Raw genomic sequence first — 57,671 nt, 5'->3', positions numbered from 1 at the left:
TTTTCCACGCGATAGGGAGTGTTACCAGCCAGCCGAAGATACCGGCAATAGGGACTGCGGTCTGAGCGCCTACAATCAATGAAAGCAGCGGTACTGACACTAACGCAGAACCAAACCCGGTTAAGCCTTGGGTAAACCCGGCTAAGGCGATGATCATCGAAACAAATATAATGGAGGTATCCATTCATCCTGTCCTGTTATTGAGCGAGAGAAATTTATAAATACTATACGCTCAACAAATTTAATTACCATTGGTTTTGTTGTATTTTGGTCTTTTTTGTTGCTTTTATTTCATAGTGCTTTCGTATTGTGACAATTGTCGCAGAAGAAAATATGGCGGTTCGTATAATGACATCCATCGTCGTAAGGCCGATCGGCTTGGTGCTGCTTAGTTTAGCTTTAATAAGAGAGTCACAGAGACTCATCTATATCCTTTATCCTTTCTGTGACTGAGGCCAGCTATCTCCCTATTTCTATGAGGTTGTGACATATATGTGGTTTTCTGTACATAGAAAATAGGCACCGGAAATATCAACAGATGCGAGTTCATCCGAGGGGTTATCTGAGCAGATAAAGAATTGGCTTACCTATTTAGTATTTCTGATGAATGTGATCTGAATGTCAGCATATTCATCCAGAGGAAATAACCTCATTCATTACGATAAAGATTTAATAAAATTTTAAATTAATTCAGTTAGTTAATTTCTAGAGGTGTAAACAATGGAATATTTCCGGATGGATAAGCAGAGCCTGTTTACCATGCAAGACCACCATCATACTCTGGCCCGGGGGATGGATGATTTTGATAAAGTGTATGGGTTGGGATACGAAGTTGGTCATCAAGATTGGTCACCATACCCAAGAGTAAACCGATTGCGTCAAACCTTCCTTGCCAGGCCTTATGACATTGATGTAGAGAGGTTGCGACTGGTAACTCAGGCTTATCAGTGTCATGAACTCATTCCGCGCATTCTTCAATGTGCGTATGCCTTCGAAAATATCCTTCTTAATACAAGCATACATATCTACGATGAAGACTTAATTCTGGGTGAAATTGCAGCCCCAGCGAAAGCTTCCCCAATCTATCCTGAGTTCTCTGTAGACTGGATTATCGATGAAATCCAGAACACTCCGTTTGAAGAACGGGAGAACGATCAATTTTATATCCGTAATGAAAAAGACAGAGCTGAAATTCTGGAACTTTGTAAATATTGGAAGGGAAAAAGCGCAAATGAGATCATAACTGCTCATCTGGATGATGATCAGAAGAAAGGTTCCCACATGGGGGAAAAAGTATTTCAGACCAATAACTATCATTTTGCCGGAATTGGTCATTTCGCAATGGATTTCAATAAATTAATGACACTTGGATACGATGGCGTTTTACAACAGACGAAAACGGCATTTGCCAGACTGTCTAAGCAAGATCCGGACTTTAGTGATAAGAGAGATTATTACAAAGCGACAGTGATCGCATTGGAAGCCGCTAAAAAGTATATCACTCGTTACGCTAAATTGGCGGAAGATATGGCTGATGCTGAGACTGACACAAAAAGAAGACAAGAATTGCAAACTATGTCAGCAAACTGTTATCAAATTGCAGGTGGTGTTCCTCAGAGTTTCTGGCAAGCGGTTCAGTTGTTTAACTTTGCCGTCACACTGACCCAGATAGAAGGCAATGGTCACTCAATCTCATACGGGCGGATGGATCAGTGGTTGTACCCATTTTATGAAAAAGATACAAAGGAACATTCTGTCACAAAAGCCTTTATTCTTGAGTTAATCGAAGTGCTGTATGTGAAAATGAATAATCCGACAAAGCTGAAAGACAAAGGTACGGTTAAGGTACGTAATGGTCGTGGTTTTGGTGGCGAAAGCTTAACAATTGGTGGCGTTGATACAAACGGCAATGATGCGACCAACGATTTAACCATGCTTATGTTAGAAGCTTCTGTACACACCCGAATGATGAACCCATGGGTATGTGTTCGTTTGCATGAAAATACGCCTTACGAATTAAAGATAAAAACCATTGAGTGTATTCGAGCCGGATACGGACATCCTAAATTATTTAATGACAGTCCGGCTATTAAAGCCATGTTGGGCAAAGGTGTCACACTAGAAGAAGCAAGGGACTATGCTGTTGTTGGTTGCGTTGAGCCAACTATCCCCGGGAAAGAGTATGGCTGGCTTGATGCTGGTTATGTGAATACAGCCAAAATGATGGAGATGGTTATCAATGGTGGCCGTATTCTCGCCGGCCCCGATGCCGGAAAACAGCTTGGTCCGGATACAGGTAATCTGGAGACTTATAATACGTTTGCAGAGGTATTAGACAGTGTTGATAAACAATTTGCTTACTGGTGTGATCAGTTATGCAGTTGTTTAAATGTAACAGATAAAGTTCATCGAATGGTTAAGCCTACACCATATATTTCTGCTTTTTTTGAAGGTTGTATTGAATCCGGTAAAGATATGACCAACGGGGGAGCTAAATATAATGGAACCGCACCTCAGGCGGCGGGCATTGCAACTTGTGCTGATTCACTGGCAACTATCAAAAAGTTGGTTTTTGATGATAAGAAATACACTGGCAAGGAATTACTGGATGCAGTCAAAAATAATTGGGATGGTTATGAAAAATTGTATGCTCTGGTGAACAGTTCGAAGATCCCTCATTACGGTAATGATATTGATGAGGCTGATGAGTTATTTAAATTCATGTTTGAATGTTACTGCCGCCATATTCAAGGGCGTAAGAATCCTCGCGGCGGTAAGTTTAGTCCTGGCGTTTATACTGTAAATGCAAATGTCGGAATGGGCTTATACACCAATGCTTCTTTAGATGGCCGTAAGAGTGAAGAACCCATTTCTGACAATATGGGCCCGGTTCACACCGCGGGTGGTTCACACGATATATATGGTCCCACAGCAGTGATTAACTCTGTGACTAAAGTCGACCATAGTCTTGCAACTAACGGAACTCTGTTAAACCTTCGATTTCCTGAAGACGCGGTTTCTGGTGTAGAGGGCAGGGATATTTTGGTTAGTTTTGTTGATGAATACATCGCTAAACAGGGGATGCATGTTCAATTCAATATTATGAGTTCAGAAAAAATGCGGGCGGCACAGAAGGATCCTGATATGTACAGAGATATGCTTGTGCGCGTTGCCGGGTACAGTGCTTATTTTGTTGAACTTGGTAAACCATTACAAGATGACTTAATTCAGCGAACTGAACTTAGGTTTTAAATAATAAAGCATGTAGATGGGCGGCTGTTCGTTCATCTGCGTGCTTTTATAAAACCATTTATTTTATGAGTAAATATATTGAGGTTAAAGTGTCAAATCAGGGAGTTGTTTTTAATGTACAACGATTTACTCTACATGATGGCCCTGGAATTCGAACAGAATTTTTTTTAAAAGGCTGTCCGTTAAGATGTGACTGGTGTGGTAATCCTGAAAGTTTTAACCGGAACATTGAAGTCGGTATTTACCAGAATCAATGTATTTCCGGTAATATCTGCCATTCATGTACAGATGTTTGTCCTGATCCCCAAATGCTATTGTTCTCTGATTCAAAGCTTAAAGAAGTTGATCGTAATCTGTGTATCGGTTGCCTTGCCTGTTCAGATGAGTGTCCGTCTGAGGCAATTACTCAGTGGGGTCAATTTATGTCGGTTGATGAGTGCATGAGTATTATTTTAAAAGATAAAGGGTTCTATGATCGTTCTGGTGGAGGGGTAACGGTTTCCGGAGGTGAACCACTACTTCAGAGTGATTTTGTTTTGGCACTGTTGCGTGCATGTAAACAAGAGGGGATACATACTTGCATAGAATCAAGCTTCTATTCCAACTGGAATAGAATAGAGCCGTTACTCCCTTATACTGATCTATTTATCTCAGATATCAAGGTAATGGATAACAATACACATAAGAAATACACCGGGGTTGATAATCAAAAAATACTGAATAATCTGGTTCAGTTAGCAGAGGCAGGAAAAGATCTCATTTTAAGAATTCCGATTATTCCCACCGTCAATGATGGGTTTGACAACATAAAAGCAACCGCTGATTTTATAATCAATGCAATGCAGGGAAAGGTGAAAACACTGCAACTGCTGAGTTTTATGCGTCTCGGTGAAGAGAAGTATGAGTCATTGGGACTTCCCTATAAAATGAAAAACTTCAATTTTGACCGGTTTGAGTTTCAACTCCGGGTAAATACTATTGCAAAGTATTTTAATGGACGGGGTATACACTGCTTGGTTGGCACAAAAGAAAAGGATATTGTTTAGCTGACTGATAGGCAGGCATTTTTCTGCCTGCCTTCCTGCAATTATTTCGCATCCAAAGTTAATAGCGCCTGAGCGGCTTCTGTTTTCAGTTCTGTTTTACTGTCCAGAAGAAAAATACGTCCCGGTTCAAGCTGAGCATTCTGTACCAGAAATGCTTTGGTTGCTTTTGCCCTCGCATCGGCCAGATTGCCTAATGCGTCCGGACTGATTTTCTGTGCTGACAGTAGTTGGTTATACATGCCGATATGCAATACGGAGGTAACCTGTAGCGGATCCAGCTCAGCGCCTTCTTTTATGTCTGCCTGTAGCTGTTGCTCGACTTTGCTGCGTTCTTGTCCGATATCCTGCCCCAGTTCTTGAACAAACAGCTGTTCCAGCGCACTGACTAACGGGCCGGTTTGTGGCATGCGGCTTGCTGTCAGGCTCGCTGGCAGTTCCGGCAGATTACTGAGTTGCAGTAATTTGTGTTGTAACTGCATTTCAGCCAGGGCGTGGCTGTCTTGCTCCGGAGCTACCGAGCCTTCTACACTAATGAAAAGCTTAGGTCTTTCTGTCAGTGCTGTTGCCAGCTTTCTCAGGCGAGCTTCCTCTGCGGCTTCCAGTATCGCGACACCCGGCTGGAATTCTACCAGATTCAGTTCCTCATCACTGCCGATGAGGTTTGCCAGCAGAGAAAATGGTGCAGTAACGGCTTTGGTAATGAGATTACCGATTGCTTTGAGAATAATACCGCCGATACTGAAATCCGGATTGTCCAGATCGCCGGAAACGTCAACACCCAGATCAATCACGCCATTCGTATCCTGCAGTAGAGCGATAGCCAGAGTGACTGGCAGGCTGGTGGCCAGATCGGACTGACTGGCCTGACCCAGTTGTAACTGATCAATGACGACATGATTGCTGCCTTTTAGCTGATTGTTTTCCAAAAGGTAGTTGATATCCAGTGAAAGCTGGCCTTTATCAATATAGTAACCAACGTAAGTTCCGGAATATGGATTGACGGAGGTCAGTTCTGCGCTGTCCAGTACAAAGTCCAGATCCAGATAGGGGGGCGTGAGCAGTGGGTTTACTTCTCCGCTGAGGGTGACAGGGGCATAGCGATCTACTTTTCCTTCTAGTGCAACTTTTGCTCTGGTTGCCGGGTCAGAGGACAGGTGGTTAATATATCCCTGCAGGTTTTCAATTCCGGATGCAAAGTTGGGTGTCAGGGAATAATCGGCGAAATAAGCTGAACCGTCGGTAATTTTGATGTTGTCTATATTAAGGTTAAATGCCGGTTGTTGTGCCGTCTTTGTGTTTTGTACACGGCTATCGGAGTTTTTGTCGGCTGGTTTGGCTGTTTTTTCTTTTTCAGCAATCTCCTTGTTGCCAACCATGATTTCACCGATATTGGTGCGCCGATCTTTCGCTATCAGTATCTTAGCATACGGAGCATCCAGACGGATGCTGGCAATATTCAATGATGACTTCTGCTGATCAAACTGCAGGGATTGCAGTGCCATTTTTTTCCATTTCAGTAAGGGCTCGTGTTCCAGCCCGTCTTTTACCAGCAGGTTGGCAACAGCAGCCTGACCTGTAAAGGTGGCCCGGCCCTGTTTATCGGCACTGAATGTTCCTTCACTTGAAAGGTTACCTGTGGTTAGTTCTACATTCAGATAAGGCTTAAGGTATGGCTGAAATTGACTTAAATCCAGAGAAGTGAGTTGTGCGGTTCCATTTGCAGAAATGGCTTGTGCATCTAGTATCCCTGTGCTGTTGAATTGTCCGCGTGGTTTTTCAGCTTGTTCTTGTGCGACTGAACTGCTGATGCCTAATGACAGTTGATATTCGATCGGCAGGCTAAGATCACTGAGAAGCGGGCCTGTATTCAGTGTAAGTGGGTAAATCCTCCAGTGAACGCCTGAAGAAGCAAAGTACTCTGTCAGATGAAGATCACTGTCATCAATGGTTAACTGATTCAGGCTGATTAGCCATGGTTTTGGGGCGGTACTGTTTTTTGCTGTAGTCTCGTTCTGTGGTGTAACGTTATTAGCTTCTGAAGAAGGCACAGGAGTAAACAGGCGTTGCAGATCAATCTGACCGTTTTTATCCAGCATCGCGTCGATGCTCAACCCGGTCAGATTGATTTTATCCAGAGCGATATCCCGGGAGGTGGTAGAAACGGTTATTCCGGTGATGGCCAGTTCTGGAAGAGTGAGTCTGGGCTTTGAATCCTCACTGAAGATCAGATGGGTTAGCATCAGTTGTCCGTTATTACTGTTAAACTGAACCGTGTTATTTTCCTGTCTCAGATGATAATCGGATGAAAAACGAATGCTCCCTCTGGTTAATTCTGCCTGAATATGTTCTGCGCTCAGAGGCCAGAAAGGGGGAAGGGTGATCCCGGATAGCTGAAGATCTCCGATTATTTCCAAAGGTTGTAACTGAAATTGTCCGGACAGTGCAAGTTGTCCTTGGTCTGTACCGATAAGAGAAAGTGAGTAGTGGTTAGATCCTGCTTTTAATTCAATAGCTTCAGATCTTTTTGTGTTGGGTATGCTGAGTGTGAAGGCTTGGGTATCCAGTAGGTTTAATTCCATGTTAAACACAGGATAATCGAGTTTAGTCCCGGTAATCTGATCCTGAATATGGATATGTCCTTGTTGTATGCTAAGACGGTCTGCAAGTAGTGCGAGTATATCGGATACCTGCTGTGATTCGGCTCTTTCCTCAGGAAGGTTTTGTTCGGTCTGCTTAGCCAGAGTTTCCGGGATATCACTAAAATTAAACCGGGAGATGCCGTTGACTGTGCCCAGTCTGGAAATGTGTACAGTAGGATGTTGAATATCTAAATGATCTATTACAGGCGTAAAATGTCTGATAGTACGCCAGAAACTCAGTTCCAGTTCCAATTGGTCGAATTGAATAAAGTTGGTATCACCGCTCTGTTCTGCAATCGTGAATCCGTCTAACCGGGTTCGCAGCAGAAAAGGGTTGATACTGACTTTGGTTAGACGGACTTCCCGCCCCAGCTTTTCGCTCAGCATGCCGGGTGCCTGAGATTGAATAACAGCCGGAAGAATCAGTCCCAGTAACAGGGCATAGACAGAGTAACTTATTAAAAGATAAATACTAATCCTGACAGGCTTAGTGAGGGCATTAAAACCTTGATACAAGCTGACGAAGAACGTTTTCATACACAGGCCCGCTTTATAGTGTTTGATATAGCAAACAATCAATTACATATACAAAACAGTATACGTTACGATATCTGAAGTGTCGTGCCTCTCTGAGCATAAAATTTTCATCCAATCAGAGGGTTATTATGGTTACAATAGTCGGCTAAAGTTGTAGCAATCATGGATGGAATTATGAGCACAGTCTGTTTAGGTAACAGAAGGATTAAACCGGGTAAGGTTGTTTGTATCGGGCGGAATTATGTTGAACATATTGAAGAACTGAATAATCCGGTACCGGAGCTGATGGTGGTATTTAACAAACCCAATTCTGCTATTTCTGGTCGCTTGCTGTGCTTTCATGAGGAACCCCTGCATTATGAAGGTGAGATCTGTTTTCTGATCCGCAGAAAGAAACTTGCTGCAGTGGGCTTCGGGTTAGATCTGACTAAACGCAATCTGCAAAGTTACCTGAAAGAGAAAAGGTTACCGTGGGAAAGAGCGAAAGCATTCGATGGTTCGGCTGTGTTTAGTCGATTTGTGCCTCTGGATGGAATGGATATTAATGACCTGAGTCTGGAATTGTTTATTAATGGTGTTCGGGTACAAAGCGGGCATGTCAGTCAGATGCTTTATCCGCCACGGGTGATCCTACAGGAATTGAGCACATACACTACGTTGGATACTCACGATATAGTGATGAGTGGCACGCCAAGTGGTGTTGGCATTATCCAGTGTGGAGATATTTTTACCGGTAAAGTGAAATGCGGAGGTAAAACTCTGATAGAAGCCGAATGGCGAGCGGAATAAAGCCGTAGACCGGAGTATACGGCTGTGTTTCAGAAAGTGTGGTGTATTATCTGTTCATAGCCCATACTGACGGCTACAAAAAATAGTAAAGATGCCATCATAAGATTAAAGTATCGGAAATAGACGGGATTTTTAATCCGTTTACCTAACAGACTGCCAGCAACTGAATAAGCGAAGGGTGCCCCAAAAGCCAGTACAGCCAGTCCGAGTGACCAGAATGCGATATGCCACCCTGTGATACCTGCTGCCGGAAATTGTACGGTAGATACTGGCATCGCCGCGATCATTCCTTTAGGATTCATCAGCTGGATAAATAGTCCTTCTTTAAAAGAGAGTGGATGGGTTTGTTCACCCACTTTTGATATATTTACGCTGGATTTTAATATCTTATAAGCCAGGTACAAAATATAAGCACAGCCTACAAACGAAATAATATGCAATAGTGCTCCACTGATAATGATACTGCCAATTTTGGCCAGAGAAGAAAATAAAATAAACATTGCAATACCGACACCTGCAAAGAATCCAAGCATTTCTCGAGTTTGTCTCTGAATACCACTATTCAGACCAATAAAGTTTACCGGCCCAGGCGTATACATAATACCGAGCGCATATAATAAAATTTCCAGCATATTGTTATTCTCTGAATTAAGGTTACCGGCGACAGAATTGGCGCTGATATTGTTTCGGGGTCATACCAAATATACGTTTAAACTTTCGGTTTAGGTGACTGTAATCGGCGAACCCCAACCGGAGGGCAACATCCGTAATGTCTGAGCCTTGTTCCAGTGCTTGTATGGCCTGATTAATCCGGCAGTTCAGTACATATTGGTGAGGCGTAATACCAAATTGTTCTCGGAACAGACGAATAAAATGGTACTTGGACATATTGGCAGCCAGGCTGATGTTATCGACGGTAAGCGTCTGCTCCAGATTGCTGTGGATAAAATCTTTGGCTCTCAACAGTAACTTATCCTTATGTCCGTTACCGGCAGAAAAAGAGAGGCGACTTCCGCCAACGCGCACCAGAGACTCAGCCAACTGTATCAACCCGGATTCCTGTTCTATCTGTGAACTGGCTTTTGAGTGTAGCAACTGACTCATTTGTATCACCTGCTGACGTAGTAGCGGGTCATTGAAGAGTGTTTCTTTTAGTCTCAGATGGTTAGGATTGTGCAGACCAAGCGCCTTCATCAGAGGGATCAGCTTCTCCGGTGCGATGTACAGCATATCGTATTCCAGAACGGAAGCATCTCCGGCATGGCCATCGTGTACTTCTTCCGGATTAAAATAAATAACATTGCCGACCCGGCTTTTATGATTTGCACCACTACAAAAGAAATCCTGCCGCCCTTTCAGGGTAACACCTATGCAGTACTCTTCATGAGCGTGCTTATCATAGGTAAAGTCTGCCATTCTGGCATTCAGAAGTTTTACCCCGGTGTGGTAAGCACTGGATGTGTACTGAAACTGATTGTCCGGCTCCATTGCTTCGTCTGTCCTTTTTCTTACCTTCTGAACCTGAGCGTATGTGATCTGACATACAAAAAATAGAACAAAATTGCTCTTATTTCTTTCTTACCTGAAAGGGTAACAGCATTTTTAGAACATTATCAGTGATTGCAGATAGTTGTATATGCCAATGAAGTAATCATTAAATTATAATTCTATGTAATTCGTATGTTATTTTGTATGATGAAAATACTGCTTGTCAGTTTATTCATTTCTGCTCTCTGACGACTATACTGAACAATGATTATAAGGTCATTTATTATAAAAACCATTTACGTCAGGGTTAGCTATGCATGCTTAATTATTAAATTTGGTTGTTGAAAAGAATCATTATTTTCATTTAGGAATGATAATGATTTTTACTATATAGGGTGATTATGATGAGTATAAGAGAATTATTCTCGTTTAGTAAGAATAAAAACGAATCTAAAAAGAACTCGTTAACAAATAAAATAAAGAAAGTTGCGGTTAATTCTCTTCACAAGGCTGATTTCTCTGATATTCAATTCCCGGAAGGAACGACTCTGGTCATTGCTTATGTTCCTTCAGTTGTCAATTTCAAAGAAATTTGTTCAGTACTTGAGCCTAAACTTCGCTTTGCCGGAAAAACGTTGTTCTTACAGACTGCCGGTCTGGTCGGTGGCAATTCAGGGGAAAATGATTTCTATAATATCAATAATAATCAGGTGGTTATGTTGCATGCATTTAGCAGTGTGCTTTTAACCCATGTTGAGTCTTTTGTCGTTGATATGCATTGTCAGGATCTGATGCAGGGAAATATTTCATGCTCTCTGGATGGGCGTATAAATAAGATTCGTGCATCTATCGAAAGCAGTGTGAAACCCAAAATGACGGTTTCACCTACGGATACTTTTATTCTGCAGTATTTTCCGGGATTGACAGCCAGTGAGTCATTTTTCCTTGAGGCATTTGTTACAGCACGTATTCCTCTCAGTACTGTGATTGGTGGTAGTGCCGGTGGTGCGCTGGATTTTCAGAGTGCCGATATCTGCATTGATGGTAAAATTGTTTCAGATAAGGCAGTGAGTCTTTACTGTAAACTGGCTCCGGAGTATCACTATGATATTTTCTCTGAGCATAATTTTGAAAAAACGGGTGTCAGTTTTTATATCGGACAATGCTCTCCGGAAACGCGGACGGTAGAGTCTTTCATTGGTACATCGGGTTTTTCACTGGAAAATCCTATTGATGCGTTGTGCCGTCACTTCCGATGTTCTCCTGAGCAGTTGGAGTCTAAGCTGTCAGACTATTCTTTTGCAGTAGAGGTTGGCGGAAAACTGTTTATCCGTTCTGTGATGAGTCTTAATATAAATGCCAAATCTATGACTTTTTATTGTGATCTTCATATTGGTGAAGTCCTGTATTTGGTTAAAAGTTCTGATTTTGCAAACAAGCTGAGTCGTGATTATCAGTCGTTCAGTAAAGGACGTAGTCTGGTGACGGCTATTGCTAACGACTGTATCTTACGCCGACTGAACAATCAGGCATCACTGAAAAATGTGAAATGTTTTGAGCAACTGGCTGTTTCCGGTTTTTCAACTTTTGGTGAAGTGTCGCATAACCTGCATCAAAATCAGACTCTCACGGGATTGTTTATCTATGAGGGAGCACCGAGTCAGGCTGCCTTGAATGATTTTACTCATTCACTAGTTAACACTTTGTCTTATTATGCGGCAACCAGACAGACGAAAGCAGATAAGATCATCAGCCTGCAGAAAGCCATTATTGATGAATATAAAGGGCATAGTGATGTGGTCAGTGCCACGACGGACAGTCTGTCGTCTATTGCCCGGAGTACGGCTGAATCCCATGAGTATACTCAGTCAGTGGATCAGGGGGTGGAAGGCTTTATCACTTCTCAGACATTGCTGAGTTCTTTATCTGAAGAACTGATGTTGAGTGTAAAACAGATCCAGGATAGTACCGGAGAAGTGGCTCAGGTATTGGATACTATCGGTACACTCTCTGATAATACTAATTTACTGGCTCTGAATGCAGCTATCGAAGCTGCTCGGGCGGGTGAAGCCGGAAGAGGGTTTGCCGTTGTGGCTGATGAGGTTCGCAATCTGGCAAATTCAGTACAGAAAAGCCTCGGGGTCACGGAAGATAAGTTCAGAGTCATGGATAGTGCAGTGACCCGTATTTCTCATTGTTCAGAGGAAATGAGTCGTTCAACAGAGGAGAGTAATAAAATCATCGGCACACTGAAAGAAGCAATTTCTATACTTAACTCTTCATCAGAACAGTCGGCAGAAACGGCGTTATCCGGTATTGAACTGGCAAAAACAACCGATGAGCAGATGGAAACGATTCAAACACATACGGAAATACTGTTGAGGCTGACAGAGTAACAGGCGCAGAAATCATTAAGCGGTATGGACATTCTACCGCTTAATGGCTGTATATTTAACTTTACACTTCACTTGAAGTGTAAAGTTTTGCGTGATATTGAAATTATCTTAAAAGAATGCTTGCAGCATTCGGTGATTATCGATAAGTTACATGGGTAGTAAAGAACGGGATGTAACTCACAATAATATCTGCGCAAAAATACGCTGCAATAAAACACAGGAATCAGAAGTAACGATGTTTAAGACAGACGATGTACGTATTAACCGAATCAAACAACTTTTGCCACCTATTGCCATTTTAGAAAGATTTCCGGCGACAGAGTCTGCATCTGGTACTGTGTATCAGGCGCGTCAGGCCATCCACAATATTTTATCCAATGAAGATGATCGTCTGCTGGTGATCATCGGGCCTTGCTCTATTCATGATCCGGAAGCTGCTCTGGAATACGGGCAACGCCTGAAAAAAATGCGCGATGAATTGGGTGACCGCCTTGAAATCGTCATGCGTGTGTATTTTGAAAAGCCGCGTACTACTGTTGGCTGGAAAGGGCTGATTAATGACCCGTATCTGGATAACTCCTATAAATTGAACGATGGTCTGCGCATGGGACGTAAGCTGCTGCTGGATTTGACGGACATGGGGATGCCGACTGCCGGTGAGTTTCTGGATATGATTACCCCGCAATATATGGCAGATCTGATCAGTTGGGGAGCGATCGGTGCTCGTACTACCGAATCTCAGGTACACCGTGAGCTGGCTTCTGGTTTATCTTGTCCGGTTGGGTTTAAAAATGGTACAGACGGTAATATTAAGATAGCAACGGATGCGATCCGTTCAGCGGAATCTTCTCATCACTTCCTGTCTGTTACTAAATTCGGCCAGTCTGCAATTGTGGAAACCACAGGTAACCCTGATTGTCATATCATTCTGCGTGGTGGTAAAGAGCCTAATTATAGTGCTGAGCATGTCAGGACGATTAAATCTGAACTGGAAGCTTCCGGTTTGCCGCAAAAAGTAATGATTGATTTCAGTCACTCAAACAGCTCTAAACAATATCAGCGCCAGATGGTCGTTTCTGATGATGTATCCGGACAGATTGCTGGTGGCGAAGAGGCTATTTTTGGGGTGATGATTGAATCTCATCTTGTCGAAGGCCGCCAGGATCTGGTTGATGGAAAGGCTCCGACTTATGGTCAGTCAATTACTGATGCATGCATTGGCTGGGAAGATACTGAGACAGTACTGCGTCAGCTGGCTGACGCAGTGAAAGCTCGTCGGGCTACAAAGTAAGTACTAACTTCCATATCTCCCGCTCTTTTTGCAAGGGGCGGGGATTCAACCAAATATTTTCTCTGACCATACGGCACAATTTTTACCCTGATTTTTGGCAAGATAGAGTGCTTTGTCGGCAAAAGAAAACAGCTTTGAGCGGGAACATGCTTGTTCTGCGGGGTGGCATGCAGCCGCACCGGCACTCAGGGTGACTTCACTATGTTCATTTATCTTTTCCAGACATTGCTGGATGAGCGGAAATGCTTCTTCACGGCCGGATTCAGGCAGTAGTACTACAAACTCTTCGCCACCGAAACGGGCAACCAGATGCCGTGGATGGTTAAAATGTTCTTGTAATAGTTCGGATATCTTTTGCAGTAGTAAATCGCCGTGGTCATGACCATGCTGATCATTAAACTGCTTAAAATTATCGACATCAAAAATAGCAATGGTAATCGGGATATTCTCTTTTAGTGCGATATGCCATTCTTTATTGAGTATTTCGTTATATTGGCGACGATTTGCCAGCGATGTCAGGGCATCGGAATTGGCCAATCGTTCTAGTGTTCTGGTTTGCTGAACCAGTTTCAGATGTGTACGGGCCCGAGCCTGAACAATGGCTGGATTAAATGGTTTAAAAATATAGTCTGCGGCTCCCAATTTCAGGCCTTTCTCTTCATAGCTTTCATCATCCAGACCGGATATAAAGATTACTGGAATATGGGCTGTTTCCGGATTCTGGCGTAGTCTGGCTAGTGTTTCGAATCCACTCAGTTTTGGCATTTTTATATCAAGCAGGATCAAGTCGGGTTTCACTTCAACAGCTTTACGTAATGCCTGATATCCATCTTTGGCCAGTGTGATCTGTACTTTGTTGCGGAAAAGTTCACCCAGAACCTTTAGGTTGATTACCTCATCATCAACAATAAGAATGCGCTGGTTAATTTCCATCTGCGACTATACCTGTATTACTGAAACCAGTGACTATAGATTTGGATATCTCTAATGCTTTCTCGAACTCAACTTCTTCTACTAATGAGCTGATGTACGCGATGCTTTTTGATAGTTCGCTGCTATCGGATATCTGAGATTTTATATTAAGCAAGGTTTGTTCCACCAGAAAATCAGATTGTGCCAGTTGATGGCTCATCGTATCCAAACAGCTTGTCAGAGACATCAATTTCTGTTCGGAGTTTTGTTGTTTCTCACGTTCTGTACAAAGTAAGGGTTTCAGGCTGGTGATCAGAGCTTTTAGCTGGTCAATAACAGGAATAACATCGACAGATATCTCTCCTGTACGCAGTTTTTGCTCCACTATGGCGCACCTGGATGACAAGTCCAGTGCACCAATGTAAGCACTGTTGGATTTCAGAGAATGGATTTCATCCGTCAGCTGAGTTCTTGATAGTGTTTCAGTATGCTGTGTCAGTAATGAGCTATCGATATAGCGGTTATAAAACGATTGGATCAGGGACAGAAACAGGTTATCAGCATGGTGTAGGGTGTGCAGGGCTCTTGTGACATCAAGTCCTTCTATAGTCGACAGTTTGTGGATCAACGGTTTACAGTCAGAATGACCCAATGCTCTTTCTGGTATACTGACGGGTTTTCTGAGTATGTCCGGCTGAGCATCGAGATATTCCGTCAGGAGAGCGTACAGTTTGTCTGCATCAAGAGGTTTGCTCAGATGGGCGTTCATACCGTTCTTCAGACACTCACGGATTGTTGAATCATTGGCATGAGCTGTCAGCGCAATAATAGGAATACTCATATTAAAATGGGTGCGGATATGACGCGTGGCGGAGATGCCGTCCAGTTTCGGCATCTGCAGATCCATAAGAATAATGTCGTAGGTATTGAGCCTGATCTTTTCTATTGCGGCCTCACCGTTATCAGCAATATCAATTTGTATTCCACTGTCTTGTAAAAAACCGGCTGCAACCTGTTGGTTGATGGGGTTGTCATCAACCAGAAGTAGTTTATAAGCAGACAAGTCCTTCATGGGGGAGGGTGCTTGTTCCGGATAGTCGACTATTTCTGTCTGTAAGGCAGGAGCCAGTGGAAGCCGTATGGTAAACCGGGAACCTTGTCCTGGCTCACTGTTAACACTGAGGGAGCCACCCATCAGTTCACACAGTTTTTTACTGATCACAAGCCCTAACCCAGTGCCGCCATAGTTACGGGTGATACTGCTGTCTGCCTGAGTAAAGGGGGTAAACAGATTCTGCTGCTGTTCCTGCGAGATACCGATACCGGTATCACTGACAACCATATGCAAATAAGCCGAGCCGGGGATCGTCGGATCATAATGTGCTTCCAGAGAGACAGTACCGTTTTCCGTAAACTTTACAGCATTGCTGAGCAGATTGATGATAATTTGCTGAATACGCAGGGGATCACCCATCAGGCTACGGGGTATGGAAGGATCAATATGCAGAATAAACTCCAGATTTTTTTCATCTGCTTTGATTTTGCAAATATCGGATGCCTGCATGACCATTTTTTTTGGATCAAAGTGGATACATTCGGGTTGCAGTTTTTCTGCTTCAATCTTAGAAAAATCAAGGATGTCATTGATGACTCCCATCAGAATATGCCCGGCATCCAGAATTTTATGGACATAGTCTTGCTGAGTATCATCAAGCCGGGTTGTCTGCAGCAGCTTGCTTAGTCCCAGCATGGCATTTATAGGGGTGCGGATTTCGTGGCTCATATGGGATACAAAAGAAGATTTTGCTTCAAGAGCAACTTTCAGATCCGTTGTGATTTTTTCCAGTTCCTGTGTGCGTCTTTTTACCTTGTTATCCAGCTCAGTGTTAATATTTTCCAGCGCTTGAGAGTATTCTTTCAGCTTGGCATTAGCCGAAACAGCAATCTGTTCGGCTTCTTTTATTTGTGAAACATCCCGGCTGACGCCACAGACAAACAGAGGATTATCGTTATCGTCAAAAATAGGTACAAAAAGAGTATTCACATAAATAGGGCCATCGGCAGTGGTTGCAAACTGATCGGCAGAAATAGGTTTGCGGGCGTTGATGGCTTTCTGATAAGTGATATAGAGGCCTTCAACGACCTCATCTCCCCAGGTTTCCCGGATATTGTAGCGGTGAATTGATTGTTCAGGATCAATTCCCATTACTGCTCTGGAAGCCGGATTATTATCATAAAGTGAAAATTCTCCGTTTTCTTCCACTGCCATGATAAACATAAAATCAACCGAATGTTGCCATAAGTGAGAAAAACACTCGATGATGACGTTGTCGTGTTCTTTTTGATCAAATACTGTACTGAGGTTCATTTCAAAACATCTCCCCTCGTAATTTTATAATTATTCTGGTCATAGTTGTTCCCGGTGGAACAAGGCATTGCAAGCGTTTGTTTGTAAATAAGCGTTCTCTTCTGATGTGCCACAGGCAGACCAATAAGTCAAAACCAGTTGTTCATTTTGTCGGTTCAGGTAGCCGCTGAGAGAGATTGGGGTATCGGTATTACCTTGTCTCATCCCGGAAAGGGTAATACTCTGCCTTTCTGTACTGGCCAATGGCAATGTATCGGTGAATCCTTTAAGGCTGATATTTTGTTTATCTTGTATTAATTCAGCACAGAGCAGGCCGCTCTTCTCATTGACAACGGAAAGTCTGAGCCGGAGAGCGTTATCCTCGTCTGCCCATGCTCCGTTAACCGGGTTCTCAATTTCAGAATCTGAGAGAAACATTTCTCTGATGTGTTCCGGAGAATATTCACCAGAATCGGTTTCCTTATAAAAAGACAGTTTATCAATATAGTTTCCCAGTGCCGCACCATCATATGGCGTCGTGGCAACCAGAGAGTTGACCACAGAGAGCTCATAATGGTTTGATGCATGCTCTCCATCAGAAGACAGAAGTAACTGTCCACAGTAGGTTGAAACCCAGTGCCAGCTGTCATTCTCTGTTTGAGAGTCGAAAGGTCTCCAGGTAATGGAAAGAGCAACAGGTTGGCCTTGTCCGTTGGTTGGGTTATTCGGCGAGCAGTAGCCGTAGACAAGATAGCTTCCTGATGCCCCGGTTGTTGATGAGTAGGTACCGAATATCTCGCCTGTCGGTTCGGTAATCAGATCCATCTGTGAGTTATAGCTATTAACCCAGCGTCCGTTCAGGGAAAGAGGCATACTACAACGGGCATTGTTAAAAATTGCCGCTGCTGTCGGTTGCTGTGTCTGAATGATTTTAGGACCGTCTTTTTTATTAAATATCCACATTCCTACCGGCTCCAGACGTAACTCAGTGTTTATCTGGTACTCATAAACGGTGTACAGGCTGTCCATCAGTACTGAGCCAACAAGAACCAGATTATCTAGCCCTTCCATTGGTTCAAATTGTGGAACCTGATGACCTTCAAACTCTCCTGCTTCTATTTTTACACTGTAAAGTGACGCCGGTATGACCAGAGTTCCTTCTTCTGAAAGACTATTTTTCGGGGTACAGATAGTCACATCTTCTTTCAGAAGCGTTGCACGCTGGTAGGCATGAAACATAATATCTGTGTCCCCTTTAAACTGAGAGGAACCGGAATCCAGACAGAACCAGTATTTATCGGTCTTGTCTGCCCGGCAAAGCGGATAAGTGCCAATAGACATGGATGTCAGAGGTGTTGTCCATATGTAATAGAGTGACGCTACGGCCTCATTTGCGGCATAACGATCCCAGGGCAGGAACAAATATTCTTTAGAGTCGGCATATGCAGCATCAAGCTGGCCGAATATGGCTTTTCCCTGTTTGGTTAGAGGATCGGTTTCAAAACTGACATAAGGATAAGCCGTGCTGATGATATTTTTCTGCAATAAAGAACGCATGAAATGAAAGTTAGCCTGACGTTCACAATGGTTTCCCCGGTACATTTTCAACCGGGAAGGATCTGAAATCGGTTGATAGCTGTAGCTGGGCAATCCGATGCCGCCATCCCAGTTCAGTTCTGCAAATTGAGAACCGGTATACTTCTGGGACAGATATATATCACTGGGTATAGCAACAGATGTAGTCGTATCATTGAGGATGATATTATCGTAACCGGATCCGACCTGCATGGCTCCCCAAGGGCCAAAATCGACAGTAATGGATTGATGATTAAGCCAGGCGAAGGTATGTGACAATGAAAAATCAAATTGTTCCCCCCCATAGTGGATGCATCCTTCCTTGCCGCACAGTGATGAGGTGACCCAGTTAAAGTTGCTGCCGGTATCAAAAGAAAATTTCAACATTTGCGCCGGAGACCCTACTCCCAGTTCTGCATACCATGGGGAAGCGCCATTATTCTGGAAAGGCCCCTTCTTTAACGGAATCACGAACCCGTTAGGAGCCTGAGGTGTCGCCGTATGAGTCGTGTTCTTATCCATATTCCTATATTCCTTGATTTATTCTTCAACTGTTTATTTTATTACCGGAATTTACAAATATATAACCGCTTGATTACAACATAAGCACTGCCTTTTGTTTAGTTTATTTTTGCATAATTGTGCCGGTTATTTCATTAACGGGCTATCGGGGATTTGAACTGCAACATAAGATTCAAATATCCGGGGTAATTAGTCACTAAAACGACATATTCAACTGCTTAAAATGGGTTTAACAAGACTTCTATTACAGCCAATAAGGTCGGATATGAGTGCTGGTGCAGTAAAAGCTTCAATGTTTTCAGTGTTAGGTTTTTTGGGTGTTGCGAACTATTTTCGGGGATTAAGTCGGACAGAGCTGAATGCCAGCCAGAAGCTTCGGCAAGTACGGATGGAATCTTCGTCTCAGTTTTGCAATGGTAAAGTTATTGGTCGTATGCCTAAGACGCCTTATAGAGGCAGTAAAACGTATCTGAATGTATGTTCTTTTTTTCGTCGTTCCAAACTCAAGCCTAACATGCCTCTTCCTCACGCAGAGCTGGATATCCATCTTCTAAAAAAGAGAAGCCATGCATTCCGGATTACCTGGCTTGGACACTCAAGCCTGTTTCTTGAAATGAACCATGCTCGTATTCTGATTGATCCTGTATTTAATTATGCGGCTCCCCTGATTGGAAAGCCTTGGTTTAGCCGAAACCTTGATTTACCTGCTGACAAAAAATCGCTTCCATTACCTGACCTGATTGTTATTTCTCATGATCATTATGATCATCTGGAAAAATCAACCATTAAATATTATGCCGATAAGCCAGTGCGTTTTTTCGTACCGTTAGGTGTTGGGTTGCATTTGGAAAATTGGGGAATTCATCCGGATAAAATCCATGAATTTGACTGGTGGGAATCTGTGAATGTGAATGGAATTAATATTACTGCCACACCGGCAAATCACAACTCTGGACGAACCGGATTTGATAATGATAAGACGCTTTGGTGTTCTTGGGCATTTTGTAGTGGTTCAGGTTCAGTCTTCTTTAGTGGAGATTCTGCTTACGATACTCATTTTAAAGAGATCCGGCAAAGACTAGGTCATTTTGACTTGGCCTGTATTGAGGTTGCTGCCAATGTGAAAAACGGGCAAGGCTATCCAGTGGAAAATTGTGGCCATATGCAGGCTTACCATACTTTGCAGGCATTTCAGGATTTGGGAGCCGACAAGTTGCTTCCCGTTCACTGGTCTACATTTGAGCTGTTTACCCATAAATGGGATGAACCCATTCACGATTTGATTGCAGAGGCAGAGTATGCAGGAACACACTTATTAACACCTATGGTTGGAGAAACCGTATATCCGAAGTTGAATCCGGAGACCTCTTTTTGGTGGTTGGAGGCAGAAGACAGGGTAAATATCCAATCTTCTTTTTCTGTAGCACAAGTTGAGTTTGGATTTCAGGAATGAGTCTGTGTTGCAGGAAAAGATAGGGAACATTATGAGATTGAACCGGTTTTTTTATTATATTTTCAGCTTCTTGTTCTTTCTTATTCCTCCTGCATTATTACGTTGGTACTGCCGGAATCGTCTTGCAGAACAGAATCTGCATAATACTTATTACATTATGAAGCGGGTTAATTACTACAATAAGTTACGTTCAACATTTACGGTTGATACTCATATGACAATGGTAGAAAAATATCGGCAGACGGGAGGAAGCGCTTATTATATTGATCTGTATAAAGTCATTAAATGTTTTCCAGATTCTTTTCGTTTTCACTATATTAACGGTGATGTGGTGGATGTTCCTGAAGTTCCTTCTTTCCTTAAAAGTCGTCCAATTTCTGATACCAATAGTCATTCGGTTCTACTCAAATTAAACCGGGTACGGCATTATAATTTTATACGTGACAAAATCCGTTTCCAGGATAAAAAACCGATGGCTGTTTGGCGTGGGGACGGCTTTCGTCAGAACAGACGTGATTTGGTCAGAAAATTTAAAGACCATCCATGGTTGGATGTCGCCCGAGTTGACATAAAGAAAGCAAGTGTTGATGATGATATAAGTCATTTTGCCAGAAAAATGACTGTCAGTGAGCAGCTTAACTATAAATTTATTATTAGTCTGGAAGGTAAGGATGTAGCAACTAATCTGAAATGGATCATGTCATCTAATTCGGTGTGCATTATGCCGAAACCAAAATATGAAACCTGGTTTATGGAAGGGAAGTTGAAAGCGGGCGTGCACTATATAGAAGTTAAAGATGATTATTCAGACCTGCTACAGAAAATGAACTACTATCTGGAACACGAAGAGGAAGCATTAGACATTATTGCTAATGCGAATTCTTGGGTGGAGCAGTTTAAATTTCCTCGCCGGGAACGGCTAATCTCACTACTGGTGGCTCAAAAATATTTCGAAAAATCAGGGCAATGGGATGACGTGTTGATTTCAGAACCAACCCTTAAATCTCTTCTGGCGGGTCAGTTCTGTAAGCTGTTATATGTGATTAATATTTAACATCAAAAATATGCTTTTCATATAAAAGAGCCGACATTACTGCCGGCTCAGGTTTTGCTTATTTAATCTCAATTCGGTTGACTTCTTCCTGTCTGGGTTCGGTTTTCGGAATAGTGACTTTCAGAATACCGTCACTGAATGAAGCGTCGATGTCTTCCTGGCGTATATTGTCGCCTAGTGTAAAACTTCGGATCATCTTTCCTTCATAGCGCTCTTTATGAATAACTCTGTCGCCTTCTTTGGTTTCATCACTTCTTGCTGTACTTGCTTCAATAGTCAGTGTTTTGTCTTTGCAGGATAAAGTAATGTCTTCTTTGTTTACACCCGGTAGCTCGACTTGTACTTCAAACTTGTCGTCCTTTTCTAGGATATCCAGTCTGGGAGAGAAAGCCCCCAGATTAAACCGGCTTCTCAGGCTGGGAAAATCATGGTCGAATACACTGAACAGATCAGGCCAGGATTCACGAGGTACTAAGCTCATACTCACCTCCTATATGTTCATGGTTGGTACCCATTTTATAGTAGGTCAAGCGTCGGCATTTACTAATAAACATTTGGCGTATTTTCAGTGAGGAAAATGCGGATAAAAAACGGCAGGCCAGTCTGTGCTGTACCTGCCGTTGTATCCTTTAAAAATAAACAGTTATTCGTTGGCGAATGCCATTTCAGGGGTGGCTTCCTCTCGCTGAGCTTTTGTCGCGCGGAAGTATGCATAGCCGAGCAGCATCATTACGGTGAATACTGCGGCAATAACTGGGTTAAACCAGACCATCGCAATCAGGCAGACGACCGATAAGGCCAGTGCAATAGCCGGAACGATTGGGTAGCCCGGAGCCATGTAGCTGCGTTCCATTTCTGGTTCGCTCTGACGAAGTTTAAACAGGCTTAGCATGCTCATGATGTACATTACGATAGCACCAAATACTGCCATAGTGATCATTGCTGCAGTCAGGCTCATGCCCTGCAGGTTGATGACACCGTCACTGAAGATAGCGATGATGCCGATGATACCGCCGGTAAAAATGGCTCTTTGTGGTGTTTTAAAGCCAGACAGCTTAGACAGACCCGTAGGCAGGTAGCCAGCACGGGAAAGTGCAAAGAACTGTCGTGAGTAGCCAAGGATAATACCGTGGAAGCTGGCAATCAGACCAAACAGACCAATCCATACCAGCATGTGCAGCCAGTTAGAGTTGTTTCCAACTACCATTTTCATTGCTTGTGGAAGCGGGTCATTGATACCAGACAGTTCCTGCCAGTTCCCTGCACCACCTGCAAATACCATTACACCGATAGCCAGAGCAACCAGAGTCAGGATACCTGTGATATAAGCGACAGGAATGGTACGTTTTGGATTCTTCGCTTCTTCTGCAGCCATTGCTGCGCCTTCGATAGCTAGGAAGAACCAGATAGCGAATGGGATAGCGGCGAAGATACCTGTCATTGCGTCCATACCGAAGGTTTCACTACCGGCCCAGCCATTCGCACTGAAGTTGGCAACACTAAAGTCTGGTGCTACAACACCCATGAAGACAAGCAACTCGATAACGGCCAAAATAGTCACGAAAAGTTCGAAGGTCGCAGCAAGTTTCACGCCTAGGCAGTTCAGTCCCATAAAGACGATATAAGCGCCAACAGCAGCAATTTTAGGATCTAGGCCTGGGTACTGCACATTCAGGTACGAACCGATGGCCATTGCAATGGCTGGTGGAGCAAATACAAATTCGATCAGAGTTGCAAAACCAGCGATCAGACCACCGGTATCACCAAAAGCACGGCGGCTGTAGGCGAAAGGTCCACCTGCTTGAGGGATAGCTGCAGTTAGCTCAGTAAAGCTAAAGATAAAGCAGGTATACATCAGTGCAACAAGTGCGGTTGTGATCAGAAAGCCTAGTGTTCCCGCCACACCCCAGCCATAACTCCAGCCAAAGTATTCCCCGGAAATAACCAGTCCCACGGCGATACCCCATAAGTGAAGGGTACCTAATGTTGGTTTTAATTTTTCGGTCATAATCGTGATTCCATTCATTAAGTAAAAAGTATATTGATTAATTGGTTAAGCAAAATTGCTGTTTTTCAGTATGTTCTAGCTGACCATCGTCAGAACGATCTTTCAGTCCGACGCCAGTCAGTTGAATTCGGTGTGATTCCCTTAACAGGTAGAAACATTTGTGAGCGGCAATGTCATAACTCAGTCCTTCCGGACGAATATTGGAGATACAATTGCGCAAAGATTCTTCCATTCCTCTTTTAGGAGACCAGGAAAGGTAGAGGCCCATACTATCGGGAGAACTCAATCCGGGTCGCTCTCCTACCAGCAGTAAGACTTCTTTGGCATTTAGGGTTTCACCGGCATCATCGCCTACAGCTACTCGTCCCTGTTCGATGATACAGAGCGGAGCAATCTTCCATTCTTTTGCCGGATCGCGGTGCAGCATCTGGATCAGTCGTTCCAGAAATGGTCTGGCGTGATTGGTAATGGCATAGGAGGAAAGTCCGTCAGCAATTACGATAGCCAGATCATAAGGTTCATCAGAAGTATGATATTGCTGTAACTGGTACAGCGATGCTTCGTTCAGTCTTCGACCCAGATCCGGACGTTGCAGATATTCCATACGATCCCGTGCTTCGCTGTGCAGGCATAATGCAGGCAGATAAGGGATCAGACAGGGTGTTGATTCCAGTTGTCCGCCTAGCGCCTGTGTATCCAGAGGAACATGTACAGCATCAATGGCTTGTGCGTGAGACAGTTGAAATTTAAGCATTTCACTGGTCGGTATGCTGGTACCTACACGGCCAATACCGATACGGGCATCGGTAAATTCACGCAGTTTCTTCCACGGATCGTCATGTACAAGTTTATTAATTGGGGTGATATTACTCATGATGCCTCCTGAAGCCGTTGTAGAGGCAAGGAAAAAGGTTCTGGTAGTTTATCTGAAAGCTGGCACTGTCCTTCGGCGGGGGAAATACCCATTTCTTTCAGCCAGGTATCAAATTCGGGGGCAGGACGTAAACCGAATAACTGACGGGCATACAGTGCATCATGGAAAGATGTGGTCTGATAGTTCAGCATGATGTCATCAGAACCGGGAATACCCATGATAAAAGAACATTCCGCTGCACTGAGTAGGGTCAGCAGGTTATCCATATCATTCTGGTCGGCATAGGCATGGTTGGTATAGCAGATATCACAGCCCATGGGCAGGCCGAGCAGTTTTCCGCAGAAGTGATCTTCCAGTCCAGCGCGAATGATCTGTTTACCATCGAATAGATATTCCGGGCCGATAAAACCTACCACTGTATTGACCAGAAGCGGGTTGAACTTACGGGCAACAGCATAAGCCCGTGCTTCGCAGGTTTGCTGATCGATGCCATGATGTCCGTTGGCAGACAAGGCACTGCCTTGTCCGGTTTCAAAATACATCACATTATTACCAACACTCCCCCGGTTAAGGCTTAGAGCGGCATCGTAGGCTTCAGCCAGAATGTTCAGATTAATTCCAAAACCACTGTTGGTTGCTTCGGTTCCTCCGATTGATTGAAACACCAGGTCAACCGGGGCACCGCGTTCAATAGCTTCAATTGTATTTGTGACATGGGTAAGAACGCAGGACTGGGTCGGGATTCTGTAGTGCTGAATAACTTCATCCATCAGATTCATCAGTTTGATCGCCTGACTCACACTGTCTGTGGCCGGATTAATTCCCAGCACAGCATCTCCGTTACCATACATCAGCCCGTCAAACAGAGAGGCTGCGATCCCGTTTACGTCATCGGTCGGATGATTAGGCTGCAAGCGGGTTGACAGGTGGCCGGACAGGCCAATAGTGTTGCGAAATCGGGTAATAACCTGACATTTTTTAGCAACCAGTATCAGATCCTGATTTTTCATGATCTTGCAGACAGCTGCAGCCATTTCCGGTGTGATACCAGCGCGTACTCGTTCCAGTTCTATGTGAGTGGTTGTTTCTTGCAGTAACCAGTTACGGAAATCACCCACGGTCAGATGCGAAATTTCGATAAATGCCAGAGCATCGTGCTCATCAACAATCAACCGGGTGATTTCATCTTTTTCGTACGGAATCAAAGGCTCTTCAAGAAAAACCCTTAGCGGAAGATCCGCCAAAAGCATCTGTGCGACTACTCGCTCTTCAGCAGAGTGTGCACTTACTCCTGCCAGTTGATCACCGGATCGAAGCGGAGATGCTTTTGCCATTACTTCGGCTAATGTCTGAAACTGATAAATCTGGTCACCAAGCTGGTAACGATATTTCGCCACGGTATACCTCACAATACAAAATGGTCAGCCGGTTTTGGGCGGCCTGAACTTTGCTAAGTTACTGCTCAGATGTAATGCCAGTTACGTTCCAGTGGCATATCGTATTTGCGCAAATTTTATATAACATTATTTATCAATTAGTTAATGAGTGTTCTGCTTTGAAATGGTGCACTGGTTTTGAGAGTTGTTGAATATGAAATTTTTCAATATGCTTCATGAAGAGAATTCATCTGCACCAATGCGGTGCAGATCGTACGCCTATGATGCCAATCAGCAGGCTGAGAGTCTGGTGCGCTGGGAACAGCATTATGAGCAGCATAGTAGAGGGACTTTCTCGGGCTATCTGGATGAACTGAATCTGGGAGGGATCCACCTGTTTGAAGAGTTTACTAGTCAGGCATTACTGCAGCACTGTTGTGTTGGTGAGGATAGTTTATGGATTGGTTTTTCTCAGCAGTGTCAGAGCCCCAGAATTAACGCTAATCAACTGCTGCCGGGCCAATTGATGGTTCGTCCGTCTCATGTTGAGTTTGAACTGGTCACTCCTTCTGATTTTCATATTTTTGGACTGGTTCTGAATAAACAGACGATAGCGGATGAGCTCACGGGGCTGGATACTGAGTTATGGCTGGGACATCCGGAGGATATTCTGGTTACAAATGCCTGCCCACAGCTTAGCTATGAACTGGCAAAGCTTATTCGTCTTTTGCTGACAGAAGATTCTCTTCTTTTCAGTCCAGTCGCATCACTCGGACATCAGAGCCGTCTGAAACACATCAGACCGTTAATTGTATCAGCAATTACAGATCTGCTGGCACAGATCACCGGGCCGGATTTACAGACTCTGAAAGAAACCCGTTCTGCCAGAATGGTGGTAATTAAGCGGATCCAAAAACATATGGCACAGACAGGAGAATACCCGCTGACAGTGAATGAATTGTGCCGGATTGCCTGTGTCAGCCGGAGAACACTGCAGTACGCGTTTGAATATGGGCTGGATATTTCACCACTGGTCTACGTCCGAAATTGCCGTCTGAATCAGATTCGCCGGGCATTGTTGTCCACGAATTCGGAGTTGTGTATTTCCGATCTGGCTATCGGACACGGTTTTTATCATATAGGGCTGTTCAATCAGTACTATAAACAACTCTTTGGTGAAACGCCGACCCAGACACGGCAGCGTTCGGTCGTCTATTCTCAGCGTGTGATTGCTCATACATCGGCTATGGCATGATCTGGTTTAAATAAGAGTGCGTTTTAGGGTTATGACATTTTTACATAATAAAACAGTCATATAACTCGTGTATAAAATTCTTTGGCTTTGTTTTCGTTGTATATGGAACCTGCCGGGCAACCAGACAGGTGTAGTGGAGCGTGTATTACTCAGGTATTGATAACACAAGATCGGCCGGACATGAGCTAAAATCGCTGATGGTGATTTTTGCTGTCATTTTTCTGGTTAATACCCCGACATCTTATCTGGAATCAGCCCTTTATCCGTATATTTTTGACAAAATCAATGTATGGACATCTGTTTTTAAACAGGAAACGGAACTCATCGATGACTACGCCGGTCTGGTTGAAAGTGACACAATCCGGCAGGAGTTCGTGCTTGGCAGAGAGGTTAGTCATACCAATGATTTGATCGCTGTGATCCTTGATTCCCGCAGGGAGGGATTTGTAGAGTCGCTGCAGTTACTGACTGTTAATCATTTCCATCAATTGCAACCTTACCTTGCCAGTAAAGTAGAGGTCTTTTTCTATCAAAATACTCATCTTGATCAACCGTTTGTTAACCGATTGAATGATGATGTGTTTACTCTTTATTACCCCGTCGTTCTGAATGAACAAATTGCCGGTTATCTGGTGGTGGATATCAATAAAAGTAAATTCAGCTATGCCAGTTTTGAACGGGTTTTTTATCTTTCTGACGGAGGTATTGTCACTGAAGGACGTACTGCTTATCCTCTGACAAGTGATAAATGGGATGAACAGCTCTGGATTGAACTGGATAAAGCGAGTATTTACAAAGAGTCCGGTATTATTGATTATCAGGATCATTTGATCCTGTTTAAGAAGGCTCCGGCAGTAGATGGAACTGAGAGTGCGTATTTGATCTACTTTATTAGCCCGACCGAAAAATTCCTTTACTATCTGCCTCAGGTTCTGACTATTTTTGTCTGTGTGTTAATGGTGTCGACCTATATTTATTACGAATTCTATAAACGCTCCCGGAAGCTGGAAGATAAGGTCAACATTGATGAACTTTCCCGCCTGTATAACCGGGCTTATTTCAATAAGATTAAACACAAGTTTGTTAATGCAAACTATTACATCGGTATTCTGGATATCGATTTTTTTAAACATGTGAATGATAACTACGGTCATGATGTGGGTGATGATGTGATCCGTAGAGTAGCTGCAGCACTGAAAGAGGGAATTCGTGACCGCGATTATGTCTTTCGGGTTGGTGGTGAAGAATTTGTGATCATTTTAAGATGCGATTCTTTTGAGCATGCTGAAGTCTGCTTTGACCGATTAAGAGCCAGTATAGCCACAATGGGTAGCAAGCCCCCGGTGACGGCTTCGCTGGGGTTTGCCCGAATGGCTTATTCTCCGGATAAAGCCTTCAAGGTTGCTGACCAACAGCTGTATAAGGCTAAGAATGAAGGCCGGGATCAGACTCGGGGTGTTCTGGGATAAGTATCTTTCCTGCTTTTTTCCACTTGGGCGATCCTCAGCTTATAATTTAGATCTAATGCACAAAATTGCACATCAATAAAATGAGTAAAAATTGCGCCATGACACGAATTTGTTTATTTTTTGTGCAAAGGCGGGCAGCTTGAATCAGATCGTCTATCCTTTCTATGGAATATTTTTTTGCTGATATTTGTGTTGTTGAAAAACGAATATGAGCTTCAGGATAAAGTTGCGTAAGAGGCGGGAGATGGATGGTTACCTTAAAGTTGTGATTATTGGTGGGGGATCAAATTATACACCAGAAGTAGTAAACGAATTCCTGAGACGAAAAGATGAGCTGCCAATAAAAGAATTGTGGCTGGTAGATATTGATGAAGGCTGGGAGAAAGTCAATATTATTGCAGCACAAGCTGAAAGGACGCTGAGAAAATCAGGGTCTGAAATCAAATTGTTCGTTACTCTTGACCGGCGAAGGGCATTGAAGGGAGCCGATTTTATCTGCTCGCAGTTCCGGGCCGGTTGTCTGGATGGTCGTATTCGCGATGAGCGGGTCTCCATGAAGTATGGGCTGATTGTCCGGGAAACGAATGGACTGAGTGGTTTTGCCAGTGCCTGCCGTACCATCCCGGTGATGCTGGATATCTGTAAAGATATAGAACAACTCTGTCCGGAAGCCTGGCTACTGAACTTCACTAATCCGTCCGGCATGGTGACGGAAGCTGTACTGAAATACACTCACGTCAAAGTGGTCGGGCTGTGTCATGTTCCGGCGATTATGGAACAGGGAATTAACTCGTTATTGAATGCCCGCCCGGGAGAGGCTTTGATTCAGTTTGCCGGGCTTAATCATTTCATCTTTACCTGTCAGGTATTGCTGAATGGGGAAGATAAACATGATCAGGTTCTGGAAGAGATCCGAAAGGGCAATGATAAGGTTGTTCCCAGCAGTATCCCTGTTCCTGAATGGCCTAATCCGGCTCTGGATGTCAGGCCGGATGAGCTGGAGTTGCGTGGCGGCTTGTATTATTCAGAATCTATCGGTGAATTGATGGCCTCTATCTATAATGACAAACGCACTATTATGCATGTGAATACCCGTAACAACGGAACCATCTACGGACTACCGAATGAGTGTGCGGTTGAAGTCAGCTCCGTGATCACTAAATCCGGGCCTTTACCGCTGAATGTGACTCCTTTTCCGGAGAATATCCAGCGCCAGATCCAATTGATGAAAGAGTACGAAAGTCTGACAATTGAAGCGGCTATAACGGGAGATATTAACCTTGCCCACCGGGCTTTGATTCTCAATCCTGTCGTGACGACAGACAATTTGCTGCAGGATGCTCTGTTTGATACGGTAGAGGAAAATATTGACTATATGCCTCAATTTGCGCATCTGTTGTGATTATTTACTGCAGTTCATATCAGCAGAAACGGGCTATATGCCCGTTTCTTAGTGTGTAAATCTATTTTTAGATACGAGTCACCGGACAAAAAGACGTTCTTCCTGCAGCAATCAGATTCTTATCCCTTACTTTCCAGATAAAGTACGGTTGCCGCGACTCTGGATTTTACCTGTAGTTTTTTCAGCAGGCTTTTTATATGTACTTTTACGGTTGCCTCGGAGATGAACAGGCGTTCGGCAATCTGGCGATTACTCAGACCCTGAGCAACTTCTTCCAGTATTTCCTGTTCCCGGTCTGTCAGTGAGCTGAACCGGTCATCTCCTTGTTTTGCGTGGCTCAGGACATCCAATACAGTCTGACTATAGGCACTGCCGCTGCTCATCGCCTGTTTCAGCAATTTGATCAGTTCATCTGGTTCAGTATCTTTTAGCAGATATCCGTCAGCACCGGCTTCAATAAGAGAACGGATATCCTGACGGCTATCGGAGACGGTCAGCACTATTACAGTGGATGTGATGCCTTCTTCACGCAGAGCTTTTAGTGTGTCTAGGCCGGACATCCCCTTCATGTTCAGATCCAGCAGAATCATATCCGGCTCATTCTGGCAGGCACTGGCAACGGCATCGGCACCATTACCGGCTTCCGCTATTACATTAAATTCGTCTTCAAAGGACAGAAGCTGATTTATTCCCCGGCGCAGTAGCGGATGATCATCAACAATGAGTACGTTCCAGAGGGTCATAATAATTCCTGTGTTTGTTATTTTTGCAGAGGGAAAAGAAGCTGTACCTGACAGCCTTTCCCCGGCTTACTGTTTATATTGATCTTCCCGTCCAGACGATCAGCTCTTTCCGTCATGATCGTCAGGCCGTAGTGGTTGAGCTTTTCCACATCAGTACAGAAACCGGAGCCATTGTCACTGATTGTAATATTGACCTGCTCTTCTTGTTGCTGGCAACTAATGGTAATCCGGGTCGCTTCGGCATGCTTGATAGCGTTCAGTACCGCTTCCCTAATAATCTGTAATACATGCACCTGATGATTTGCCCGCAAAGACAGAGAAGCCAGTTGATTATCCAGCGTCAGGACTGCATCGGTCTGTTCTTCCAGAGGCATGAGCAGTTCTTTTAATGCCTCACCCAGATTGGCTTTGCCGATAGTCAGTCGGAATGTACTGAGTAGCTCTCTCAACTGAGTGTATGTGGCACTGAGCTGCTGGTCGATCTCTCTGGCGGTGACTTCTGCCTGTTCCAGATTAGCTTTGTTTAAGCTCCGGGTCAGCAGAGTGGTCTGAATTTTCAGATAAGAGAGCGACTGAGCGATAGAATCATGTAATTCCCGGGCAATGGTGGCTCGCTCTTCCATCAATAACAGTTGTTGGGTCTGTTTTTGGGATTTATTGTAGTACACCCCTCGGGCAAGGATCTGGCTGACACTGCGGATCAGTTCATTATCAGGGCAGGGAAGAGTATGCTGCCATTCCAGCCGTCCCAGTATTTCGTCATTCAGGCATAGAGGCTCAGTATGCCAGTCCTTTTTGTCAGAAACTTTTCCGGCTTTGATGTGCCAGTACGCTCCCGGTTCATCCTCTACTGTCAGTTGGACTGCGGTAAGACCTTCAGTCGCTAAAAGGCGTTGCAGTATATTTTGGAAGTTACTTTCATTCAGGTAGCTGACGGAAAGCTCTTGTGAACAACCGTAAAGTGTTTCCAGTGAATTTTTGGCATGTTCCAGCTTGCGGGTTTTTTCCTGTACCTTGAATTCCAGTCCGGAATAGAGCTTTTCCAGCTCAGATGCCATGTTATTAAAGGCATCAGCCAGAATTCCCAGTTCATTCTGCATGCCGTCCGTCAGTTTGACACGGAAGTTACCTTCCTGCATCTGCTTGCTGGCCATGACAAGTTGTGTTAACGGAAATACCACCTTTCGCTGGGTATAAAAGATAGTGTAGAAGGCGATCAGCAGAATCAATGTAAAACCCAGACCATACGAGAAGGTCAGTAACTCCAGTTTTAGTTCGGCAAACTTCTGGAGTTCTGAAACGAAGGTATCTATCTGGTTAACAAATCCGGCCACATTCTCCAGATAAGGTTGATTATTATCCGACTGCAGAGCGGGCTGCAGATCATGCCAACGGGTAAGAAGATGGTTGTAATTATCGAGCAATGGCTGAGGAGTAATCCAGTTGTTGAGTGATTTTAATGCCGGTGCGTTTATTGATTGTTCATAATTGTTCAGGTGGCGGGTGAACTGTTCTGAATCTGTTTTTATATCAAGAGCCAGTCGGTAGCTCTGCATTCGTAGTGAACCGGCAATATTAATCGCACCAGCATCATCCAGACTGGAAAACAGGGCAAACAGAGTGATGCCTGTTGTAGTAACGGATAAGAGCAGGATAAGCATCATCGCTCGGGCGATTGTTCGGGTAACAGATGCCTGGGGTTTACGCACGATTATTTTTTCCTTATCTGTATTTGACCATGATTTGATGACGTAATGTTCAATTGTGTGAAGTCGGGGATGATGAAGAATTGATCTTGCTCAAGACTTGGAGTGAATTACCCCTTAATGGGTATTTATACCTGTCTTCCAGATCCTAGACTGATTTTATTAACAATAAACAGAAACCTATCACCAGACAAGCAGGATAGAGATTGGTCGATATTACACGACGCCGGTTATTTAGTCGTTTACCGAAGGCACATATCAATAATCAGGTTCCGGAGCGTATGCCCTGGACGGTAGCAGAACCGGCTTTTGTCGAAAGCTGTACCCGTTGTGGGAAATGTATTGGTGTGTGTGAAACCGGCATCATTATCAGCGGAGAGGGTGGATTCCCCGAAATCGACTTTCATCGGGGGGAGTGTACCTTCTGCGGGTTGTGTCTACAGGGTTGCACTGAACCGGTTTTTATTTCCCAAACGCAGCTGCCATGGCAGCAGGTCGCTGATATCGGAGAACAGTGTCTTGCTTATCATGGAGTCGAATGCCGCAGTTGTGGTGATATGTGCGGATATGCTGCGATTCAGTTTCACCTGCAGGCAGGAAAGATAGCTGTACCTGTTGTGAATCTGGATGAATGTACCGGATGTGGTGCCTGTATCAGGCCTTGTCCGGTCGATGCAATAACAATAAATAACAGGCTTGGAACAGACAAATGACATATCACGTTAGCAGCCTTGCCGTGCATGCGGCAGCCGATCAACTGGAGCAGGTAAAAACAGCCATAGAAGCACTGAATGGTGCTGAAGTCCCGGCAATGAGTGACGCGGGAAAGATGGTTGTCGTTATAGAGGGTGACAGCAGGAATAGTCTCGCAGACACCTTTGATCAGATAAAACAGCTGCCGGGAGTATTAGCAGCAACTTTGGTATTCCATCAGATGGATGAGCAATGTGAGCTTGAGGAAGCGAAAAATGAATGTCAGTAGACGAACTTTCTTAAAGGCAAATGCAGCGGTTGCCGCAGCATCGGTAACGGGAGTGACGCTTCCGACGTCGATCGCTCAGGCTGCCGGTCGGGATAATGAGGTTCACTGGGATAAGGCACCATGCCGTTTTTGTGGTACCGGTTGTAGTGTACTGGTCGGGACACAGAATGGCCGTGTTGTTGCTTCTCAGGGAGATCCGGATGCGCCAGTAAACCGGGGTCTCAACTGTATTAAGGGATATTTCCTGCCGAAGATCATGTACGGGGAGGATCGCCTTACTCAACCGCTGCTGCGTAAAACTGATGGTGTCTATGACAAAGAAGGAGAATTTACTCCGGTAAGTTGGGATGAAGCTTTTTCTGTAATGGCTGAAAAATTTAAAAAAGCCCTGAAAGAAAAAGGCCCGACTTCCGTAGGCATGTTTGGCTCAGGGCAATGGACGGTGTGGGAAGGCTATGCTGCAGCAAAACTGTATAAAGCTGGTTTCCGTTCCAACAATATTGATCCGAATGCCCGGCATTGTATGGCTTCTGCTGTGGTTGGTTTTGGACGTACCTTTGGTATGGATGAACCCATGGGGTGTTACGATGATCTGGAATATGCAGATGCGTTTGTGCTCTGGGGGGCAAATATGGCAGAGATGCACCCTATTCTCTGGTCGCGTCTGACGGATCGCCGTTTGTCGGAAGAGCATGTCCGGGTGGCTGTATTGTCTACGTTCAGCCACCGTTCTTATGAGCTGGCGGATAATCCGATTATTTTCAAACCACAAACTGATCTGGCAATCCTGAATTTTATTGCGCACTACATTATTTCTAATAATAAAGTGAACAAGGCGTTTATGGATAAGCACGTTAATATCCGTGAAGGTGAGACTGATATCGGCTATGGTCTGCGTCCGACTCATCCGCTGGAAAAAGCCGCGAAGAATCCGGGTAGCGGTAAATCAAAACCAATGACTTTTGACGATTATGCGAAGTTCGTCTCTCGGTATGATCTAAAATATACGGCCGGGCTTTCTGGGGTACCGGAAGATCAGCTGATTGAACTGGCAGAAATGTATGCGGATCCGAAAGTAAAGGTCTGTTCTTACTGGACAATGGGATTCAATCAGCACACCCGTGGGGTCTGGGCGAATAATCTGGTGTATAACATTCACCTGCTTACCGGCAAGATCTCCAAACCGGGTTGTGGGCCGTTCTCTCTGACCGGACAACCGTCTGCCTGCGGTACAGCTCGTGAAGTTGGCACTTTTGCGCACCGTTTGCCAGCGGATATGGTGGTGATGAATCCTAAACACAGAGAGATGTGTGAGACCAAGTGGAATATACCGCCGGGCACCATTCCGGATAAGCCTGGATATCATGCTGTACTCCAGGATCGTATGCTGAAAGACCGTAAACTGAATGCTTACTGGGTGCAGTGTAACAATAATATGCAGGCCGGACCGAACCTGAACCAGGAGCGTCTGCCGGGCTTCCGGGATCCGGCCAACTTCATTGTTGTGTCGGATCCGTATCCAACCGTGACGGCCATAGAAGCAGACTTGATCCTGCCGACAGCTATGTGGGTAGAAAAAGAAGGCGCTTATGGTAATGCCGAACGGCGTACCCAGTTCTGGCGTCAGCAGGTGCAGGCACCGGGTGAGGCGAAGTCAGATGTATGGCAGGTGATGGAGTTTTCCAAACGTTTTACCGTGGAAGATGTCTGGCCGCAGGAGCTGATTGATAAGAAACCGGAACTTGCCGGTAAGACATTGTTTGATGTGTTATTTGCGAACGGCGAAGTTAACAAATACAGTCTCGATGAACTGGCAGAAGGGCAATTAAATGACGAATCCCGTCATTTCGGTTTCTATGTGCAGAAAGGTCTGTTTGAGGAATATGCCTATTTTGGCCGTGGTCATGCCCATGATTTGGCTCCATTTGATATGTATCACCAGGCTCGGGGTCTGCGTTGGCCTGTGGTCGATGGTAAGGAAACGTTATGGCGTTATTCGGAAGGTTATGATCCGTATGTTAAAGAGGGTGAAGAATTTGCTTTTTACGGTAAGCCGGATAAAAAAGCAGTCATCTTTGCTCTGCCTTATGAGCCACCGGCAGAATCTCCGGATGATGAATATGACTTATGGCTCTGTACCGGCCGTATTCTGGAGCATTGGCATACCGGTTCGATGACTCGTCGGGTGCCGGAACTATATCGGGCATTCCCGGATTCTGTGATCTTTATGCATCCGAAAGACGCCAGAAAACGCGGGTTGCGCCGCGGAGATGCAATCAAGGTGCAGTCACGTCGTGGTGAACTGGTCAGCCGGGTAGAAACTCGCGGGCGTAACCGGGTTCCGGAAGGACTGGTCTTCATGCCATTTTTCGATGCCGGTCAGTTGACCAATAAATTGACGCTGGATGCGACAGATCCGCTATCGAAAGAGACGGATTACAAAAAGTGTGCAGTTAGGATCTCTAAAGCATAATGGCTCGTAGAAGGAGTGAAGAATGAAGATCCTGCATTCTTTACCATCAGCCAGCCGGCGACGTTTTCTGCGTGATGCTGTGAGAACGGCTGTCGGTGTCGGTGCAGTTACCTCTGTTCTTGCTCTGCAGTCGGAGCAGAGCAAGGCAACCGGAGGTTCCGGTGTACCGGTTCGTCCTCCCGGCGCTCTGAATGAGCAGGACTTTCTGAGGGCTTGTTTGCGCTGTGGGTTATGTGTGCAGGCTTGTCCATACGATACCCTGAAGCTGGCAACGATGCTGTCTCCGGTTGCAACCGGGACGCCTTATTTTACCGCAAGGCAGATCCCCTGTGAGATGTGTGAGGATATCCCCTGCGTAGTGGCTTGTCCTTCTGGAGCTCTGGATCCGGATCTCATCGATATTACTCAGGCCAGAATGGGAACGGCAGTATTGATCGACCATGAAACCTGTCTGAATTGGCAGGGGTTGCGTTGCGATGTCTGTTACCGTATCTGTCCTTTGATCGATGAGGCGATCACGCTGGAACCCATTCGCAACCAGCGCACTGGCGTTCATGCTAAATTTATTCCCACAGTGCATTCGGATATCTGTACCGGATGCGGTAAGTGTGAAGCGGCCTGCGTGCTGGAGGAGTCGGCAATTAAAGTTGTGCCGACAGTGCTGGCGAAGGGAGAACTGGGTCACCATTACCGGTTAGGCTGGGAAGAGAAGGCGAAGCATGATGGTAAAAGCCTGATTCCGGATCAGCTTAAACTGCCGACACGGGCACCTATGGGTAATCCCGATGGTGTCAGGAGAGGTAAATGATGGTAAAACCAAAAACCATTAAGCATGCACCTAAGGATGCTGGTAAAGAAGCTGCGAAAAAGTTTGGCTGGTGGCGTGCAAACCGGTTTCTGCTATTGAGGCGAGTATGTCAGCTATTGGTGATCAGCCTGTTTATGATGGGACCAGCATGGGGTGTTTTGCAGGGAAACCTTTCCTCCAGTGAATTGCTGGGCGTGATCCCTATGTCGGATCCGTTGTTGCTGATGCAGACGATTCTGAGTGGATTCTGGCCCGAAGCTACAGCCATACTGGGTGGTATTATTGTTGTGGTATTTTACGCTGTTACGGGACCCAGAGTATTTTGTGGCTGGGTATGTCCGATGGGTATGGTGACGGATCTGGCCGCGTGGCTGCGCAGAAAAACCGGACTGAAAGTTAGCTACCAATGGTCTCCGGCTATTCGTTACTGGCTGCTGTTGATGATTCTGCTCGGCAGTGCTGTGTCCGGAACGGTATTGTGGACATGGCTGGATCCGGTGGCTGCGCTGCATCGTGGGCTTATTTTTGGTATGGGAGCTGGCTGGATACTGGTTGTTTTTGTCTTTCTTATTGATTTATTGCTGGTTGAACATGGCTGGTGCGGGCACTTGTGTCCTTTGGGTGCCACTTACGGTGTTATCGGGCGCTACAGTATGATACGGGTTGTTGCGGTAAGGCGTGAAGACTGTCATGACTGCATGGACTGTTTTAACGTTTGTCCGGAACCGAAAATTTTAAGACAGCCTCTGAAACAGGGTGACAAAAGAATCATGAGTCAGGATTGCACGAGTTGCGGTCGCTGTATTGATGTATGTTCAGAAAAAGTATTCGAATTTAGAACAAGAACTGGAGCTAAACATGAAGAATAAGTTTGTCGTGTCTGCACTGCTGGCCGCACTGGTAAGTACCGCGGCAATCGCTGAAATAAGCTCACTCCGCGGGGATGAACGAGCAGCAGAGGAGAGTGATCTGGCAACCCAGAAAAAGGTGCCTCAGAGTCAGGAGAGAATAGGACTGGATTATGTAAACCAGCCACCGCTTATCCCTCACTCTACCGATCAGGTTCAGTTAAATCCCAGTAATAATGGTTGTCTGGAATGTCATGATGTGAATACCTACCGTAAAGCCAATGCACCTCGTGTCAGTCCGACGCATTATATGGATCGTGATAATAAAATCTTGTCAGAAGTCGCTCCTCGTCGTTATTTCTGTTTACAATGTCATGTGACTCAGGTTGATGCTAAGCCTTTGGTTAAAAATGAATTTACTCCAGCAGGTAAGTTTGGTGAATAAGGAGGTGTTATGAAGTGGATTAAACGCCTCTGGGCGTGGCTGAAGAAGCCGAGCCATATGGCTTTGGGTGCCTTATTGGTTATAGGGTTTGGTATCGGTGCATTTTTCGTTATTGGCTTTAACGTTACGATGGCGTACTCCAATACGGAAGAGTTCTGTATCAGTTGTCACGAGATGGAAGACAATGTATATCAGGAATACATGAATACCATACATTACACTAATCGTTCTGGTGTGCGGGCAACCTGTCCAGATTGTCATGTACCCCATGAATTTGTACCTAAGATGATTCGTAAAATTCAGGCCAGTAAAGAGCTGTATGGCAAAATAGTGGGTGTGATCGATACCCGGAAGAAGTTTGAAGACCATCGTTTTGAAATGGCAACCAGTGAATGGGCCCGGATGAAAGCGAACGATTCTCAGGAATGTCGTAATTGTCACAATTTTGAATACATGGATTTTGTGAAGCAAAAACCCGTGTCGGCGGAGATTCATGCGGAAGCTGAAGAGTTAGGACAGACCTGCATTGACTGCCATAAAGGCATTGCACACCAGCTACCAAGGGATAACCCTATTCATAAGGAACTGTAAAACAGGCACTTTCTGATCTCTGGTTCTGACACCCGGCTTATGGCCGGGTGTTTTTTGACCAAAAGTCGGACTATACTAGGAATATAGAGTAGATCGGTTACAGGCGGGCAAAGACATATCGGGGGAGGTATTATGGCTGTCGTTCGCAAACATATTGACCCTGGGCATAGATATGAACCGGAAAAAGAGCTGACGGGTGAGCAGTTGCAACGTTTTTCGGATACGGCTAATAAGGCTGAGGTACGCCGGGAACAACGAAAGGAATATGAAGCACTTCTCCATCCGGATAAAGCCAAAAGAGTACGTAAGGTAGCCAAGTCGGTTATATCGGCACGAGTAATGGCTGGTAAAAGCAGAAAACCCCGTCAGCGAATGACATTGACGAGGTTTGTGGTTTGGTCTGTCGTACTCTGGCTGTTCTGGTCCTGGGTGATGTTTATGTTTCCTGTCTGAATCTATCTCAGAGTTTGTCTGTCAGTATTTTCAGCGCTTTCTTTGCGCTGTCAAAGTCGTAACCAGCGATACATTTATACAGCTTGTCTGCCTGCGGTTGTAATCGCGTTCCTTTTAGGATGGAGAGCAATTCTTCAGTAATGCTGAGTGCGTCAGTGTCATAATCGTTAATTAATTTTTCGAGAGTATCGGACAGCATTATCAGTTTTTCTTTCTTCGCTCGTAATTCTGTTGTATCTGATTGTGTTCGCTTGTCATTTTGTTCAAAAAAGGTCTTCAGTTCTTTAAGTACGGGGGTCAGTACCAGACTGAGACTGTTAATGGCTGGTCGGGTATCTCTCTGTTCTGAACAAGCGGTTTCCAGCACTTGTGCGGCTTTTTGTATGGTGTCGGCTCCTAGTGTGCCAGCCGTCCCTTTTAACGTATGAGCGAGCCGTTCGGCTTCCGTTCCTTTCTCTTGCTGTGCGGCAGTAAATTGTGCCGGAAAATTCTGATACTGAGTATAGAAACGTTGCAGTAACTTCAGGTAGAGCCCGGTATTTCCCTGTGTCCGTACCAGACCTGCTGTGGTGTTGATTGACGTCAAAGCGGAGAAGAGTGTGTTGGCGGGTACGGCATCTGTAGCTGCTATTGCTGTGTTTCTGGTCTCCTCTGCCGGTGCTTTAGGGGTGATCCAGTGCGCCATTGTGATAAACATTTCTTCAATATCTATGGGCTTAGCAATGTGATCGTTCATCCCCGACAGTAATACTTTTTCTTTATCACCGGGCATTACATTCGCGGTCATGGCGATAATGGGTAGTTGCGCATAGCGGGGCTCTTTTCTGATCGATTGGGTTGCGGTATAGCCATCCATTACCGGCATCTGGCAGTCCATCAGTATGCCGTCGAAGGAGCCTTTATGCAGTTTTTCGATAGCCTCCTGACCATTTCCGGCCAGTGCGACGGAAAGCCCTGCATCGGTCAGCAGTTCAAGCGCCAGCTCCTGATTAATGTCATTATCCTCAACCAGCAGTATTGATGCTCCGTTTAGTTTTTTTCTGGCCTGAGCGACATTCTGGTGTTTTTCTTTTTTATGGCTGGTGGAGATGATGTTTTTCCCCAGAGCAGACAACACCGCATCCAGAAGACCAGATGGGGTAACCGGCTTGGTCAGTGTTCCGGCTATATTCATATCGGCAGTCAGTTCAGGAAGGCTGTCTTTACTGTAAGAGGTGGTGAGAACAATAGCTGGTGGCTTGTGAATCGACGGATTTTCTCTGATTTGCCGGACAGTTTCCACACCGTCTAAAACCGGCATATCCCAGTCAATAATCACAATATCGTAGTGAACGTTGTTTTCCTTAGACTGTTCCAGTGCTGTGATAGTTTCCCGGCCGCTGGTTTTTTCCGTAACGGAAAAATTAAAGTTGTTTAGCATATGGCAGATAATGCCTCGGGTCGTTGCATTATCATCAGTGACCAGAATATTCAGATGCCCGATAGTTTCAGATACTATCTGAGGTAATTTCAGCTGTTTCTGCTGTGGTTTCATCCGGGCGGTAAAATAAAAAGTACTGCCTTTACCCGGTTGGCTGTCACACCATATTTTGCCTCCCATCATTTCGGTCAGTTTCTTACAAATAGTCAGGCCAAGGCCGGTTCCGCCGTATTTACGGGTTGTGGAGGTATCTGCCTGAGTAAAAGGCTGGAACAATTTATCTATTTGTTCCTGTGTCATCCCTATGCCGTTGTCCTGCACGGAGAACAGCAATGTAATGGCTTTATCTGTACGGGGATAAAGTGGAGAGGCCAGAGAAACTTTTATTGTTATTTCACCTCTGTTATCGGTGAATTTCACTGCATTATTGGCAAGATTTATCAGGATTTGTTCCAGACGAACCGGATCTCCGATCAAAGCCGTTGGCAGATCCGGAGCGATATCGAAGTTAAATTCGATGGACTTTTCTTCTGCCCGGAGAATCACCAGACGGGTGATATTATCCAGTACCTCTTCCAGACGGAATCCGGCAGATTCCAGTTCCATCCTTCCGGCTTCTATTTTGGAGAAATCCAGAATATCGTTAATGATATTTAAAAGTGACTCGGAGCTTTGATTCAGTTTTTCGATATAATTCCGTTGTCTTGGTGCCAGATCGGTTTCCAGTGCTAGGTGGCTCATGCCTATGATGGCATTCATCGGAGTACGTATTTCATGGCTCATATTAGCGATAAAATCTGATTTGGCCTTGTTTGCACAATCAGCCTGTTTCAGAGCTTCCTCCAGACGAAGGGTCAGATTTTTCATTCCTTTCTGAGCCTTACGTATGTTACTGATTAAGAGCAGCATGATAAGGCAGAACAAGATAGCAGCTAAAAACAGATATCCGGCTATCTTATTGTAGGTGCTCATTTCATCGTAGCATTCTTCACCATATCGGGTGAGTAATTCACTGATCCGTTTCCCGTCCGACTGGATTTTTTCTGCCAGAAGAGCGGTTTCGTTATCAATTATGATCAGTTCTTCATCGTATTGTTTTCGGTTGACATTGGTATAGCTTAAGCCCTGCATTAGCGTCGTGCGCTGCTCTTTTAGCCAGATTAGTTTCTGAAAGTCGGCATCATACTGTTCAAGGTCATGGGTGAATTTTATCAGGTTGTGCTGGGGAGGAAGAATCAAATCGTGTTTCAGGTCTCTCAGGTACAGGCTGATCTTATCCAGAGTTTGTTGTGCCTTGCGGGCGTCTTCATCATTATTGTCTCGGATATAAACAGATTTGAAGACTTTTGCTGAGTCGAGCAGATAGACCAGCCGGTTGATATTGATGTACCGGTCGACGGTTTTAAAATATTTACCTGACCAGTATGTTGTACCGAAGAAGAAAATCAGTACAAAAAGAGTAATAAGCCCGGTCAGGTACTGGCCGCGTTTAAATAGGTCATCTGTTCTTTTCACCATGAGGATGTATTCCTATTTCCGGCTGATTTTATCAATATATTGTTGTCTGATGATTTCGATATCAGAAAGAGAGTCGAGAAACAGCGGAACCAGCGATGGGTCAAAGTGCAGGCCGGACTGTTTACGAATATAGCTGACGGCTTGTTCTGTTGGCCATGCTTCCTTATAGGGGCGAGTACTGGTCAGTGCATCAAATACATCCGCAATTGCGATGATTCGGGCCGAAAGGGGGATCGCTTCTTTTATTAGACCGCGAGGATAGCCGGAGCCATCCCATTTTTCATGGTGGCAGAGAGCCACTTCTCTTGCTAGCTGTAAAAGTGGTGAAGCATGATCACCAATAATTTCAGCACCAAATCCGGGGTGCTGACGCATGATATGCCATTCATGCCTATCCAGCGGACCGGGTTTTAGCAGAATATGGTCGGGAACACCTATTTTACCGACATCGTGCATCGGTGCTGCATTATACAACAACTCACACCATTCATCGTCATCACTGACTTTTTTCGCTAATAGCCGGGTATACAGGCTCATACGGATAACGTGCATACCAGTTTCATTATCTTTGTATTCAGCAGCTCGTCCGAGACGTCGGATGATTTCCCGCCGGGTATCGCTGAGTTCTGCGGTTCTTACTTGAACCAGTTTTTCCAGATGACGGGATTGATCGTAAAGACTGAGGTGGGTTTTTACCCGAGCAGAAACAATCGGAGGACTGATTGGTTTGGTAATATAGTCACAGGCTCCAAGTGAGAATCCCAGTTCTTCATCTTCGACTTCGCATTTGGCCGTAATAAAAATAACCGGGATCTTGCTGGTTTCAGGGCTGTTTTTTAAGCGGCGGCATACTTCATAGCCGTCAATTTCCGGCATCATAACATCCAGCAGGATCAGATCCGGTTTTGGTGTTTCTCTGGCTATTTTTAGTGCAATATGCCCGTTCAGAGCTGCTTTTATCCGGTAATGTTGTTTCAGAATGCCACTTAATACATCGATATTTTCCGGGGTATCATCAACAACGAGAATGGTTGCCTTTTTATCCGTCATATTCTGTTTCCTGTTGATAAACTCCGGTGATTATCAATGAGTAAAGCATAGCTCAGCTCAGACAGATTAAAAACTCAGTGGTAAATAGAATTTTACGCTGGAAAATCTGTAGTGGCGAGTAATGACCCGGTAATCTGCTGAATTTAATTTTCACTGTCGGTGTTTTGACCACTTGGTTTCAAACGGAGTTCTAAGTCACTAAATAGTAACGTGATTACGTCTACACTGAAATAAACAAGTGAACTGACTGATTTTATAATCATCTATGGAGGTGATATGTCGATAACTCCACTGACGTCTTCTGAGTTGTATCGTGTGGCAGAGCTGAATCAGCTTCCATGTAAATCTACTAAAGAGCTTTCTCCTATTGATGAGATTGTTGGTCAGGAAAGAGCCCAGAAAGCGGTTGAATTTGCGATGTCTATCCGCGAGAAAGGCTATAACATTTATGCGATAGGGCATAATGGTCTGGGAAAACGAACCATGATTCTGCGCTATCTGAATCGTCACCAGCATGAAGCGGATGCTTTGTTTGACTGGTGCTATGTTGCCAATTTCGATGATATCCGTACACCCAGGGTACTGAAACTCCCGGCCGGTATGGCAAACCGGTTCCGGCAGGATATTGAAAAGCTGATGGTTAAACTGGTTAAAGCCATTCCACTGGCTTTTGATAACGAGATGTACTTCAGCCGGGCTGAAAAACTGAAAAGCCAGTTAACTCAGAAGCAACAGTCTGAGCTGGAAGGTATCAGCAAACAAGCCAAAGAAAAAAATATCAGTCTGACCCTGACTACGCAGGGAGAGTATCAGTTTATCGCCATGAATGGTGATGAACAGCATACGGAAGAAAGTTTTGATGCTTTGCCAAAAGAAGAGCAGGACAAGTTTGGCCGTACCATTGATGAGCTGGAGGTTGTTCTGCGGTCTATGGTGCGTCAACTGACTGGCTGGGAAGAAGAATACAGTGAAAAAATCCAGAGGCTGAACGAAGAAGTGACGCTGGATGTGATTTCTCATTTTATCAAAGAACTTAAGAGATCTTATGCCGGTCAGAGTGAAATTAAGAAATATCTGACAGATTTACAGAAAGATATTGTCGACAATGTGGATATTTTTCTGGAAGAAGGTGGTGAGCAGGGAGAGATTGCGGCTGCTTCTCTGGATAAGAAATTACCTCGTCGTTATAAAGTTAACGTATTGGTTGGCCAGACGTCTGATAAATTCCCGATTATCGTTGAAGAAAGTCCGAACTATCATTCATTGTTTGGTTATACCGAAACGGCAACCTTTAAGGGGACAGTGTTTACGGATTTCTCACTGATCCGCTCCGGTGCTCTGCATAAGGCTAACGGAGGGGTTTTATTAATGGATGCAGTCAAAGTTCTGGAGCAGCCTTATGTGTGGGACGGACTGAAACGAGCACTGCGATCACGGCAACTGAGCCTGACATCTCTGGAGAGAGAAGTTACGTTATCGGGAACGGTATCACTTGAACCGGAGCCTATTCCACTGGATGTGAAAATTATTCTGTTTGGGGATTACCGGACATATCAGCTGTTGCAGCACTATGATCCTGAATTCAGAGAACTGTTTCGGGTTACGGCAGATTTTGAAGATGAAATGGATCGTACGGAAGAGTCCGAACTGCATTACGCCCAGTTTATTTCAAGTATTGTGCATGATAACAACATGCTGCATTGTGATAAGAAGGCGATAGCCAGAATCATCGAGCACAGTTCCCGCTGTGCAGGGGATCAGGACAAACTTTCACTTCATTCGGCACAGATGGCCAATTTGTTGCGCGAATCGAACTATGTTGCCAAGAGTGCTCGCTCTAATCTGATCCGTTATAGCCATGTTGATCAGGCTCTGAAGAATCAGGAAATGCGGGTTAGCCGTCTGCAGGATAGTGTGATGGAAAGTTTTATTAACGGCACCACACTAATCATGACAGAAGGAGAAGCCGTTGGTCAGGTTAATGCTCTTTCTGTACTGAGCACCAGTGATCATATGTTTGGTGCTCCGAATCGTATTACCGCTGTGACATCGTATGGGGAAGGAGAGGTTATCGATATAGAACGTAATGTTGATCTTGGTGGTAATATTCATTCAAAAGGTGTGCTGATCCTCTCTTCCTATATTGCATCGGTATTTGGTAAAACAGCGAAAATTCCGCTGACAACTAATATTACATTTGAGCAGTCATATGGTGGGGTGGATGGCGACAGTGCCAGCATGGCGGAGCTTTGTGCTATTGTATCGGCATTTTCCCGTCAGCCTAACAGTCAGTACATTGCGATTACCGGGTCGATGAATCAGTTTGGTGAAGCCCAGCCTATTGGCGGGGTGAATGAAAAAATTGAGGGCTTCTTTGATGTCTGCACCATTAAAGGTCGTCATCCACAGCAAGGTGTCATCATCCCCCGTTCTAATGTGCGTAATCTGATGTTACGTAAAGACATAAGGCTGGCTGTGGAAAGAGGAGAATTCCGTATTTGGGCAATCGACCATGTGACGGAAGCCATCGAATTATTTATGGGGAAACCGGCGGGAGAACCCAGCGAAGAAGGCAGTTATCCGATTAATACCGTATTTGGTATTGCTCAGGCTAAATTAAATGCACTGCGTAAGTGATATCGATCAGGGAAATATTGAACCATCAGATTTAGCAATCAAGATGTTTGTTTAACGAGAACCCATTCGTTTTAATGTAAACAGAGAAGGCACTTCAGTGCCTTTTCTGTTTATAATTGCTTGAGGGGCTCAAAGTTTCAAAGCGAGCTTAGTTCCATTAAATTTCAGATGACTAAGCAGTGTTTTGACATTATCGCTGCCTGCCTCATTAAATTTCATCCCATATTTGGCGTAATGTACGGAACTCTGCAGGTTACATATACTGCCTTCTAAAGGGTGTAACTGGATTCCGGCACTTTTTCCGGTAAGTATTTCCAGAAAAATATTATCTCCGATATCGAAATGTTTTGCTAAAGGGCTGGTAATAAAGCGGCAACCACCTTTAGACAGATCGCGGATTTCACATTCTATTCTCTGGTTATTGAAGCAGGCTCTGGCTTTCAGGTTAACGTCATATCTGGGTTCTTTTCGCAGTTGATTGACATTCATCATTCCCGGAACGGAGATCATGGCCATAGCAACGGGCTCTGTTATGACATGCAGTATCTGGCTGCGAAAATGGATAATGGCACCTTCTCCCCTTTGTGATATCGCTCTGATATTGATCCAAAAACCTTCCTGAAAGAAATATTGCTGGTCTTCTTCTGAAAGTTCGGGAATTTCAAGTAGCAGCAGGTTAGCGGAGTGGGAACCAATAAAACGGGTTCTTCCCATATATTTGATGCCGACCGGTGTTGTGATATTGATAGTAATTTCACTACCGTGAGAAATCATATCAATAGCATCAGTGCTATTGACGATGGTTTCTGAACCTTTAGGTCTTGGTTGGGATATGCCGGTACTGATCGTTGCTTCCAAGGCTTTTTCGGCCATTAACGATATTCCTTGAATGTCTGTTTTAATTATATATTCAACGAATTTTACCGCCTGCCGTGTATGATTAAAATCACTTAGAAGCAGAATCTACGAGACAAAAAGTGATTAAAATCTCATTTCTTTCTGAAAGCATAAAAATGCTGTATAGGTCAAAAATTACTAAATAAGCTCAAATTAGCAATGAATAATTTAGAGTATTTACTGGAAAGATTGGATGCAGCCTGCTATTTTCGGTATTTAAGATCTATAAGTGATGGTGAATTGTCCTGTGCAATTTCTTCAGGGCAACTTTATTTTTTGTTAAAGAGTGTATTTCAGGTTGAATAAGACGCCATAAAGAGTGTCTCTGGCCTGATGATCTTACCGGCTAGGGACAAAAATTAAATGGATGCAACTGCTGAAAAGTATGACGTTGATACATTAGCATTATTCGACTTTCCGGAAGCCTATGAATATCTTCTGGATACCATGCCTGACCCTTCCTTTTTACTCAATAAAGAGGGTGTTTATGTGCGTGTTTTTGGGGGGAAGGACACAAAACGTTACCATGACCCGCAGATTCTGGTCGGAAAATGTGTCTTTGATATTTTTTCACCGGAGATTGCTAATGATTTTCTGTCCAAAATTCAGTGGGTGATCCAGACCCAGAAAACATTCCACTATGAATACAGTATTCCTGTCCATGAGGTTGAGTTGTTTTGTAATCTGCCGGGACCCGGAGGAATACGAACCTATGAAGGTTTTCTGACACCGGTTAGTTTTTCTGCCGGAGAAGAATATGTTATCTGGACGGCTCGTTGTGTTACTCAGCATCATCGGATCCTCAGTGAACTGAACAAACAGAAAAAAGAGCTGAAACGTATTTCCCAGCATGACCACCTGACCTGTATTTATAATCGATTTGCACTGGAAGAGCTGCTTCCACCGGTACTGGAGCGGGCAAAACAGTCTGGTCAGAGCATTGCGACTGTCATGATTGATATGGATTACTTCAAGCTACTGAATGATTATTTTGGTCATCTGGAAGGAGACCGGGCTCTGATTAAGGTCAGCGCATTGATCCGGCGCTATTTTCAGCCGGAAGGGTATTGTTTCCGTTATGGTGGAGATGAATTCTTTATTGTGATGCTGGGTGAAGAATTTTCTTCACTGGAAGAGCGCTTGCTTAGCTTCCGTCAGGCGGTTACTGAGGCCGAGATCCATAACCCCAACTCTCCGATTTCTGAGTACCTGACAGTGACAATTGGCGTTCACTTTAATCACCAGGTTGTTGAAGATATTGATATTGAACGTCTGGTGTCGGTAGCGGATAAGGCTTTGTACAATGGTAAAGCAGAGACAAAAAATACCATCTCATTTATGTGATTTAACCGCATAATCGGAGATTTTTACGTAAATTGTGCGTAATGTTTATGAAAATAACCGGCCTGTCTTACTATGGACAGGCCGTTTTTTTAGGTTATGGTTTAATCTACAGAAAAAATGACTGCCTGATATGGCCTTAACGATAATGGTGACAGGCTAGTGATGGTGTCGTCATAGTTATTCAGTACCACCTGTTTCAGGATAAAGTCATAATCCCGGAGTAGCGATTCTTTACTGAAGTTAGCAACAATTAGCAGCCTTTTACCGTTATATGTGCGGGTATAGACATAAACATCGCTGTCTTCCGGATCCAGTAACTGGTGCTTACCATACACGATGACATCCCCATACTCTTCTCCCTGACGCAGTGCGATAAGCTGGCGATAGTGATGAAAAACGGAGTCCGGATCCGCAACCGCCTGTTCGGCATTAATTTGCGGATAGTTTTCGTTCACTTCTAACCAGGGCGTACCATTGGTAAAACCGGCATGCTCGTTATTATTCCACTGAACTGGAATTCTGGCGTGATCCCGGGAGAAGTAGTTGAGGAATTCCAGCGCTTTTTGTGGTGTGACGCCTCGTTCCATCATTTTCTGGTAGTGGAATCTAGCCATCAGATCATTAAATTGGCTGATATCAGAGAAATATTTATTGGTCATTCCGATTTCTTCACCCTGATAGATGTAAGGGGTACCACTCATCATATGCAGGACGGTGCCAAGCATTTTGGCACTGATAATCCGGTATTCCCCGTCATCACCATAGCGGGACACGGCTCTGGGCTGATCGTGGTTATTCCAGTACAGACTGTTCCAGCCCTTTTGGTACAGGTCATCCTGCCATTTGGACATAATGGCTTTGAATTCCAGCAGATCAAACGGCTTACGGACAGCGTTATGCTCTTCACGGTCAATACTCATATGTTCGAAGTGGAAGATCATACTGACCTCATTCCGGGCCGGGCTGGAGTAGTATCGGCCATCTAGCGTCGTGGTAAAAGGCGTTTCTCCTACAGTCAGAACATCGTAGTGAGAGAGTACTTTCTCATGCATTTCGCGCAGATACTGGTGGCAGAGCAGGTTATTTGCCCAATGTTCCCAGCCGGCGACACCGGCATCGAAGATAGTTGCATCAGGAAAATCAGATGGTTTACCTATCATATTGATCACATCCATCCGGAAACCACCCAATCCTTTTTTCAGCCAAAAATGCATCATATCGTAGACTGCTTCCCGTACTTCGGGATTCGCCCAGTTCAGATCCGGCTGTTTATTGCTGAATAAATGTAGATAGTATTGTCCTGTATTTTCATCGAGTTTCCAGGCTTTGGGTGTGAAGAATGATTCCCAGTTATTGGGTTCGCTTCCGTCTTCTTTTGGATCTTTCCATATATACCAGTCACGTTTGGGGTTATCCCGGCTGCTTTTTGATTCGATAAACCAGGGGTGCTCATCAGAAGTATGGTTAACCACCAAGTCCATCATGATTTTGATGTTACGTTTAGCTGCTTCTGCGATGAGTTGTTCCATATCCTGCATCGTTCCAAATTCCGGAGCGATAGAGTAGTAATCGGAGATATCGTAACCATTATCATCCATCGGTGATTTATACACAGGACTGAGCCAGATGATATTTGCACCTAACTGTTTGATATAGTTTAGTTTTTCTATGATGCCGGGAATGTCACCAATGCCATCTCCATTGGAGTCATTAAAGCTTCGGGGATAGATCTGATAGACGACGGCATTATGCCACCAGTGGTAAGGTAATGTTTCGGTATTCATTAGGGAGTACTCCTGACATCAAAAAAACAATCCAGATAAACACTATAGAATCTGATTTCACAAAAAATAGAATATTTAATCCAATATGTTGATCTACTGCATAAATTGAGAACGTTTCCTTAAACATTTTTCTTCTGTAGGACTAGGTTATATAGAGCCCGTTGATGAAGACGGCTTATATGTATAAAAAACTGAAATAAAACCCTACTACAAGTAACTGAATACACGGAGTTCCAGACGATGAAAACTTCTTTAATCACTAGCGCAGTTGCTCTTGCTATCCTATCTTCCTCTGCTATTTCCGCCGATTTGAAATACAAACCCGGTGAAGATAATCGATTTAACTGGCCAAGTTATGAATATCTAAAAAAGGTTGATTTAAAAGGAGAAATTATAAAAATTAGTGGCCCATGGCTTGGTCCTGATAAGGCATTGATCGAAAGTGTTATTGCTTATTTTGAAGAGGCGACAGGGGCAGATGTCCAGTATGCCGGTTCAGATTCATTTGAGCAGCAGATTGTTATCGATGTACAGGCCGGAAGTGCGCCGAATATCGCTATTTTTCCACAGCCAGGTTTGGCTGCAGACCTTGCGTCTAAAGGCTTCCTGACCCCTCTGAGCAGTGACTGGAATGAGTGGATAGAGGCTAACTATGCTGCCGGTTCTTCGTGGGTGGATTTGGGAACGTTTGCGAATAAGCAGGGTAAGAAGGAGCTGTTCGGGTTCTTCTACAAGGTCGATCTTAAGTCTCTGGTCTGGTATGTACCGGAAAACTTTGAAGACGCTGGTTATGACGTTCCTGAAACGATGGAAGATCTGAAAGCATTGACGCAACAGATTGTAGATGATGGCGGAACTCCGTGGTGTATCGGTCTGGGCAGTGGTGCCGCAACAGGCTGGCCTGCAACTGACTGGGTTGAAGATCTGATGTTGAGAACCCAGTCTCCGGCTGACTATGATAAGTGGGTGACCAATGAGCTGAAGTTTAATGATGCAAAAGTGGTTGGTGCCATTGATGAGTTTGGCTGGTTTATCGGTAATGACGATTATGTTGATGGTGGTGCTCGTGCTGTGGCGGCAACGGACTTCCGTGATAGCCCGAAAGGCCTGTTTACCTCTCCGGCGAAGTGTTATATGCATCGTCAGGCTTCTTTTATTCCTAGTTTCTTCCCTGAAGGCACGAAGCTGGGACAGGATGCAGACTTTTTCTATTTCCCTGCTTATGAATCTAAGGATCTGGGTAAGCCGGTATTGGGTGCAGGCACCATGTGGAGTATCACCAAAGACTCCAAAGGAGCTCGTGAATTTATGAAGTTCCTGCAGCTACCGATTGCGCATGAAATCTGGATGGCTCAGTCAGGCTTCCTGACTCCGTTCAAAGAGGCCAATCTGGATACCTATGCGAATGATTCGCTGAAAAAACAGGGTCAAATTCTGCTGGGTGCAACCACATTCCGCTTTGATGGTTCCGATCTGATGCCAGGCAAAATTGGTGCTGGTGCTTTCTGGACGGGTATGGTGGATTACAGTGGTGGCAAAACATCTCAGACTGTCGCTGACGAAATCCAGAAAACTTGGGATGCACTGAAGTAGTGCTGATATCTGAAGGGGCAAAATGCCCCTTCAACCCATTAGCTAACAATAAAATGTAGTGAGGTAATTTGTTATGGGACAGTTATATTCCTCTATTTTTGTTGTGGTTGTCGGTGTGCTTGGGTGTATTGCTTACTTTGTTGGAACGAATTGGCTGTTGTCGCTGATTTTTCCTGTCAGAGGTGTATCCAATGACCAGATGGCCCGGAATATACGCCGTGCAGCTGCAATCAGACCATGGCTGTTTTTAGGCCCGGCGCTGACCTTCCTCGGGTTATACCTTGTTTATCCTGTATTTGAGTCTGCCATCCTGTCTATGCATGGACGGAGTGGTGAAGAGTACGTCGGATTTGGTAACTATCTCTGGCTGCTTAAAGATAAAGAGTTTCAGGAATCACTGTTTAACAACCTGCTTTGGTTACTGGTTGTACCGGCCGCATCCACTTTTTTTGGTCTGGTCATTGCCGCAATGACGGATAAGGTTGGTTGGGGCAATATCGCTAAGAGTCTGGTATTTATGCCGATGGCGATTTCATTTATCGGTGCATCCATTATATGGAAATTCATCTACGATTATCGTGCAGAGGGTGCTGAACAGATAGGTTTGCTGAATGCCGTTGTTGAATATTTCGGCGGTACACCACAAGCTTGGATAACCATCCCCTTCTGGAACAACTTTTTCCTGATGGTTATCCTGATTTGGATCCAGACCGGGTTTGCGATGGTGATACTGTCGGCTGCCCTGCGTGGTATTCCGGAAGAAACGGTTGAAGCTGCTGTTCTTGATGGTGCCAACGGTATTCAGATTTTCTTTAAAATCCTTATTCCACAGATATGGGGAACGATTGCTGTGGTATGGACCACTATTACCATCACTGTTCTTAAGGTGTTCGATATCGTATTGGCGATGACGAACGGTCAGTGGAATTCTCAGGTTCTGGCAAATATGATGTTTGATTGGATGTTCAGAGGCGGTGGCGACTTTGGGCGTGGTGCAGCGATTGCTGTGGTTATTATGGTGGCTGTTATTCCTGTGATGGTCTGGAACATTCGTCAGGCGAATGCACAGATGGAGGATCGTTAAATGTCGGATGCAAAATTCTCCATGAGTAAACTACGTCGTTCACCTTTGACGATTCTGGTGCATATTTCCGTGTTACTGATTGTGATCCTATGGACGATGCCAACGGCGGGTTTGTTGATTTCCTCATTTCGGGACAAATCACAATTGGCGGTGTCTGGCTGGTGGACAGCGCTGTCTGCTTCAGAGCAGAATCTGATTGGTCGTACTGACACTCCCGATACTCAGACTGAAAAAGATGGAGTGTATGTTCTGCAGGGAGCACTGGCAGAAGGAGACGAAGCACTTAACGTGACCGTATTCGGCTGGTCATCCCGAGAACCAACGGCGTTTAAAGCCGGAGAGGTGGCTTCGATGAGAGACGGTGGCTCTCTGACGGTGGCTTCTGACGGGCATTATATTATGACATCTCCTGAACCGTTCAAAGGTTCGCGTGGTAAGCGTATTTTCTATACCGCTAAGGTGCCGCCTAAGTTTGGTCTGGATAACTACAGAGAAGTGCTGACAGCAGAAGGAATAGGGCAGTCGTTTATCAATTCACTGACAGTGACGATTCCGGCGACTATTATTCCGATTCTGATTGCTGCTTTTGCCGCTTATGCACTTTCCTGGATGCGTTTGCCGGGACGTTCTTTGCTGATAGCTCTGGTCGTCGGGCTGCTGGTTGTACCGCTGCAAATGTCGCTGATCCCACTGCTGCGTCTTTATAACGAAATTGGTGCATTTTTTGGTGTCGGAGCAAAAACCTATCTGGGGATATGGCTGGCACATACCGGATTTGGTCTGCCGCTGGCGATTTATCTATTGCGGAATTACATCTCCGGCTTACCAAAAGAGATTATCGAATCAGCTAAAGTTGACGGTGCTACGGATTTTGAAATCTTTGTCCGAATTGTATTACCCCTGTCGTTCCCGGCACTGGCTTCATTTGCCATTTTCCAGTTCCTTTGGGTGTGGAATGACCTGTTGGTTGCAACGGTATTTTTGGGTAACGGAGAAAATGAACTGGTGCTGACCGGGCGTCTGAGAGAATTACTTGGTTCCCGTGGCGGTAACTGGGAAATTCTCACGGCTTCTGCATTCGTATCTATTGCCGTTCCTTTGACGGTGTTCTTTAGCCTTCAGCGCTATCTGGTTCGCGGCCTGCTGGCCGGTTCGGTGAAATAATTGGTTGAGAGAGAATTCGATGAATGGTTTAAAACTAACAAATATTAAAAAAGCCTACGGTGAAACTAAGGTCATTCACGGTGTCGATCTCGAGATCGATATTGGTGAGTTTATTGTGTTTGTCGGGCCATCGGGCTGTGGTAAATCAACACTACTGAGGATGATCGCCGGGCTGGAAGATATCACCAGTGGGGATTTATACATTGAGGGAGCCAGAGTAAATGATACACCAGCTGCTATGCGTGGTATCGCTATGGTATTCCAGACGTATGCGCTTTATCCACATATGACGGTGTACGATAATATGGCATTTGCGATGCGCATTGCTAAAGAGTCAAAAGAGGAAATTGACCGTCGGGTAACACAGGCGGCGGAGATGCTGCAACTGACGCCGTATCTGGGACGACTGCCCAAGGCGCTCTCTGGTGGTCAGCGTCAGCGTGTCGCGATTGGACGGGCAATCGTGCGCAATCCCAAAGTCTTTCTGTTTGATGAACCGCTTTCAAACCTTGATGCGGCTCTCAGGGTTCAGACTCGGATTGAGATTGCTAACCTGAAAGAGAAAATGGATCAGACAACCATGATCTATGTGACCCATGATCAGGTTGAAGCCATGACACTGGCAGACCGGATTGTTGTCTTGTCTGCTGGTCGGATTGAGCAGGTTGGTACGCCACTGGAGTTGTATACCAATCCAGCAAATGTATTTGTTGCCCGCTTTATCGGTTCTCCGGCGATGAATATGATTGCTACGGAACTGATGGAATGTGGTGACAGCGGCAAACTGAAATTTGCTACCGGAGCTACGGCAGAATTTCCCTTCCCGTGTCCGGCGTCTATGCAGGGTGAGACCGTTAGTTTAGGAATACGCCCGGAAGATTTTCAACTGGCAGATAAAAGCGAGGCTTTTGTCAGTGGTAATGTTCTTTTCGTCGAATCACTTGGTGAGGTTACTTTGCTACATATTGATGTACCGGACCATAAAGAGCCGGTTATTGCAAAGTTGCCGGGAATTATCAATCTGCATAAAGGAGAAACTATCAGTCTAAAAGCTGATGCCAGTAAACTGCATATGTTCAATAGTGATGGTATTTCGGTAAAACATTTGGATAACTAGCACAAAACTAAAGCTATTCATCTGTTCCGGCAGGCAGTAGAATCAAAGGAGATTTTACAACCTGCCGGGGGAAAGTATGGCCCAGGAGCTGTTACGTAAACACAATAATCAAAAGCAGCGTAATGCAGAAATGCAGCGTCGACGGGAGGTTTTGCGTAAACAAGCACTGCAGGTCAAGGCCGCCGCTGAAGCTGAAGCAAGAAAAGCAGAAGAAAAACGGTCTGTTCCGTGGGGGAAATATATCTGGCTGGTGATGATGCTTCTTACTTCTGCGGCTATAGGCCGTGTGGCTTATATCAATTACCGGGAATATGTTGACCCACAGCGGATTTATGGGGAATGGATAGAAACCGCTTCGCCCGGATACGATACGGAAGTGTTTAGTATCAGTGAGCAGGGAGTCATGACGGATAGTCGTTATATCACGTCAGAAGTTGAATTTAACGGCGATATTGTTGCTTTCCGGTTCGGGAACATTCGTTATGAATATCAGTTGTTTGGTGAGTTTGATGAGCGGTTGAAGCGGGTAGCCGGTGAAGGACATCCCGCTGTTTTTGTAAAAAAAGGGTATGAGCATACAATGCCGAAAGCCGATGCTGTTGGTCCCGCCCGGCGTGTGTCACTTGCTGAACATTTTCAGTCAAAATAGGTTAACTAAACACCAGTTGAGCACAAAAGTCGTGAGCTTAATTAAAAAAGCGGATGATTTTCAGGTGAAGAATAAAGGTATTTGGTTTAATCTGGCACTATGCTTATCAATACCTTATTGCAGGTTTTTCAATTATTATGGGTCAGCAAGCGTGTATGGGGATTTACGGAGGCCAAATGGTGCGCGATTGGGATGAATGTGCAGCAGAGTGGGAACAGAATACGAGTACCGTTCTTTATTCCGAACTGGCATATGCTGAGCTTCAGAAGTTGATTGATATTAAACGAAAGCGTTTTATTGATTTCGGATGTGGTACCGGTCTTCTGAGCCAGAAGTTATCGCCGTTGGCAAAAGACATTGTGGCTTTGGATAGCTCAGAATCTATGATCGAAGAGTTGGACAAAAAATGGCTGGATAATGTCGAGCCGGTAGTTGACCATTTGTCTCGTGGTCTGGTGGCACAGCACCCGGCGTTTCGTGGTCAGTTTGACTGTGTTGTTGCCTGTTCGGTATGTAGTTATCTGGATGATTTTCAGGAAGCGGCAGTGATTATCCATTCCCTGCTTGAGGAGGATGGAATTTTCGTTCACTGGGATTACCTTGCTGAAGAAGATAAAGAAGGTGGTCTTAGTCTGCCATTTATCGACAAAGTGTTACGTGGTGCCGGTTTTGAAAATGTGGCAGTAACCATCCCGTTTGAGCTGGAGACTGAAAACGGTATTCGTTCTGTCGTTATGGGCGTCGGTGAAAAATAGTTCCGAAAGGAACATGTCGATACAATGTAAAAGGGCAGAGATATCTGCCCTTTAGTATTATTTACATCGCTCTCATATTGAGTAGTATTTCCCGGATTTCTGTTCGTGACATGGAAGAAAAATCCAGGCTTCCTAAATGTTCGATACGCCGTTGAAGGGATGTAACAACTTTATCGCACTGAGTATTAAATTCAGCATCAGATACTTCTTCTCCAGGGATATATTCCAGATCCCACGCAACCCGGATACCATCTGCAAGCCAGTTAGGACAAGGTTCATCATGCATAGTGTCACAAACGGTAATGACAATATCGGGGTGAAATTTTAGACGTTCTTCCCATGAAGTACTGTGAAATTGTACTGAATCAATACCCATACTGTCCAGATAACGGGCAATTCTTGGGTTAATTCTGCCTTTAGGCTCGCTACCAGCGCTGGCTATCTCAAAATAGACGGGAAGGGATTGTTTTCCGATGGCTTCAGCCAGAATGCTGCGGCTGGCGTTATGACGGCATACAAATAAAATTTTCATGTATTTCAGACTCTTTCTATTGAGCGATTTCTCGCGGCAGATATCATTCGGATGTGTGCAAGAGTCTAAATGTTTTGTGTTGCAGTTTTATTGAAATGGAAGGAACGAAAATAACACCTGGGCTGATGTTAAACCCAGGTAAGAGCCAGCAGAAACGTTGGTAGTGCAACGCATGCAAATAGTACCAGAATACCGGCAATTTCTTTTACTGTCGTGATAACCGAGCTGCTTACCGCGATTTTTGGTGCTGATACTTGTGATGAAAGAATTGAAGCCATAGTGAATCTCCTTGGTTATTTGATAAATATCATTTTGTGCTGACAGTCACATTATTGTTTAAAGTGTGACCTGTGTCAATATGGGTGCCGTAAAAAAATTACATTTTTGATCTAAAACTTACACGTCTCATAAGGGCATTTTTCTGAAAAAGAAAACGTAGGTAAAACGCTACAGATGGAGGGGGGACTCTAGGAATAAATTGAGGTGATTTAGATATTTTATTATTATTTATATTGTTTAAAATCATTTGCTTAGGTTTTTTTTGTTTGGAACTGTTAATCACTCTCAACGATGCTAATCAATGTAAATCAGGCTGAACAAAGGTTAATTTATATTCTTTCATTAGGGTTTTATCTTCCACCTATGGATACTGAAAATACATTCACAGGGCATGAAACAGTGTGCCGCCGTGTAGTGAATAGACAGATATAGGTAACCGGAAAATCCGGATTATTCTGTAACATATAAAATATAGAAAGGTGATGAGATGAAAACAGTAACAACAATTGCAGCAACCGCTCTACTACTTAGTTCTGCCGCTTTTGCAGGCACTCAGACTGTATACCGTGACAGCCACATCGTAACTGATGGCTTCGCGACTAAAGCTGAAGCTCTTAATGCGGGTTATAATCTGGTTGACGAATTTGGCCAGATGTCTCCGGTTCAACTGAGAATGAAACTACCTACTTTTGGTGACAATATGGTGAAAGGTGTACAGATCGATGATACTGAAATCACAATTGAAGAGTTTTCTAAATCTCGTAATGATGTGCAGTATCGTGCGGTTGTCGATGTGAACTATCACTATCAGTCTCACGAAAGTAACAGCTAATTACTGCTGGTTCTGATACTGTTCTAACCCCGTTTCTTCTATGGAAGTACGGGGTTTATTAGTGCGAATTGATAGTGATATTGAACTGTTGCCTACTTTCTTTATTATTTCCGGGAAAGGTTAAGCGATAAAAGAAGAAAGGATACCTATCAGACCACCAAAAACACCGCCCCAGACAACAAGCCAGCCCAGATGTTCTTTAATCATCTTTTGTACCATTTCTTTTACCAGTCCAGGTGTTAATTCCTGTAGACGTTGGTCGATGATATTTTCGATATTTTC

At 44.6% G+C, this 57,671-nt stretch carries 47 protein-coding genes (2 of these 47 only partly in view); 27 read left to right on the top strand and 20 right to left on the bottom strand.

Annotated features, from left to right (window positions below; translation table 11 throughout):
• Positions 1-184: the 5' portion of a sulfite exporter TauE/SafE family protein gene (locus CSW98_RS07785; protein ID WP_100799900.1), read on the bottom strand. It extends 557 nt beyond the left edge of the window; only the first 184 of its 741 coding nucleotides appear in the window; the start codon lies at positions 182-184; the stop codon falls past the left edge of the window.
• A gap of 536 nt (positions 185-720) precedes the next feature.
• Between CSW98_RS07785 and hpfG the strand changes: the two genes are divergently transcribed.
• Complete coding sequence (gene hpfG, locus CSW98_RS07775; RefSeq protein WP_100799898.1) at positions 721-3,252, top strand: (2S)-3-sulfopropanediol dehydratase; 2,532 nt, start codon at positions 721-723, stop codon at positions 3,250-3,252.
• A 65-nt stretch (positions 3,253-3,317) separates the two neighbouring features.
• Positions 3,318-4,298 (top strand): (2S)-3-sulfopropanediol dehydratase activating enzyme, encoded by a 981-nt coding sequence (hpfH, locus tag CSW98_RS07770; protein WP_198517310.1) that lies wholly within the window; start codon positions 3,318-3,320, stop codon positions 4,296-4,298.
• A 41-nt stretch (positions 4,299-4,339) separates the two neighbouring features.
• On the opposite strand, the gene CSW98_RS07765 is transcribed toward hpfH, so the two are convergent.
• Entirely contained in the window at positions 4,340-7,474 is a 3,135-nt protein-coding gene (locus CSW98_RS07765) for a DUF748 domain-containing protein (RefSeq protein ID WP_100799897.1), read from the bottom strand.
• Between the two features lie 174 nt (positions 7,475-7,648).
• On the opposite strand from CSW98_RS07765, the gene CSW98_RS07760 reads away from it, so the two are divergent.
• A complete protein-coding gene (locus tag CSW98_RS07760; RefSeq protein WP_100799896.1) occupies positions 7,649-8,263 on the top strand; it encodes a fumarylacetoacetate hydrolase family protein in 615 nt (204 codons plus the stop codon).
• Between the two features lie 29 nt (positions 8,264-8,292).
• Here CSW98_RS07760 and CSW98_RS07755 read toward each other — a convergent pair whose 3' ends face one another.
• Both CSW98_RS07755 and CSW98_RS07750 read right to left on the bottom strand, forming a co-directional pair.
• Positions 8,293-8,895, bottom strand: a complete 603-nt coding sequence (locus CSW98_RS07755) for a LysE family translocator (protein ID WP_100799895.1) — start codon at positions 8,893-8,895, stop codon at positions 8,293-8,295.
• A gap of 22 nt (positions 8,896-8,917) precedes the next feature.
• Positions 8,918-9,751, bottom strand: a complete 834-nt coding sequence (locus CSW98_RS07750) for an AraC family transcriptional regulator (RefSeq protein ID WP_100799894.1) — start codon at positions 9,749-9,751, stop codon at positions 8,918-8,920.
• Between the two features lie 404 nt (positions 9,752-10,155).
• Here CSW98_RS07750 and CSW98_RS07745 point away from each other — a divergent pair, with 404 nt between their 5' ends.
• Both CSW98_RS07745 and aroG read left to right on the top strand, forming a co-directional pair.
• Positions 10,156-12,147 (top strand): methyl-accepting chemotaxis protein, encoded by a 1,992-nt coding sequence (locus CSW98_RS07745; protein ID WP_198517309.1) that lies wholly within the window; start codon positions 10,156-10,158, stop codon positions 12,145-12,147.
• 235 nt (positions 12,148-12,382) lie between these two features.
• The gene (gene aroG, locus CSW98_RS07740) at positions 12,383-13,438 is read left to right on the top strand and encodes a 3-deoxy-7-phosphoheptulonate synthase AroG (protein WP_100800044.1); all 1,056 of its coding nucleotides are present in this window, start codon (positions 12,383-12,385) and stop codon (positions 13,436-13,438) included.
• A gap of 45 nt (positions 13,439-13,483) precedes the next feature.
• Here aroG and CSW98_RS07735 read toward each other — a convergent pair whose 3' ends face one another.
• The 3 genes from CSW98_RS07735 to CSW98_RS17550 are packed head-to-tail and all read right to left on the bottom strand — an operon-like array spanning position 13,484 to position 18,794.
• The gene (locus CSW98_RS07735) at positions 13,484-14,371 is read right to left on the bottom strand and encodes a GGDEF domain-containing response regulator (RefSeq protein WP_100799892.1); all 888 of its coding nucleotides are present in this window, start codon (positions 14,369-14,371) and stop codon (positions 13,484-13,486) included.
• Positions 14,361-16,718, bottom strand: a complete 2,358-nt coding sequence (locus CSW98_RS07730) for an ATP-binding protein (protein ID WP_100799891.1) — start codon at positions 16,716-16,718, stop codon at positions 14,361-14,363. The genes CSW98_RS07735 and CSW98_RS07730 overlap by 11 nt, the downstream gene beginning before the upstream one ends.
• 39 nt (positions 16,719-16,757) lie before the next feature.
• Positions 16,758-18,794, bottom strand: a complete 2,037-nt coding sequence (locus tag CSW98_RS17550; protein WP_157810363.1) for an avidin/streptavidin family protein — start codon at positions 18,792-18,794, stop codon at positions 16,758-16,760.
• 265 nt (positions 18,795-19,059) lie between these two features.
• On the opposite strand from CSW98_RS17550, the gene CSW98_RS07720 reads away from it, so the two are divergent.
• Both CSW98_RS07720 and CSW98_RS07715 read left to right on the top strand, forming a co-directional pair.
• Entirely contained in the window at positions 19,060-20,247 is a 1,188-nt protein-coding gene (locus tag CSW98_RS07720) for an MBL fold metallo-hydrolase (RefSeq protein WP_100799890.1), read from the top strand.
• 31 nt (positions 20,248-20,278) lie between these two features.
• On the top strand, positions 20,279-21,301 hold the full coding sequence (locus CSW98_RS07715) for a glycosyl transferase family 90 (protein ID WP_100799889.1): 1,023 nt from the start codon (positions 20,279-20,281) through the stop codon (positions 21,299-21,301).
• Between the two features lie 58 nt (positions 21,302-21,359).
• Here the strand turns inward: CSW98_RS07715 and CSW98_RS07710 are convergent, their stop codons facing one another.
• From CSW98_RS07710 to CSW98_RS07695, 4 genes are all read right to left on the bottom strand, one after another.
• The gene (locus CSW98_RS07710; RefSeq protein WP_100799888.1) at positions 21,360-21,782 is read right to left on the bottom strand and encodes an Hsp20/alpha crystallin family protein; all 423 of its coding nucleotides are present in this window, start codon (positions 21,780-21,782) and stop codon (positions 21,360-21,362) included.
• A 162-nt stretch (positions 21,783-21,944) separates the two neighbouring features.
• A complete protein-coding gene (gene eat / locus CSW98_RS07705; protein ID WP_100799887.1) occupies positions 21,945-23,309 on the bottom strand; it encodes an ethanolamine permease in 1,365 nt (454 codons plus the stop codon).
• A 37-nt stretch (positions 23,310-23,346) separates the two neighbouring features.
• A complete protein-coding gene (eutC, locus tag CSW98_RS07700; RefSeq protein ID WP_100799886.1) occupies positions 23,347-24,183 on the bottom strand; it encodes an ethanolamine ammonia-lyase subunit EutC in 837 nt (278 codons plus the stop codon).
• Positions 24,180-25,517 carry an ethanolamine ammonia-lyase subunit EutB gene (locus tag CSW98_RS07695; RefSeq protein WP_232733499.1) on the bottom strand — a complete coding sequence of 446 codons (1,338 nt, stop codon included), beginning with the start codon at positions 25,515-25,517 and terminating at the stop codon, positions 24,180-24,182. The genes eutC and CSW98_RS07695 overlap by 4 nt, the downstream gene beginning before the upstream one ends.
• A gap of 256 nt (positions 25,518-25,773) precedes the next feature.
• On the opposite strand from CSW98_RS07695, the gene CSW98_RS07690 reads away from it, so the two are divergent.
• The 3 genes from CSW98_RS07690 (at position 25,774) to CSW98_RS07680 (ending at position 29,685) form a co-directional block, all read left to right on the top strand.
• Positions 25,774-26,814, top strand: coding sequence for a helix-turn-helix domain-containing protein (locus CSW98_RS07690; RefSeq protein ID WP_100799884.1), 1,041 nt, complete (start codon positions 25,774-25,776; stop codon positions 26,812-26,814).
• A 140-nt stretch (positions 26,815-26,954) separates the two neighbouring features.
• On the top strand, positions 26,955-28,283 hold the full coding sequence (locus CSW98_RS07685; RefSeq protein WP_100799883.1) for a GGDEF domain-containing protein: 1,329 nt from the start codon (positions 26,955-26,957) through the stop codon (positions 28,281-28,283).
• Positions 28,284-28,527: 244 nt separating this feature from the next.
• On the top strand, positions 28,528-29,685 hold the full coding sequence (locus CSW98_RS07680; protein WP_100799882.1) for a family 4 glycosyl hydrolase: 1,158 nt from the start codon (positions 28,528-28,530) through the stop codon (positions 29,683-29,685).
• Positions 29,686-29,804: 119 nt separating this feature from the next.
• Here the strand turns inward: CSW98_RS07680 and CSW98_RS07675 are convergent, their stop codons facing one another.
• Together CSW98_RS07675 and narQ are read right to left on the bottom strand one after the other, a co-directional pair.
• Positions 29,805-30,428: a response regulator gene (locus CSW98_RS07675; RefSeq protein ID WP_100799881.1), complete on the bottom strand. Its 624-nt coding sequence runs from the start codon at positions 30,426-30,428 to the stop codon at positions 29,805-29,807.
• A 17-nt stretch (positions 30,429-30,445) separates the two neighbouring features.
• Positions 30,446-32,137 carry a nitrate/nitrite two-component system sensor histidine kinase NarQ gene (narQ, locus tag CSW98_RS07670; RefSeq protein ID WP_198517308.1) on the bottom strand — a complete coding sequence of 564 codons (1,692 nt, stop codon included), beginning with the start codon at positions 32,135-32,137 and terminating at the stop codon, positions 30,446-30,448.
• Positions 32,138-32,340: 203 nt separating this feature from the next.
• Here narQ and napF point away from each other — a divergent pair, with 203 nt between their 5' ends.
• The 8 genes from napF (at position 32,341) to CSW98_RS07630 (ending at position 38,734) form a co-directional block, all read left to right on the top strand.
• On the top strand, positions 32,341-32,847 hold the full coding sequence (gene napF, locus CSW98_RS07665) for a ferredoxin-type protein NapF (protein WP_100799879.1): 507 nt from the start codon (positions 32,341-32,343) through the stop codon (positions 32,845-32,847).
• Positions 32,844-33,116 (top strand): chaperone NapD, encoded by a 273-nt coding sequence (locus CSW98_RS07660; protein WP_100799878.1) that lies wholly within the window; start codon positions 32,844-32,846, stop codon positions 33,114-33,116. Before napF ends, CSW98_RS07660 begins: the two co-directional genes overlap by 4 nt.
• On the top strand, positions 33,103-35,589 hold the full coding sequence (napA, locus tag CSW98_RS07655) for a nitrate reductase catalytic subunit NapA (RefSeq protein ID WP_100799877.1): 2,487 nt from the start codon (positions 33,103-33,105) through the stop codon (positions 35,587-35,589). Before CSW98_RS07660 ends, napA begins: the two co-directional genes overlap by 14 nt.
• A 22-nt stretch (positions 35,590-35,611) precedes the next feature.
• On the top strand, positions 35,612-36,397 hold the full coding sequence (napG, locus tag CSW98_RS07650; protein ID WP_100799876.1) for a ferredoxin-type protein NapG: 786 nt from the start codon (positions 35,612-35,614) through the stop codon (positions 36,395-36,397).
• Positions 36,394-37,266 carry a quinol dehydrogenase ferredoxin subunit NapH gene (gene napH / locus CSW98_RS07645; RefSeq protein ID WP_232733489.1) on the top strand — a complete coding sequence of 291 codons (873 nt, stop codon included), beginning with the start codon at positions 36,394-36,396 and terminating at the stop codon, positions 37,264-37,266. The genes napG and napH overlap by 4 nt, the downstream gene beginning before the upstream one ends.
• Complete coding sequence (locus tag CSW98_RS07640; protein ID WP_100799875.1) at positions 37,256-37,690, top strand: nitrate reductase cytochrome c-type subunit; 435 nt, start codon at positions 37,256-37,258, stop codon at positions 37,688-37,690. Before napH ends, CSW98_RS07640 begins: the two co-directional genes overlap by 11 nt.
• A 9-nt stretch (positions 37,691-37,699) precedes the next feature.
• The gene (locus CSW98_RS07635) at positions 37,700-38,281 is read left to right on the top strand and encodes a NapC/NirT family cytochrome c (protein WP_100799874.1); all 582 of its coding nucleotides are present in this window, start codon (positions 37,700-37,702) and stop codon (positions 38,279-38,281) included.
• 132 nt (positions 38,282-38,413) lie between these two features.
• Entirely contained in the window at positions 38,414-38,734 is a 321-nt protein-coding gene (locus CSW98_RS07630) for a hypothetical protein (RefSeq protein WP_100799873.1), read from the top strand.
• A 7-nt stretch (positions 38,735-38,741) separates the two neighbouring features.
• Here the strand turns inward: CSW98_RS07630 and CSW98_RS07625 are convergent, their stop codons facing one another.
• Together CSW98_RS07625 and CSW98_RS07620 are read right to left on the bottom strand one after the other, a co-directional pair.
• Entirely contained in the window at positions 38,742-41,672 is a 2,931-nt protein-coding gene (locus CSW98_RS07625; protein WP_100799872.1) for a hybrid sensor histidine kinase/response regulator, read from the bottom strand.
• A gap of 12 nt (positions 41,673-41,684) precedes the next feature.
• Positions 41,685-42,722 carry a response regulator gene (locus CSW98_RS07620; protein WP_100799871.1) on the bottom strand — a complete coding sequence of 346 codons (1,038 nt, stop codon included), beginning with the start codon at positions 42,720-42,722 and terminating at the stop codon, positions 41,685-41,687.
• Between the two features lie 276 nt (positions 42,723-42,998).
• Between CSW98_RS07620 and CSW98_RS07615 the strand changes: the two genes are divergently transcribed.
• On the top strand, positions 42,999-45,359 hold the full coding sequence (locus tag CSW98_RS07615; protein ID WP_100799870.1) for a Lon protease family protein: 2,361 nt from the start codon (positions 42,999-43,001) through the stop codon (positions 45,357-45,359).
• A 129-nt stretch (positions 45,360-45,488) separates the two neighbouring features.
• Here the strand turns inward: CSW98_RS07615 and CSW98_RS07610 are convergent, their stop codons facing one another.
• Positions 45,489-46,232 (bottom strand): flagellar brake protein, encoded by a 744-nt coding sequence (locus CSW98_RS07610; protein ID WP_100799869.1) that lies wholly within the window; start codon positions 46,230-46,232, stop codon positions 45,489-45,491.
• Positions 46,233-46,619: 387 nt separating this feature from the next.
• Between CSW98_RS07610 and CSW98_RS07605 the strand changes: the two genes are divergently transcribed.
• Positions 46,620-47,600 carry a sensor domain-containing diguanylate cyclase gene (locus tag CSW98_RS07605; protein ID WP_100799868.1) on the top strand — a complete coding sequence of 327 codons (981 nt, stop codon included), beginning with the start codon at positions 46,620-46,622 and terminating at the stop codon, positions 47,598-47,600.
• 101 nt (positions 47,601-47,701) lie between these two features.
• Here the strand turns inward: CSW98_RS07605 and CSW98_RS07600 are convergent, their stop codons facing one another.
• Positions 47,702-49,384 (bottom strand): glycoside hydrolase family 13 protein, encoded by a 1,683-nt coding sequence (locus tag CSW98_RS07600; RefSeq protein ID WP_100799867.1) that lies wholly within the window; start codon positions 49,382-49,384, stop codon positions 47,702-47,704.
• Between the two features lie 240 nt (positions 49,385-49,624).
• Between CSW98_RS07600 and CSW98_RS07595 the strand changes: the two genes are divergently transcribed.
• The 6 genes from CSW98_RS07595 to CSW98_RS07570 all read left to right on the top strand — a co-directional run bounded on the left by CSW98_RS07595 (position 49,625) and on the right by CSW98_RS07570 (position 55,746).
• Positions 49,625-50,977 carry an ABC transporter substrate-binding protein gene (locus tag CSW98_RS07595; protein WP_100799866.1) on the top strand — a complete coding sequence of 451 codons (1,353 nt, stop codon included), beginning with the start codon at positions 49,625-49,627 and terminating at the stop codon, positions 50,975-50,977.
• Between the two features lie 73 nt (positions 50,978-51,050).
• Complete coding sequence (locus tag CSW98_RS07590) at positions 51,051-52,061, top strand: carbohydrate ABC transporter permease (RefSeq protein WP_100799865.1); 1,011 nt, start codon at positions 51,051-51,053, stop codon at positions 52,059-52,061.
• The gene (locus CSW98_RS07585; protein WP_198517307.1) at positions 52,062-53,225 is read left to right on the top strand and encodes a carbohydrate ABC transporter permease; all 1,164 of its coding nucleotides are present in this window, start codon (positions 52,062-52,064) and stop codon (positions 53,223-53,225) included.
• A gap of 19 nt (positions 53,226-53,244) precedes the next feature.
• A complete protein-coding gene (locus CSW98_RS07580) occupies positions 53,245-54,342 on the top strand; it encodes an ABC transporter ATP-binding protein (RefSeq protein ID WP_100799864.1) in 1,098 nt (365 codons plus the stop codon).
• Between the two features lie 76 nt (positions 54,343-54,418).
• Positions 54,419-54,991, top strand: coding sequence for a DUF2850 domain-containing protein (locus tag CSW98_RS07575; protein WP_100799863.1), 573 nt, complete (start codon positions 54,419-54,421; stop codon positions 54,989-54,991).
• 176 nt (positions 54,992-55,167) lie between these two features.
• Positions 55,168-55,746 carry a class I SAM-dependent DNA methyltransferase gene (locus CSW98_RS07570; RefSeq protein ID WP_100799862.1) on the top strand — a complete coding sequence of 193 codons (579 nt, stop codon included), beginning with the start codon at positions 55,168-55,170 and terminating at the stop codon, positions 55,744-55,746.
• Positions 55,747-55,807: 61 nt separating this feature from the next.
• Here the strand turns inward: CSW98_RS07570 and CSW98_RS07565 are convergent, their stop codons facing one another.
• Both CSW98_RS07565 and CSW98_RS17545 read right to left on the bottom strand, forming a co-directional pair.
• Complete coding sequence (locus tag CSW98_RS07565) at positions 55,808-56,278, bottom strand: arsenate reductase/protein-tyrosine-phosphatase family protein (RefSeq protein ID WP_100799861.1); 471 nt, start codon at positions 56,276-56,278, stop codon at positions 55,808-55,810.
• A gap of 128 nt (positions 56,279-56,406) precedes the next feature.
• Positions 56,407-56,556, bottom strand: coding sequence for a hypothetical protein (locus CSW98_RS17545; protein ID WP_157810362.1), 150 nt, complete (start codon positions 56,554-56,556; stop codon positions 56,407-56,409).
• 488 nt (positions 56,557-57,044) lie between these two features.
• On the opposite strand from CSW98_RS17545, the gene CSW98_RS07560 reads away from it, so the two are divergent.
• Positions 57,045-57,389, top strand: a complete 345-nt coding sequence (locus tag CSW98_RS07560) for a DUF3316 domain-containing protein (protein ID WP_100799860.1) — start codon at positions 57,045-57,047, stop codon at positions 57,387-57,389.
• Between the two features lie 120 nt (positions 57,390-57,509).
• Here the strand turns inward: CSW98_RS07560 and CSW98_RS07555 are convergent, their stop codons facing one another.
• Positions 57,510-57,671, bottom strand: the end of a protein-coding gene (locus CSW98_RS07555; protein ID WP_100799859.1) for a DUF445 domain-containing protein. 543 nt of this gene lie beyond the right edge of the window; the window shows 162 of its 705 coding nt (coding positions 544-705); its start codon lies off the right edge, out of view — the gene reads right to left on this strand; the stop codon is at positions 57,510-57,512.

This window comes from Vibrio sp. HA2012, from assembly GCF_002812955.1.
Classification (GTDB): Bacteria; Pseudomonadota; Gammaproteobacteria; order Enterobacterales; family Vibrionaceae; genus Vibrio.
This window is presented reverse-complemented; position numbering and strand designations above follow the sequence as displayed.

Coding starts and splice junctions, on each gene's coding strand:
- hpfG (WP_100799898.1), top strand. CDS start 721: ATGGAATATTTCCGGATGGATAAGCAGAGCCTGTTTACCATGCAAGAC.
- hpfH (WP_198517310.1), top strand. CDS start 3,318: ATGAGTAAATATATTGAGGTTAAAGTGTCAAATCAGGGAGTTGTTTTT.
- CSW98_RS07765 (WP_100799897.1), bottom strand. CDS start 7,474: ATGAAAACGTTCTTCGTCAGCTTGTATCAAGGTTTTAATGCCCTCACT.
- CSW98_RS07760 (WP_100799896.1), top strand. CDS start 7,649: ATGAGCACAGTCTGTTTAGGTAACAGAAGGATTAAACCGGGTAAGGTT.
- CSW98_RS07755 (WP_100799895.1), bottom strand. CDS start 8,895: ATGCTGGAAATTTTATTATATGCGCTCGGTATTATGTATACGCCTGGG.
- CSW98_RS07750 (WP_100799894.1), bottom strand. CDS start 9,751: ATGGAGCCGGACAATCAGTTTCAGTACACATCCAGTGCTTACCACACC.
- CSW98_RS07745 (WP_198517309.1), top strand. CDS start 10,156: ATGAGTATAAGAGAATTATTCTCGTTTAGTAAGAATAAAAACGAATCT.
- aroG (WP_100800044.1), top strand. CDS start 12,383: ATGTTTAAGACAGACGATGTACGTATTAACCGAATCAAACAACTTTTG.
- CSW98_RS07735 (WP_100799892.1), bottom strand. CDS start 14,371: ATGGAAATTAACCAGCGCATTCTTATTGTTGATGATGAGGTAATCAAC.
- CSW98_RS07730 (WP_100799891.1), bottom strand. CDS start 16,718: ATGAACCTCAGTACAGTATTTGATCAAAAAGAACACGACAACGTCATC.
- CSW98_RS17550 (WP_157810363.1), bottom strand. CDS start 18,794: ATGGATAAGAACACGACTCATACGGCGACACCTCAGGCTCCTAACGGG.
- CSW98_RS07720 (WP_100799890.1), top strand. CDS start 19,060: ATGAGTGCTGGTGCAGTAAAAGCTTCAATGTTTTCAGTGTTAGGTTTT.
- CSW98_RS07715 (WP_100799889.1), top strand. CDS start 20,279: ATGAGATTGAACCGGTTTTTTTATTATATTTTCAGCTTCTTGTTCTTT.
- CSW98_RS07710 (WP_100799888.1), bottom strand. CDS start 21,782: ATGAGCTTAGTACCTCGTGAATCCTGGCCTGATCTGTTCAGTGTATTC.
- eat (WP_100799887.1), bottom strand. CDS start 23,309: ATGACCGAAAAATTAAAACCAACATTAGGTACCCTTCACTTATGGGGT.
- eutC (WP_100799886.1), bottom strand. CDS start 24,183: ATGAGTAATATCACCCCAATTAATAAACTTGTACATGACGATCCGTGG.
- CSW98_RS07695 (WP_232733499.1), bottom strand. CDS start 25,517: ATGGCAAAAGCATCTCCGCTTCGATCCGGTGATCAACTGGCAGGAGTA.
- CSW98_RS07690 (WP_100799884.1), top strand. CDS start 25,774: ATGAAATTTTTCAATATGCTTCATGAAGAGAATTCATCTGCACCAATG.
- CSW98_RS07680 (WP_100799882.1), top strand. CDS start 28,528: ATGGATGGTTACCTTAAAGTTGTGATTATTGGTGGGGGATCAAATTAT.
- CSW98_RS07675 (WP_100799881.1), bottom strand. CDS start 30,428: ATGACCCTCTGGAACGTACTCATTGTTGATGATCATCCGCTACTGCGC.
- CSW98_RS07660 (WP_100799878.1), top strand. CDS start 32,844: ATGACATATCACGTTAGCAGCCTTGCCGTGCATGCGGCAGCCGATCAA.
- napA (WP_100799877.1), top strand. CDS start 33,103: ATGAATGTCAGTAGACGAACTTTCTTAAAGGCAAATGCAGCGGTTGCC.
- napG (WP_100799876.1), top strand. CDS start 35,612: ATGAAGATCCTGCATTCTTTACCATCAGCCAGCCGGCGACGTTTTCTG.
- napH (WP_232733489.1), top strand. CDS start 36,394: ATGATGGTAAAACCAAAAACCATTAAGCATGCACCTAAGGATGCTGGT.
- CSW98_RS07640 (WP_100799875.1), top strand. CDS start 37,256: ATGAAGAATAAGTTTGTCGTGTCTGCACTGCTGGCCGCACTGGTAAGT.
- CSW98_RS07635 (WP_100799874.1), top strand. CDS start 37,700: ATGAAGTGGATTAAACGCCTCTGGGCGTGGCTGAAGAAGCCGAGCCAT.
- CSW98_RS07630 (WP_100799873.1), top strand. CDS start 38,414: ATGGCTGTCGTTCGCAAACATATTGACCCTGGGCATAGATATGAACCG.
- CSW98_RS07625 (WP_100799872.1), bottom strand. CDS start 41,672: ATGGTGAAAAGAACAGATGACCTATTTAAACGCGGCCAGTACCTGACC.
- CSW98_RS07620 (WP_100799871.1), bottom strand. CDS start 42,722: ATGACGGATAAAAAGGCAACCATTCTCGTTGTTGATGATACCCCGGAA.
- CSW98_RS07615 (WP_100799870.1), top strand. CDS start 42,999: ATGTCGATAACTCCACTGACGTCTTCTGAGTTGTATCGTGTGGCAGAG.
- CSW98_RS07610 (WP_100799869.1), bottom strand. CDS start 46,232: ATGGCCGAAAAAGCCTTGGAAGCAACGATCAGTACCGGCATATCCCAA.
- CSW98_RS07605 (WP_100799868.1), top strand. CDS start 46,620: ATGGATGCAACTGCTGAAAAGTATGACGTTGATACATTAGCATTATTC.
- CSW98_RS07600 (WP_100799867.1), bottom strand. CDS start 49,384: ATGAATACCGAAACATTACCTTACCACTGGTGGCATAATGCCGTCGTC.
- CSW98_RS07595 (WP_100799866.1), top strand. CDS start 49,625: ATGAAAACTTCTTTAATCACTAGCGCAGTTGCTCTTGCTATCCTATCT.
- CSW98_RS07590 (WP_100799865.1), top strand. CDS start 51,051: ATGGGACAGTTATATTCCTCTATTTTTGTTGTGGTTGTCGGTGTGCTT.
- CSW98_RS07585 (WP_198517307.1), top strand. CDS start 52,062: ATGTCGGATGCAAAATTCTCCATGAGTAAACTACGTCGTTCACCTTTG.
- CSW98_RS07580 (WP_100799864.1), top strand. CDS start 53,245: ATGAATGGTTTAAAACTAACAAATATTAAAAAAGCCTACGGTGAAACT.
- CSW98_RS07575 (WP_100799863.1), top strand. CDS start 54,419: ATGGCCCAGGAGCTGTTACGTAAACACAATAATCAAAAGCAGCGTAAT.
- CSW98_RS07570 (WP_100799862.1), top strand. CDS start 55,168: ATGGTGCGCGATTGGGATGAATGTGCAGCAGAGTGGGAACAGAATACG.
- CSW98_RS07565 (WP_100799861.1), bottom strand. CDS start 56,278: ATGAAAATTTTATTTGTATGCCGTCATAACGCCAGCCGCAGCATTCTG.
- CSW98_RS17545 (WP_157810362.1), bottom strand. CDS start 56,556: ATGGCTTCAATTCTTTCATCACAAGTATCAGCACCAAAAATCGCGGTA.
- CSW98_RS07560 (WP_100799860.1), top strand. CDS start 57,045: ATGAAAACAGTAACAACAATTGCAGCAACCGCTCTACTACTTAGTTCT.